This is a genomic window from Lacinutrix salivirga (assembly GCF_053604675.1).
Genome location: NZ_JBSHNP010000035.1, coordinates 1 through 50,342, shown reverse-complemented (window position 1 = coordinate 50,342; position 50,342 = coordinate 1). Strand labels below are relative to the sequence as shown.

The 50,342-nt window shown below is 31.5% G+C and carries 45 protein-coding genes; 19 read left to right on the top strand and 26 right to left on the bottom strand.

Translation table 11 applies throughout. The features are described 5' to 3' along the window. Both ACVC5O_RS00775 and ACVC5O_RS00770 read right to left on the bottom strand, forming a co-directional pair. Nucleotides 1–2,208 (bottom strand): hypothetical protein (locus ACVC5O_RS00775; protein ID WP_452219551.1); only part of this gene is annotated, 2,208 nt, incomplete at its 3' end. Nucleotides 2,209–2,220: 12 nt separating this feature from the next. After that, nucleotides 2,221–2,787 carry a hypothetical protein gene (locus ACVC5O_RS00770; RefSeq protein WP_452219550.1) on the bottom strand — a complete coding sequence of 189 codons (567 nt, stop codon included), beginning with the start codon at nt 2,785–2,787 and terminating at the stop codon, nt 2,221–2,223. Between the two features lie 171 nt (nt 2,788–2,958). Between ACVC5O_RS00770 and ACVC5O_RS00765 the strand changes: the two genes are divergently transcribed. Both ACVC5O_RS00765 and ACVC5O_RS00760 read left to right on the top strand, forming a co-directional pair. Continuing rightward, on the top strand, nt 2,959–3,936 hold the full coding sequence (locus tag ACVC5O_RS00765; RefSeq protein ID WP_452219549.1) for an NlpC/P60 family protein: 978 nt from the start codon (nt 2,959–2,961) through the stop codon (nt 3,934–3,936). 139 nt (nt 3,937–4,075) lie between these two features. Beyond that, a complete protein-coding gene (locus ACVC5O_RS00760; protein ID WP_452219548.1) occupies nt 4,076–4,495 on the top strand; it encodes a CBS domain-containing protein in 420 nt (139 codons plus the stop codon). 52 nt (nt 4,496–4,547) lie between these two features. Here the strand turns inward: ACVC5O_RS00760 and rpe are convergent, their stop codons facing one another. The 7 genes from rpe to ACVC5O_RS00725 all read right to left on the bottom strand — a co-directional run bounded on the left by rpe (nt 4,548) and on the right by ACVC5O_RS00725 (nt 10,793). After that, nucleotides 4,548–5,210, bottom strand: coding sequence for a ribulose-phosphate 3-epimerase (gene rpe / locus ACVC5O_RS00755; protein ID WP_452219547.1), 663 nt, complete (start codon nt 5,208–5,210; stop codon nt 4,548–4,550). Nucleotides 5,211–5,392: 182 nt separating this feature from the next. Beyond that, complete coding sequence (locus tag ACVC5O_RS00750; RefSeq protein WP_452219546.1) at nt 5,393–6,256, bottom strand: sigma-70 family RNA polymerase sigma factor; 864 nt, start codon at nt 6,254–6,256, stop codon at nt 5,393–5,395. A gap of 92 nt (nt 6,257–6,348) precedes the next feature. After that, on the bottom strand, nt 6,349–7,557 hold the full coding sequence (locus ACVC5O_RS00745) for a hypothetical protein (protein ID WP_452219545.1): 1,209 nt from the start codon (nt 7,555–7,557) through the stop codon (nt 6,349–6,351). Further along, nucleotides 7,547–8,104: an RNA polymerase sigma factor gene (locus tag ACVC5O_RS00740; RefSeq protein ID WP_452219544.1), complete on the bottom strand. Its 558-nt coding sequence runs from the start codon at nt 8,102–8,104 to the stop codon at nt 7,547–7,549. Before ACVC5O_RS00740 ends, ACVC5O_RS00745 begins: the two co-directional genes overlap by 11 nt. A gap of 27 nt (nt 8,105–8,131) precedes the next feature. Continuing rightward, nucleotides 8,132–9,190: a hypothetical protein gene (locus ACVC5O_RS00735; protein WP_452219543.1), complete on the bottom strand. Its 1,059-nt coding sequence runs from the start codon at nt 9,188–9,190 to the stop codon at nt 8,132–8,134. Nucleotides 9,191–9,353: 163 nt separating this feature from the next. Next, a complete protein-coding gene (locus ACVC5O_RS00730) occupies nt 9,354–9,728 on the bottom strand; it encodes a hypothetical protein (RefSeq protein WP_452219542.1) in 375 nt (124 codons plus the stop codon). 96 nt (nt 9,729–9,824) lie between these two features. Continuing rightward, entirely contained in the window at nt 9,825–10,793 is a 969-nt protein-coding gene (locus ACVC5O_RS00725; RefSeq protein ID WP_452219541.1) for a hypothetical protein, read from the bottom strand. Between the two features lie 117 nt (nt 10,794–10,910). Between ACVC5O_RS00725 and ACVC5O_RS00720 the strand changes: the two genes are divergently transcribed. Further along, nucleotides 10,911–11,573, top strand: coding sequence for a hypothetical protein (locus tag ACVC5O_RS00720; RefSeq protein WP_452219540.1), 663 nt, complete (start codon nt 10,911–10,913; stop codon nt 11,571–11,573). A 61-nt stretch (nt 11,574–11,634) separates the two neighbouring features. Here the strand turns inward: ACVC5O_RS00720 and ACVC5O_RS00715 are convergent, their stop codons facing one another. The 3 genes from ACVC5O_RS00715 to rpsO all read right to left on the bottom strand — a co-directional run bounded on the left by ACVC5O_RS00715 (nt 11,635) and on the right by rpsO (nt 16,238). Next, on the bottom strand, nt 11,635–13,329 hold the full coding sequence (locus ACVC5O_RS00715) for a BspA family leucine-rich repeat surface protein (RefSeq protein WP_452219539.1): 1,695 nt from the start codon (nt 13,327–13,329) through the stop codon (nt 11,635–11,637). A gap of 101 nt (nt 13,330–13,430) precedes the next feature. After that, nucleotides 13,431–15,686, bottom strand: coding sequence for a polyribonucleotide nucleotidyltransferase (locus ACVC5O_RS00710; RefSeq protein WP_452219538.1), 2,256 nt, complete (start codon nt 15,684–15,686; stop codon nt 13,431–13,433). Nucleotides 15,687–15,968: 282 nt separating this feature from the next. Continuing rightward, nucleotides 15,969–16,238, bottom strand: a complete 270-nt coding sequence (gene rpsO, locus ACVC5O_RS00705; protein ID WP_452219537.1) for a 30S ribosomal protein S15 — start codon at nt 16,236–16,238, stop codon at nt 15,969–15,971. A gap of 281 nt (nt 16,239–16,519) precedes the next feature. Here rpsO and def point away from each other — a divergent pair, with 281 nt between their 5' ends. Beyond that, nucleotides 16,520–17,041, top strand: a complete 522-nt coding sequence (def, locus tag ACVC5O_RS00700) for a peptide deformylase (protein ID WP_452219536.1) — start codon at nt 16,520–16,522, stop codon at nt 17,039–17,041. 79 nt (nt 17,042–17,120) lie between these two features. Here the strand turns inward: def and accD are convergent, their stop codons facing one another. The 3 genes from accD to tamL form a co-directional block, all read right to left on the bottom strand. Next, entirely contained in the window at nt 17,121–17,978 is an 858-nt protein-coding gene (accD, locus tag ACVC5O_RS00695; protein ID WP_452219535.1) for an acetyl-CoA carboxylase, carboxyltransferase subunit beta, read from the bottom strand. A gap of 308 nt (nt 17,979–18,286) precedes the next feature. Beyond that, entirely contained in the window at nt 18,287–19,354 is a 1,068-nt protein-coding gene (gene fbaA / locus ACVC5O_RS00690) for a class II fructose-bisphosphate aldolase (protein WP_452219534.1), read from the bottom strand. Nucleotides 19,355–19,467: 113 nt separating this feature from the next. Next, nucleotides 19,468–22,005: a translocation and assembly module lipoprotein TamL gene (gene tamL / locus ACVC5O_RS00685; RefSeq protein WP_452219533.1), complete on the bottom strand. Its 2,538-nt coding sequence runs from the start codon at nt 22,003–22,005 to the stop codon at nt 19,468–19,470. Nucleotides 22,006–22,075: 70 nt separating this feature from the next. Here tamL and ACVC5O_RS00680 point away from each other — a divergent pair, with 70 nt between their 5' ends. Next, entirely contained in the window at nt 22,076–22,798 is a 723-nt protein-coding gene (locus tag ACVC5O_RS00680; RefSeq protein ID WP_452219532.1) for a TrmH family RNA methyltransferase, read from the top strand. Here ACVC5O_RS00680 and porT read toward each other — a convergent pair whose 3' ends face one another. Continuing rightward, the gene (gene porT, locus ACVC5O_RS00675) at nt 22,799–23,512 is read right to left on the bottom strand and encodes a type IX secretion/gliding motility protein PorT/SprT (protein ID WP_452219531.1); all 714 of its coding nucleotides are present in this window, start codon (nt 23,510–23,512) and stop codon (nt 22,799–22,801) included. Nucleotides 23,513–23,535: 23 nt separating this feature from the next. Next, nucleotides 23,536–24,261 carry a bifunctional demethylmenaquinone methyltransferase/2-methoxy-6-polyprenyl-1,4-benzoquinol methylase UbiE gene (gene ubiE / locus ACVC5O_RS00670; RefSeq protein ID WP_452219530.1) on the bottom strand — a complete coding sequence of 242 codons (726 nt, stop codon included), beginning with the start codon at nt 24,259–24,261 and terminating at the stop codon, nt 23,536–23,538. Between the two features lie 115 nt (nt 24,262–24,376). On the opposite strand from ubiE, the gene trkA reads away from it, so the two are divergent. The 5 genes from trkA to ACVC5O_RS00645 all read left to right on the top strand — a co-directional run bounded on the left by trkA (nt 24,377) and on the right by ACVC5O_RS00645 (nt 28,498). Then, on the top strand, nt 24,377–25,726 hold the full coding sequence (gene trkA / locus ACVC5O_RS00665) for a Trk system potassium transporter TrkA (RefSeq protein WP_452219529.1): 1,350 nt from the start codon (nt 24,377–24,379) through the stop codon (nt 25,724–25,726). Between the two features lie 9 nt (nt 25,727–25,735). Beyond that, nucleotides 25,736–27,229 (top strand): TrkH family potassium uptake protein, encoded by a 1,494-nt coding sequence (locus ACVC5O_RS00660; RefSeq protein ID WP_452219528.1) that lies wholly within the window; start codon nt 25,736–25,738, stop codon nt 27,227–27,229. Nucleotides 27,230–27,484: 255 nt separating this feature from the next. Then, a complete protein-coding gene (locus ACVC5O_RS00655) occupies nt 27,485–27,739 on the top strand; it encodes a hypothetical protein (protein ID WP_452219527.1) in 255 nt (84 codons plus the stop codon). Between the two features lie 239 nt (nt 27,740–27,978). Continuing rightward, nucleotides 27,979–28,233 (top strand): hypothetical protein, encoded by a 255-nt coding sequence (locus ACVC5O_RS00650; RefSeq protein ID WP_452219526.1) that lies wholly within the window; start codon nt 27,979–27,981, stop codon nt 28,231–28,233. Nucleotides 28,234–28,243: 10 nt separating this feature from the next. After that, nucleotides 28,244–28,498, top strand: a complete 255-nt coding sequence (locus tag ACVC5O_RS00645) for a hypothetical protein (protein WP_452219525.1) — start codon at nt 28,244–28,246, stop codon at nt 28,496–28,498. 192 nt (nt 28,499–28,690) lie between these two features. On the opposite strand, the gene ACVC5O_RS00640 is transcribed toward ACVC5O_RS00645, so the two are convergent. After that, complete coding sequence (locus ACVC5O_RS00640; protein WP_452219524.1) at nt 28,691–29,875, bottom strand: pyridoxal phosphate-dependent aminotransferase; 1,185 nt, start codon at nt 29,873–29,875, stop codon at nt 28,691–28,693. 33 nt (nt 29,876–29,908) lie between these two features. Then, nucleotides 29,909–31,003: a fatty acid desaturase family protein gene (locus ACVC5O_RS00635; protein WP_452219523.1), complete on the bottom strand. Its 1,095-nt coding sequence runs from the start codon at nt 31,001–31,003 to the stop codon at nt 29,909–29,911. A 128-nt stretch (nt 31,004–31,131) separates the two neighbouring features. Here ACVC5O_RS00635 and rsmG point away from each other — a divergent pair, with 128 nt between their 5' ends. After that, nucleotides 31,132–31,761: a 16S rRNA (guanine(527)-N(7))-methyltransferase RsmG gene (gene rsmG, locus ACVC5O_RS00630; protein WP_452219522.1), complete on the top strand. Its 630-nt coding sequence runs from the start codon at nt 31,132–31,134 to the stop codon at nt 31,759–31,761. Between the two features lie 149 nt (nt 31,762–31,910). Here the strand turns inward: rsmG and rodA are convergent, their stop codons facing one another. From rodA to ACVC5O_RS00595, 7 genes are all read right to left on the bottom strand, one after another. Further along, nucleotides 31,911–33,191, bottom strand: coding sequence for a rod shape-determining protein RodA (gene rodA / locus ACVC5O_RS00625; protein WP_452219521.1), 1,281 nt, complete (start codon nt 33,189–33,191; stop codon nt 31,911–31,913). A gap of 2 nt (nt 33,192–33,193) precedes the next feature. Next, entirely contained in the window at nt 33,194–35,137 is a 1,944-nt protein-coding gene (gene mrdA, locus ACVC5O_RS00620; RefSeq protein ID WP_452219520.1) for a penicillin-binding protein 2, read from the bottom strand. After that, nucleotides 35,138–35,641 carry a rod shape-determining protein MreD gene (gene mreD, locus ACVC5O_RS00615; RefSeq protein WP_452219519.1) on the bottom strand — a complete coding sequence of 168 codons (504 nt, stop codon included), beginning with the start codon at nt 35,639–35,641 and terminating at the stop codon, nt 35,138–35,140. It lies immediately after the preceding gene. Then, on the bottom strand, nt 35,634–36,455 hold the full coding sequence (mreC, locus tag ACVC5O_RS00610) for a rod shape-determining protein MreC (protein ID WP_452219518.1): 822 nt from the start codon (nt 36,453–36,455) through the stop codon (nt 35,634–35,636). The genes mreD and mreC overlap by 8 nt, the downstream gene beginning before the upstream one ends. Nucleotides 36,456–36,476: 21 nt before the next feature. Continuing rightward, entirely contained in the window at nt 36,477–37,505 is a 1,029-nt protein-coding gene (locus tag ACVC5O_RS00605; RefSeq protein WP_452219517.1) for a rod shape-determining protein, read from the bottom strand. Nucleotides 37,506–37,833: 328 nt separating this feature from the next. Next, nucleotides 37,834–39,366, bottom strand: a complete 1,533-nt coding sequence (purH, locus tag ACVC5O_RS00600; RefSeq protein ID WP_452219516.1) for a bifunctional phosphoribosylaminoimidazolecarboxamide formyltransferase/IMP cyclohydrolase — start codon at nt 39,364–39,366, stop codon at nt 37,834–37,836. Between the two features lie 100 nt (nt 39,367–39,466). Next, nucleotides 39,467–39,922 carry a GAF domain-containing protein gene (locus ACVC5O_RS00595; RefSeq protein WP_452219515.1) on the bottom strand — a complete coding sequence of 152 codons (456 nt, stop codon included), beginning with the start codon at nt 39,920–39,922 and terminating at the stop codon, nt 39,467–39,469. Nucleotides 39,923–40,009: 87 nt separating this feature from the next. Here ACVC5O_RS00595 and xrtF point away from each other — a divergent pair, with 87 nt between their 5' ends. From xrtF to ACVC5O_RS00555, 8 genes are all read left to right on the top strand, one after another. Next, complete coding sequence (xrtF, locus tag ACVC5O_RS00590; RefSeq protein ID WP_452219514.1) at nt 40,010–40,561, top strand: exosortase family protein XrtF; 552 nt, start codon at nt 40,010–40,012, stop codon at nt 40,559–40,561. Continuing rightward, nucleotides 40,554–40,982 (top strand): exosortase F system-associated membrane protein, encoded by a 429-nt coding sequence (locus tag ACVC5O_RS00585; protein WP_452219513.1) that lies wholly within the window; start codon nt 40,554–40,556, stop codon nt 40,980–40,982. The genes xrtF and ACVC5O_RS00585 overlap by 8 nt, the downstream gene beginning before the upstream one ends. A 51-nt stretch (nt 40,983–41,033) precedes the next feature. After that, entirely contained in the window at nt 41,034–41,447 is a 414-nt protein-coding gene (locus tag ACVC5O_RS00580) for an HYC_CC_PP family protein (protein ID WP_452219512.1), read from the top strand. A 69-nt stretch (nt 41,448–41,516) separates the two neighbouring features. After that, complete coding sequence (locus tag ACVC5O_RS00575; protein WP_452219511.1) at nt 41,517–42,242, top strand: heavy-metal-associated domain-containing protein; 726 nt, start codon at nt 41,517–41,519, stop codon at nt 42,240–42,242. A 1-nt stretch (nt 42,243) separates the two neighbouring features. Then, nucleotides 42,244–44,484 carry a TonB-dependent receptor gene (locus ACVC5O_RS00570; RefSeq protein WP_452219510.1) on the top strand — a complete coding sequence of 747 codons (2,241 nt, stop codon included), beginning with the start codon at nt 42,244–42,246 and terminating at the stop codon, nt 44,482–44,484. 19 nt (nt 44,485–44,503) lie between these two features. Next, complete coding sequence (locus tag ACVC5O_RS00565; protein ID WP_452219509.1) at nt 44,504–44,857, top strand: heavy-metal-associated domain-containing protein; 354 nt, start codon at nt 44,504–44,506, stop codon at nt 44,855–44,857. A 293-nt stretch (nt 44,858–45,150) separates the two neighbouring features. Beyond that, nucleotides 45,151–49,125 (top strand): LamG-like jellyroll fold domain-containing protein, encoded by a 3,975-nt coding sequence (locus ACVC5O_RS00560; protein WP_452219508.1) that lies wholly within the window; start codon nt 45,151–45,153, stop codon nt 49,123–49,125. A 223-nt stretch (nt 49,126–49,348) separates the two neighbouring features. Next, nucleotides 49,349–50,161 carry a T9SS type A sorting domain-containing protein gene (locus ACVC5O_RS00555; protein WP_452219507.1) on the top strand — a complete coding sequence of 271 codons (813 nt, stop codon included), beginning with the start codon at nt 49,349–49,351 and terminating at the stop codon, nt 50,159–50,161. Nucleotides 50,162–50,342 lie beyond the last annotated feature (181 nt).

Here is a 50,342-nt window from a genome sequence, read left to right as displayed (position 1 = left end):
TTCATTAAGTAAAACAGGAGTGGTAGTTGTATCTAGCAAACTGCCATTGTAATAGTTATTACCAGGAGAAAGCGAAGGAAGTGTAAAACTTGCACATTCTATTTGATTAGGAAGCGAATCGACTTCTGGTGCACTTAAAATTAAGGTAACAGCACTAACATCTTGTATTATTAAACTACAATTATCTTCAGAAACACTAGATAGCATTATTGTTGTGTTTTCTGTAATGCCTGATAATGTAACTTCTGCTGTGCCATTAGAGCTTATAATTGCTGTGCCTGGTAGTGTAGTAAATAAATTTGAAATTAAATAGCTTACTTCACTATTTGCATCTCCATTTATTATAAATACAGCGTCTCCACCAGAACAGACCGATGTGTTAGAAGTAACTGTTGGAAGATTAGGTAATGCATTTACTGTTATATTAATAGCTATAATGTTTGAATTACAATCTCCAGTTGTAGCGCTTGCATAAATTGTAGTTGTTCCAATAGTTAAATTATTAGAGTCTATAGTTAAAACCGCTAATCCAGGCTGGGTATCATAAATTAATTGTCCGTAAGTTATAGGAATTGTCGCAGCTGCATCAGAAAAAAAACCGTAACTAGCTGTGTTTGTTGTTGATGCCTCAATATTTATAATTTCCCCTTGGCAGACTTCTGTAAATGTTGGTGTAACGTTAAAATTCTCTACCGCTTCTCCAATAGTAAAATTAAATGTTTGTGATGTAGCGTTGCCACAGTCATTAAATGCGCCAACTCTTATTGTATAAACTATAGATGGCGACAAAACGGAACTATTTAAATCAAATGTAGCCTGTGCTGTACCGTCATTGTTGTTAATTATAACAGGAGTAAAACTAATATTATTATTACCTTGTAATAATTGAAAATTAAAATCTGTAGCATTATCACTACTTACATTTACAATTAATTCATCTTCACAAATAGTATTGCTTCCTGAATAATTTAAAGATATAGGACCAGGTTCTTCGCTTATAGTAAATGATAATGGATAAACATCAGACAAACAGTTATTAAGATCATGCCCTAACTGTATATAAATAGTGTTTGCTCCTGTATTTAGCGTGGTTATATTAACGTTAGAAGAGTATCCTAAAAATTCTGTTAAAGCCGCATCTGCATAAGAATATATAATGTTATAATGTTCTCCATCAATATCAATAGGCATATAATTATCTGTTGTAGGATCTGTATCTATACAAACTGGAGAACTTAATGGAGAAATGGAATTTATAGTAGGTTTTTCTATAATTGTAAAACTAGTTGTATAAACATTAGAAATACAAGTTCCATTTGTAGGAACAATCTCTAAAGTATGATTTCCAGGAGCTAAAGTTGATGAAGTAGTATAAACATTACTATTGCTAGGTCCAGGTGATGCACCATCGATAAAATACTGGTAGCCAGTTGCATTAATGGCATTAACAGTATATGTTAGGGTTTCTCCAAAACAAACTGATGTAACACTAGGTTCTATAACCGATATTATTTCTGGATTAAAATTATGATTGTTAATAATATTAGTAGTTATTTCAGACTCAGATGTACAAAAGTAACTACCTGAAACACCAACTACATCCCCATTTTGTAAATTATTAAACTGAAACGTATTAATTGTTGTGGTACTAACAGGAGTGGTAAAGTCGTTTTTATACCAATAATATGTGACGTAGTTTAAACCTGAAGGCGCGTTAGCTGCAAATGTTAAATCACTATCAGAACAGAATGAGCTAATAACTGGAGAAATAAGAGTTGGAGCAGGAGTTTGCAAGGTTCGAAAATTAGATTCTATAAAAACATTATTATTATCATTATTACAAAGTACAAGTTCAGGAAAATTAGCACATTCGTAATAAACACTAATATTAGCTCTTATTTTAAATACACCATTTGCAGGTACACTATCACACGTAAGTGTTATTTGACCATTTCCATCGAGAGGTGTAGGGCCACTAACAACAAAACCATTTTGATCTATTACTGAGTATCCAAATAAATTATAACCGTATGCAGCAGTCCCACAACTGTTATCTGGATTGCAATAAATTTGTAATGAATCATAATCAATATTGGGTGTAGGTGTAAAAGCGACACCATATTCTATAGTATTTGGAATAATAATAGAATTTTGAGCATATATAGTAAAGCCAAACAATAATAAAATTATAATTGTAAAATGTTTCATAAAAATAATGTTCTATAAAAAGTAATATCTAAGACCTAAGCCTATATCATACCTTTTGTTTCCTATAGTTACTGTATCTTGTCCAAACCCATACCATTGTCTTGCATAAGCTGCGATTTTTAAGGTTTCTATTAAGGAGGATTCTAAATATATACCACCTGTAATATAGCTAAGTTTGGGATAAGGATCTGCAAGTATAACCTGTGATGAATTATTAACAAACTCTGTCATGCCACCAATACTAACAGATACATTAAATCCATACAATACAGAAGAAGTTAAACGTCGCTCGTTTATACTCCAAACCATTAAATTAATCTCGCCTCCTACTTCCAGAATATTCTCAGAGTAATTTCTTAACTCAAATTTTCGTTTTCCTACTATAGCATTAAACGATAACCCATCTAAAAAATGAAATCCTAAAAAAGCATTGTAACCAAAACTATTTTCGCCAATATTATAATAAGCACCTGCTACTTTAGCTCCTTGAGATCGATATGAGTATTGAAAAAAATCATTATTTTGTCCAATTGCTTTAAAACTAGTAATAAGAATGACTACGAGTATTATTTTTCTCATTTAAGGAGTTTAGTTTTCTTACATTTAAAAGAATTAAAGATAGATACTATACACGTATATAATAAAAATAAAACGTTTAAAAGCATTAAAATTCGTTATCTAAATTAAACTTGTGTTAACCAATATTTTAATTGTTTATTTTTTTTATTTTTAGCGCAATCAATCCTAATTATGAAAAAAAATATATATATAGTAATAATTGTTTTTTTTAGCTTCTTTGTTGGCTTTTCACAAAGTAGTGACTTTAAAAGTTTTGTATTAGATAAACAAAATTCAAAACCTATTTCAGAAGCAATTATAGAGGTTAAAGACTTAGGTATTAATGTAGAGTCTGATTTAAAGGGACAGTTTACTATTAAAACTGATACAACCTCAGGTCTTTTTGTTGGTTTGGTTTCGCATAAAAATTACATAACCAAAGGGTTTTTAATTGAATTTATAGAAGGCAAGCCCATTAAAGTAGAAAACATTAAACTAGAACTCACTTATAAAGAAGGTTTTAAGAGAAAAAGACGAAACCAAAAAAGAGATATTCAATTAGCTAAATTAAGGAAGAAAAAACTTAAAGAACTTAGGAGGAAAGAAAAGAAACTTAGTAAAGAAAGAAAAGAGTTATTAGAACAAGAAATTTATGCAGAATTGGATATTGAAAAAACAAAGCCAACCTTGCAAAACAACTCATCTAATGAGATTAATAATCAATCTACTCTCTTTAGTGATTTACAATATAAATATGCCAAGCTATTTAATGTTAGTGTAGAAAATTTGACAAATGTAGAGTTGTACTCTTATATCGACCAATGGTATAACGAAACTTTTGAAGATGATAGCGATGGACTGTTGTTTTTAGAAGGATTGTATATTAATGGATATGAGCTTTCTATTGAAACCTCAATAATGGATTTATATAATTCGGAGTTAACAAACAAATTTACTAGTAAAGCCTATTTAAGAGAAGGTGATTTGTTGTTTTTTAAAGAAAAAAACGGATCAGATTCTCAAATCACACAAGTTGGTGTGTATTTGCATAACAATAAATTTGTTTATAAATCAAACCAATCAACTCAAAAAATTAAAATTGGTGATTTAACAGATGATTACTGGTTAACCAATTTTGTGTCTGCTGGTAGAAGAATATTTAACAAATAATTTAATTGTTTCCCCTAAATTTATTCTAAATCTGATTGGGACTTCAATTAGATAATATTTTTTTTTATAACTGACTTTTATCATATTATTAGAAGTGTTTTTAGTCTAACTTTAATAGTGAATTTAAAACCCTATTAAGATGAAAAAAAGAGCACCAGTTTCTGAAATAATGACAAAAAACGTCATAGCATTAAACAAAACCGATGAATTAGATCGTGCGGAAGAGTTGTTTAAACTCCATAAGATAAGACATATTCCAGTTGTGAGTGGAGAAGTTATAATTGGAATGTTAAGCTATACAGATTTGTTAAGAATTAGCTTTGCAGATGCCGTAGATGAAGATGCAAAAAATGTGGAAACAATGGTCTATAATATGTTTACTATAGAGCAGGTAATGGCAAAAAATTTAGTTACTGTTTCTAGTGATACAACTATTAAAGAAGTGGCAGAAATATTAGCTACAAAAGAGTTTCATGCATTGCCAGTTTTAGAGAATAATACTTTAGTAGGTATTGTTACTACAACAGACTTAATTAATTATTTACTTCAACAATTTTAAAACTACTGTTTTAATAAAATTAATTAGGCTTCAAATAATTTGAAGCCTAATGTTATGAATTTGCTAATTGTTTTAAGCGTTTAATCGTTTCTGTTTGATTATTACTCTTAAACACATGACTTCCTGCAACAAAAACATCTGCGCCAGCTTCTACTAACTTTTTAATGTTTTTATCTGTAACACCTCCATCAATTTCTATTTTAGTGTCTAAACCTTGCTCAGTAATCATTTTGCGCAATTTACGAATACGTTGGTAAGTTACTTCTTCAAATTTTTGGCCTCCAAAACCAGGATTAATAGACATTAATAAAACCATATAACACTCTGGTAAAATATCTTCTAAAACAGATACAGGAGTAGTAATGTTTAGTACTATGCCAGCTTTACAGCCAGCATCTTTTATTTGTCTTAACGTTCTGTGTAAATGTACAGTCGATTCATGATGCACAGTAATAATATCTGCACCAACCTTTGCGAATTCTTCTATGTAGCGTTCTGGTTTCTCAATCATTAAATGCACATCTAGCGGCTTTGTAGCGTGTTTTTTAATAGCTGCAATTACAGGCATTCCATACGATATGTTTGGTACAAAGTGACCATCCATCACGTCTATATGAAACCAATCGGCATCACTATTATTAACCATTTCTGTGTCACGTTGTAAGTTGCCAAAATCGGCAGCAAGCATGGAAGGTGCAATTAATTTTGAAGCCATTGTAGAGTAGTTTGTGTTGTTTGCACAAATATAGAAAAGTCTTTTTTAAGTCTCTTCCCTTTAAGAAGAGATTTAGAGTTGGGATTATAAAATGAGTGAACCCGAAGTAATCAGCTTCGGGTTCTTTCATCAATCAAAAAACGAACAGTTATGAATAACTGTTTGTTACTGTAACTTAGGTATTAGCCTAAGTATGTTTTTAATATTTTACTACGCGATGTGTGTTTTAATCTACGAATTGCTTTTTCTTTAATTTGTCTTACACGCTCACGTGTTAAATCAAACGTTTCGCCAATTTCTTCTAAAGTCATTGGATGCTCACTTGCTAAACCAAAATAAAGTCTAATAACATCTGCTTCACGAGGTGTTAATGTCTCTAAAGCACGTTCAATCTCAGTACGTAAAGATTCGTGTAAAAGCTCACGATCAGGATTTGGTGACTCTCCAGAGTTTAAAACATCGTAAAGGTTAGAATCTTCACCTTGTATTAATGGTGCATCCATACTAACGTGACGACCAGAATTTTTTAAAGATTCCTTCACATCGTTAATTGTCATATCCAATTCCTTTGCAATTTCTTCAGGACTTGGTGGTCGCTCATGCGCTTGCTCTAAAAAAGCAAACGTTTTGTTTATTTTATTAATAGAACCAATCTTGTTTAGAGGTAAACGTACAATACGAGATTGCTCTGCTAATGCTTGTAAAATAGATTGTCTAATCCACCAAACAGCATAGGAGATAAATTTAAAACCACGCGTTTCGTCAAAACGTTGCGCAGCTTTAATTAAACCTAAATTACCTTCATTAATTAAATCTGGTAAGGTTAATCCTTGATTTTGATATTGCTTTGCTACAGAAACTACAAAACGTAAGTTTGCTTTTGTTAACTTCTCTAAAGCCAATTGGTCACCAGCCTTAATACGTTGTGCTAACTCTACTTCTTCGTCAGCTGTAATAAGGTCAACTTTACCAATTTCTTGGAGGTATTTATCTAAGGAAGCGGTTTCTCTGTTAGTAACCTGCTTCGTAATTTTAAGTTGTCTCATCTAATAAATAAGTGATTTTATTGTATTGAATAAATTGCTATCACTTGTTATACGTTTAAAAACTATTTTTTGTTACAAAAAATATGTTTTTTTTAAAAAGAATATTGAATTCCTGTTAAAACAGAAACATTAAACGCTCCATTATTAGAGGGTTTTTTAAACGTGTTTAGATGCAGTTTAAAGGTTGGTTCTACATTAATACTAAATCTTTTTGTGATTGATTTTTCGAAATTAAACCCAGCGTTTAATGAGATGTTTGTGGTAGAAAAGGGTTGGTCGTATGTTGTTATTGGCACGTTGTTAGAATACGTTTCATCTTTTTCCAACAGTAAATAGCTTAATCCAAATACAACAGAGGTATCTATATAATTATCATACAATCTGTATTTTATTTCTAATGGAATTTCGGTATATTTAATAACTTTATTTATGGTAGTACTTTCTTGTTTTTCTGTGAACTCAAAAACTACAGGTTTAGCACCAAGTCTAATTGATAAATCTTCGTTTGCTTTATAAGTTAGGTAAACACCATAATTAAAAGTGGTATTCTTTTTTCTGGCAGTATTATAGCTTCCATAATAATCTGCAGATACAAAAGGCATTACTTGCCATTTGCTTTTAGATTGTTGTTTTTTAGTTTCTTTTTCTTGTGTTTTTTCGTCTTGATTTAATACAATGTTTTTATGTGTTACAACTGTATCATTTTCCACTTTTAATTCTTCAGTAATTTGAGTTTTAGAGTTGATTAATGAATTTGATTTATTTGTTTTCTCTAATTGAACATTATTATTTAATGTATTAGAGCTATTAACGTTCTCAGAAGCTACAATTGTATTTGGCTTATTGTTTATAGAAGCGTTTTTACTGTTTTTTGAAACACTATTAAATAAAAAATTATTTCGTTTTATAGAATTTGAAGTAGTGTTTTTATTACTATTTGTGTGCGTTATTTTTTTAGTCGAAACTGATGTATTAATAATAGTATTATTAAGCTGAGTGTTATGATTAGAGATCTTAGACTTTGCTTTGTTTTCAAGTTTTTGATCAACAATTATATTTTGGGAGGGTTGTTTTTTAATATTATTTTTAATTGAAGAATTTGTATTAAAGATTAAAAATAAAATTAATAGTAATGCAACAGCAATACTTCCGTATTTAAACCAAAAAGGGATAATGTAATCGTCTTTTTCTTCTTTTTTTAATTCAAGCTCAATGTTTTCCCATACGTTTTCGCTAGGAGTTTCATTTAATTGAGAGAGACTGTTTTTTATGGCTTTACCTATATCTTTTTTAGTATCCATTTTGGTTATTTTTTTTTGTTTCAGAGAAATTGATTTGCTCAATTTTATCTTTTAATATAGTTTTTGCTCTGTGTAAATTAGATTTAGAGGTGCCTTCGCTAATACTAAGTAATGATGCAATTTCTTTATGTGTATAATTATCTAATTCGTAGAGGTTAAAAACCATTCTATATCTACTTGGTAAATTTTGCACTAAGTTTAAAATGGTGTGTAATGGTAGATTAATTGGCGAAGTTTCAATAGTTTGGTCTTTTAATATAGCATCGTTAATTACAATATTTATATAGCTTTCTTTTTTGTATTTGTCAATAGCTTTATTAATGGTAATGCGTTTTAGCCAACCCTCAAAAGAGCCTTTGCCATTATACCTTTTTATGTTTTTAAATACTTCTATAAAAGTATCCTGGAGATTGTCTTCTGCTTCCTCTTTATTTTTACAATATTTAAGGCACAGGCAGAACAACGCGTCTTTGTAAGTCTCGTATAATTCTTTTTGTGCCTTAATATTTTTCTTTTTACAGGCCTTAATTAACTGGTCTAATTTCAAAAAAAAGGGTTTTAATTTACTGTAATATTAGCAATTAACTATTGTAATTGTGAGTTGTATTATAAAAAACGAATTGTCTTCGGTATTAGTAATTCTTACATATAGATATTGAACATTTGGTGTACTATTAACATAAGGTTGGTCTTGAGGTATTTCGTTTAATTGCGTATTAGCGTCTTCATAGGTTTCAAAATAACCAATGGTAAATGTTTCTTCTTCATCAATTCTAAGAATATTTTTAATACAATATGTGTAATCTTCTGTTGTTATTTCTGCATAACCAGGAACGGATTCCATTTCGCAAGCCTCAAAATCAAAAGTACTACAAAGCGCATAATCGGTGTCGCAATATTGGTGTAAAACCATTGTTTTGTCTCCATTAGTAAGTTTAATAGAACTTCCGTTAAGATATTGGACTTTCCAATCAAAATTCATGTCTGTGCCAACTTCGCTTTGGGTGTTTAAACTAATATTTATATGTAATTCTCCTTCAATAAATAACGCGTTCCAAGAACCAAAATAAACACTATTATCAAATATTAATGATGTTGCTCCATCTGCTTCATTAAATACAGCTCCTAAATATGTGTTGTCTGTATTGTGAATATAGCCTACTTTCCAAACACAATTTCTTATTAATTGCTCGCAGTCATAAATTTCTTCCTCTTCTTCTAACTCTTCAATACAATTATCTATTACATCTTTTAATTCTTCATTTGTATTAATAGTAAATACAGAGCCATCATTTAAAGTAGTAGCTATTGGATAGCTTATACTTATAGAGTAATTAGGGTCTAGACTTCCTAAAAAGTCACTAAATTCTTGGTCTGTAGTTATTTGTTGCGAATTTAATAATTGTACATCTTCGTTAAATACGTAAAGAGCCACTGGATACAAGAACTCTATACACGTTAATTCGTTTTCAGTATTTTCAATATCTGCCACTCTATCTAATAGATTGTATAATTCTGAATCGACTTCGATTATATCCTCAGCATTAATAGTTGAGCCTACAGGCTCATCTTGGCAACTATGTACTGTTGTTATTAAAATAAAAATTGATAAAATTTTAAGTATAGATTTCATGATTTTTGTTTTTAGTATTTACCTATAGTCTGTAAACTTTAAAAAGGTTGCGTCTAATACCTAAAAGTTTTTCGAATTTTACTTGGTATAACCAATTAGAAATATTGTATAAAAAAAGCTTAACATCTCTGTTAAGCTTTTATATCTGTAATAGTATATGGATCTAAATTTTAATTAATTTTTTATCAAATAGGTTAATATCTTCTAACATGTCGTTAGTAAATTTAAAGTGTCCTCTTGTTGTAATTAATCTAAATTTATGAGATTTTAATGCGCTTAGCGTATTTAAAAACAACCACTTAGATTTTAATAATTTAGTTTTTTCGCTTTTTAAACTAATATCAAAATAGTGTTTTCGTCCTTCTTTAGTAGCAACAATGTCTGGTGTAATAGAAATGTCACTTCCTTTTTTTGTGTACGATTTTGGAGTTTCGTAGCCTTCTGTATCGGCTTTTATATTCTCAAAACCTCGAAGTTCTAAATAGTTAACTGAATCCTTTAAAATGTCCTTGTGTTTTTCTTTATCTGCTTTAATCATACTATAAAATATAAGAAAATAGAGCACATATGCAAGTTTTTGAGCATGTATTTATGTTTAAGTATGGCTTTAACGTCTTGGCTTTTATTAAATAATTTACTCAAAATCCAATATATGTTTTGCTTTAATTAAACTTTGTAAGGCATCAATTTTAGCGTTAATTTTATTAAAAAAACTGTTGCGTTCCTTTTCGCCAGTAGTATTTAATAATTTTGAATTTTGTAATTGTTTGTTTAAAAATACTTTGGCTTCTTTGCAAGTATAATTGTCGCTAGTTTTATAATACGACAATAACGTAAATGGCACATATAACATTTGAGTATTGGTAGTGCTTACTAAAACATTGTTGTTCATTAAATGCAATTCATTGTAATACAGTTTAAAGGATGTTGGATTAGCAACCAATTTATCTAAAATACGTTGCATTAAATCTTTTAATAAATCGCATAATTCTAAAGCAATTTTAGTACTAACTTGTCCTGCAAGATGGTAAAAATGAATTTGTTTTAACGTACTATTTACAGAGGTAATGTCCCAAATTTCTGAAGTCGTTAAATCATTATACAAACTTCCTAGCTTTTTACCAGCTTCTATTAATGAGGAGTGTACTGCAAAACTATTAAAGCTTTGAGTGGCTAATTTTGGATTTAGTAATTTGAGCCATACGTAGTATTTAAACTGGCTTAAAGTATCTCCATTAAGATTATAAAACAAGGGAATGTCTTTGGCCGAATATAAAATGGAACTCCCTTTTTGTTTTAATAAAGGAAGAAGTGAATTGTAAGAATCCTCAAAATAACGTTTTAATTCTGCTTCATTTTCAATATGTTTAGTTTTTTCAATGGTAATAAACTCATTAGAGGTAGTTTCAAATAGCCTGTCTAAGGATAAGTTATAGTATTTGGCTAAGGTTACACTTTCGTCTAAAGAAAATTTACTCTTTAAACTTACGCGTCTATGTGCTGCATCATAACTTATATCTAAAGCAGTTGCAACTGCTTCTATTGTAGAGGTGTTTTCTGGTAATTCTTTTTTTAAATGAATAAGAAATTCGGATTGAAACATCTTCAATATTACTTATAATTTGTGATAATCACAAAAATTAGTTTCGGTATTCGTGATTTATTCTATTTAAAATGCGTTTATAGCAATAATTTTGAATTAAATTTAAAACATAAACTTATGAAAAATTTAATTTTAGGATTCATTTTAATTTTTACTTTACAATGTGTTACTGCACAAAAAAATAGTTTAGAAGTTCAAAATAGTAGCGAATATTATACAGCGTATAATGAGTATTTTAAGACAGTAACCTTTAAGCTAGGCGGAGGAGTATTATTACCACAAGGCGTTTTAAAAAATTATTTTGGTGTATCTCCATTAATAGAGCTTAGTGTGGATTTCCCTGTAACCGAAACAAAATCGTTAGAATTAGCCTTGCAATTTGTAATACCAAATCAGCAAGACACTTTTAATTATGTGAGAAGTACAGATACTATTAATGCTAAAGCTTCTTTTTTGTTTAATCCAATGCTGAGGTTTAAAAAGAATTTAAGTGCTTCTAAGGCGACGCAATTACATATTGGATTAGGATTAGGAGCATCTGTAATTAAAACAGACGCTAGAAATCCTTTTTATACAGGAAGCGATTCCGACGATGAAAAGTATGAGGTAATTACAGCCTTTTTAGTGGCTCCAACATTAGATTATGTAAAAACGTTTAATAATAACGAACAGCTTACTTTTAGCTTAGGCTTTCATTATTCTCCTTATAAAATAGAAGGTGCTCTTCAGGAAAATATAGGTTCTATTAGTTTAACACCAAGAATTATGTATAGTTTCTAATTTAAAAATCCATCAAAATTTTGATGGACTTTTAGTGGGTTTATATTTCAATTCTAAAAAATTAATTAATTATAATTTTCTTTTGCGTATCGTCAATTTTTATAAAATAAACACCAGTTTGTAAAGCGCTAATGTCAATCTTTTTTAAGCTTGTATTTATATCTGTTTTAATAGATAAAACTTTCTGTCCATTCATATTATAAATAATAAATGAGTGTGATGGACTGTTTTTTATAAATATAAAGTCTGTTGAAGGATTAGGAAAAACTTCAACAACGTTTGTTTGAAAATCATCAACAGATAAATCACTACAATCTAAATCATTGTCTGTAATTGTCCAACCAAAAGTGTTAATTATATTATTTCTCGCAGTTTCACCATTGCAATAGTTGCTATTTCCTCCATGAAAATTCAAGTTATTTTGTAAAGTTAAAGTAGTCCACCCGTTTAATAAGTTATCATAATTTTCTGTAGAAAGTGTCGCGCCATTAAACATGTTGCTTAAATTAAATACAATTGAAACATCCCAGTTTCCAATAGGCTGATTAAATGCAGATGCATTTTGAAACATCCCTTGGAGTTGTTGTACATTACTTACGTCCCAATTCTCTACGTTTTGGTTGAAACTTTGAGTGTTTTTAAACATATATGACATATTTGTTACGCTACTCACATCCCAATCTCCAATGGGTTGATTAAAACTTATAGCACCATTGAACATTCCCTGCATTTTAATGGCCATACTTACATCCCAATTCTCAAGTGGTTGATTGAAAGAGGTCGCATTATCAAACATCCAATTAAAGTGCGTAACATTACTCACATCCCAATTAGTTAATGGCTGATTAAAATTTTGCGCTCCATCAAACATAGAGAGCATAGATGTCACATTACTTACATCCCAATTGTCAATAGGTTGATTAAAAGAAACCGCATATTCAAACATAGACCTCATGTGTATAACATTACTTACATCCCAATTCCCAATAGGTTGGTTGAAATCTACGGCACCTTGAAACATATAATACATAAGAGTTACTTGGCTTACATCCCAACCTCCTATTGGTTGGTTAAAGTTTTGAGCACCATGAAACATTTCGACCATATTAGTTACATTACCTACATTCCAATTACCAATAGGTTGATTAAAATCAATACACCATAAAAACATCTTGCTCATATTGGTTACGTTGCTCACATTCCAATTGTCAATAGGTTGATTAAATAAGCTAAAAGTTGGAAAATCTCCACTAAACAAACCACTCATATTTGTTACATTACTTACATCCCAATTATTTATTGTTTGATTAAAAGTAATAGCGCCTTTAAACATATTAGCCATATTTGTAACATTAGATAAGTCAGGTGCATCTGTGCTATTTACTGTTAAATTATTACAACCATAAAAAGCATTTTCCATTGAAGTCCAAGCTATATCTCCCCATTTTTTAATAGATTTTATTTTTAATTTATCTCCTGAATTATTAAAATAAATACGAGGAAATTCTCCACGGATAGCAACAGTATATAGGCCTGGAGTTGGATAGTTGTAATTGGCATTTCCAGTAACTCCAATAGTGTCAAAAACACCATCGTTATTCCAGTCTATGTCATAATTATATCCTGTGCCATAAGTTGGAATAGTAATACTCTCATTAGCTTGTGTGGTCTCCCATGTGGTTATAAAATAGTTTTGGGCAAAGCAGCTTTTTATGCCTAGTAAAAAAGTAATAAGTAGAATTGATTTTGTATTCATAATAGTATAGATTGGGATCTAATAGAATTGCAATTTAAGAATTATATAATAAAAAAGCCCAACATCTCTGTTGGGCTCTTAATTATAAAACGTTAAGAAAATTAATCTTCTTTTTTGTCTTCTCTTGGTTTTCTATCGTCACGTCTGTTATCACGACCTCTATTGTCACGAGAACCTCTGTTATCACGTCCACCAGAACGCTTGTCGTCTCTTGGTGGTCTTGCTACATAACCTTCTGGCTTTGGTAACAATGCTTTACGAGATACTTTCTCTTTTCGTGTTCTAGAGTCTATACCAAAGTACTTTACATCAAAAACGTCTCCCATGTTTACCACATCGCTTACATTTTCTGTACGTTCCCAAGCAAGTTCAGAGACGTGTAATAATACTTCGTTTCCTGGAGCATCCATATACTCAACAACAGCACCAAAATCTAACATTTTGATTACTTTTACTTCGTAAACACTACCAACTTCAGGCTTAAATAAAATAGCATCAATTTTTGCTAATACAGCATCAATACCTTTTTTACCAACACCTAAAATTTCAACAATACCTTCTTCTGTTACAGGATCTTCGTTTATAACAATAGTAGTATCTGTTTCTTTTTGCATTTCCTGAATGACTTTTCCTCCAGGTCCTATTAATGCTCCAATAAATTCATTAGGTACACGTCTTGTTACCATTGTTGGTGCATGTTCTTTAACTTCTGCATTAGGTTTAGCAATAGTATCTGTAAGTTTTTCTAAAATATGTAAACGTCCATCACGTGCTTGTTTTAGTGCATTTACTAATATTTCATACGAAAGTCCTTTTACTTTAATATCCATTTGGCAAGCTGTAATACCATCTGCAGTTCCAGTTACTTTAAAGTCCATATCACCAAGGTGATCTTCATCTCCTAAAATATCAGATAATACAGCGTATTTTCCAGAGTCAGCATCAGAAATTAATCCCATTGCAATTCCAGAAACTGGCTTTGTTAATTGTACACCAGCATCCATAAGTGCCATTGTGCCAGCACAAACTGTTGCCATAGAAGACGAACCGTTAGATTCTAAAATTTCTGAAACCACACGAACTGTATATGGACTTTCATCAGGTACCATGCCTTTTAAAGCACGTTGTGCTAAATTACCATGTCCTATTTCACGTCTTGATGTACCACGTATTGGTCTTGCTTCTCCTGTAGAAAAAGGAGGAAAGTTGTAGTGTAAATAAAAACGCTCTTCACCTTCAAAAGAAGGCATATCTAATTGGTTTGCATCTCTAGATGTACCTAGAGTTACAGTAGCTAGTGCTTGTGTTTCTCCACGTGTAAATACTGCAGAACCATGTGTTGATGGTAAGTAATCTACTTCACACCAAATTGGTCTAATTTCATCTGTTTTACGACCATCTAAACGTAAACTTTCGTTTAATGTTAAATCACGTATTGCAGCTTTTTCTGCTTTGTAATAATATTTTGAAACTAAATCTCCATAATCTTCTAATTCTTCTTCAGAAAAAGTAGCTGTGATTTCTTCTTTAACTTCTTGAAAAGCAGCGCTTCTTTCATGTTTTGATGATCCAGCTTTTGCAATTGCATACACTTTATCATAAGCCATATCATGAATTTTTTTGGCTAAATCTTCATCTTCTCTTTCTGGTTCATATTCACGAACGTCTTTTTTACCAAAAGCTTCAGCTAAACGTACTTGAGCAGCACATTGTACTTTAATTGCTTCATGAGCAAACTTAATAGCCTCTGCCATTTCTTCTTCAGAAATCTCATCCATTTCACCTTCTACCATCATTACAGAGTCTGCAGAAGCACCAATCATCATATCTAAATCAGATTCTGCTAATTGAGCACGAGTAGGATTGATAATGAATTCACCATTTACTCGACCAACTCTTGCTTCAGATATTGGACATTCAAAAGGAAAATCTGATAATTGTATTGCTGCAGAAGCTGCTAATCCAGCCATTGCGTCTGGCATAACATCATCATCATGAGACATTAACTGAATCATAACTTGTGTTTCACTATGATAATCTTTTGGGAATAATGGACGTAAAACTCTGTCCACTAAACGCATTGTTAAAACTTCACCATCACTTGGTCTTGCTTCTCTTTTAAAGAAACCTCCTGGATATCTACCAGCTGCTGCAAATTTCTCACGATAATCTACAGTTAATGGTAAAAAGTCAACAGGACTTTGTTTGTAATTGGAAACTACTGTACATAATAACATACATTTTCCTGATTGCACAACTACGCTACCATGCGCTTGTTTTGCTAGTTTTCCGGTTTCGATAGAAATTTCTCTACCATCACCAAGGTCTATAACCTCTTTAAATACTTTTGGAATCATAAATAAGTTTTAATACTAATTAAACATTGGTAGTTGTGTTGTGTAGTTGTTGTGTGCCAATGAAAAACTATTTATCCTGAAATTATTTTCAGAATTTGCTTAATCAATTTGTTGGCATTACGCTTCTAAACTTTTTGGTTTAGATTTAGCTATCTTTATTTTAAAGAGATAACCAAACTTTAACTGTGTTTAATACAGCTTTGTTACTTTGTTCGTAATACCTGTAACATTAATATTCTATATCAAAAAACCACGCTGTTAGGCGTGGTCTATATATAAAGATTATTTTCTTAATCCTAATTCTTTTACTATAGCACGATATCTTAAAATATCTTTTTTAGTTAAGTAATCTAGTAATGCTCTACGCTTACCAACTAATTTTACTAAAGAACGCTCTGTATTATAATCTTTACGATTATTTTTTAAGTGCTCTGTTAAGTGGTTAATTCTCTCAGTAAATAATGCAATTTGTCCTTCTGCAGAACCTGTGTCTTTTGCATTTTTACCATGCTTTTTAAAGAGTTTCTCTTTGTTTTCTTTTGTTAAATACATTCTAATATTATTGTAAATGATTGTTATGTAAACGAAAGCTTGTCTTTCGAGGCGCAAATATAGTGTTTTTTATTAAAAGCAAGTCTGTTTTTTTAGTAAATTTAGAAGCGTTTCTTATGTTGTTTTTTTTGATAACTTATTAATTATTATGTTTTTATATGAAAGCTAACCTCCTTAAATCTTGTTTTACTGTTATTGTGCTAGTGTTTTTTAGCTCTAGTTGTGCAAGCAGCAAAACTAAAAGTTCTAAAAATTTTACGAAAGCACAATTAGCTTTAATTATGTCTGCTAAGGCTGAGTATCCAATGCGAGTGTTTAAAATTACTAATAAAAAAGACTCCATTTTATTAAGGACCAAAAGCACTTATGTAAAGCCAGATACTACAGATGTGGTTTTAAACACATTTGTTAACAGACTTTATGCTACTGTAAGAGACAGCATGTCTTTAGGTGTTGGTATAGCTGCTCCACAAGTAGGTATTTTAAAAAATATTATTTGGGTACAACGTTTTGATAAAGACGAGTTTCCTTTTGAAGTGTATTTAAACCCAAAAATTGTTTTTTATTCTGAAGAAAAACAGACGCGTAAAGAAGGTTGTTTATCGATACCAGATAGAAGTGATGTTTTAAAATGTCGCTCAAAATCAATTGAAATTGAATACGATAAACTGAATGGTAAACATATAAAAGAAACAATCACAGATTTTACAGCAGTGATATTTCAGCATGAAATAGACCATTTAAATGGCATTTTATATTTAGATCATTTAGAAAAAGAAATAAGTGATGCTCAAAGAGAATAATTAAAGTTTTAAAATACTCAAATAAAAAAACCTCACTAGTATGCACTAATGAGGTTTTTGTTTTATAAAATGTTGTTAATTACTCTCTAATTGGCTGATTTGTAATCAAATCGATATATTGATTGACTTTGTCTTTTAAAAATTTACGGTGTGTAATAAAGTCTAAAAAACCATGCTCCAATAAAAACTCGGAGGTTTGAAATCCTTCTGGTAATTCTTGTCCTGTTGTATCTTTTACTACTCTAGGTCCTGCAAAACCTATTAGTGCTCCAGGCTCACTAATATTAATGTCTCCTAACATTGCAAAAGAGGCTGTTGTACCTCCTGTTGTTGGATCTGTACTTAAAGAAATATATGGAATTCCAGCATCTGCTAATTGTGCTAATCTTACAGAGGTTTTTGCCAATTGCATTAAAGATAATGCTGCTTCCATCATACGCGCTCCTCCAGATTTTGAGATAATCATAAAAGGGATTTTGTGTTTTAAAGCATGTGCTGCTCCACGTGCTATTTTTTCTCCTACAACACTTCCCATGGAGCCACCAATAAAACTAAAATCCATACAACACACCACTAAATCTTTACCTTTAGATTTACCTACTGCTGTACGTACTGCATCTTTAAGGTTTGTTTTTTCTTGTGCTGCTTTTAAACGGTCTGGATATTTTTTAGTGTCCTCAAATTTAAGTGGATCTTTTGAGGTTAAATTGGCATCTAATTCTTTGTATTTGTTGTCGTCAAATAAAATTTGAAAATACTCGTTACTTCCAATTCTTACGTGGTAGCCATCTTCTGGACTTACAAAAAAGTTTTTTTCGAGTTCCTTTGTATCTACTATTTTTCCTGTTGGAGATTTATACCACAACCCTTTTGGTGTGTCTTTTTTCTCGTCTGTGGAGGTATGTATTCCTTTATCTTTTCTTTTAAACCAAGCCATAAGTCGATTTACTATTTATATTTTAGAGGTGTTCTAAAAATCTGTTTAGTTAGTTTTGTTTTACTTTTTTATAAGCATACAAAATTACTCATTTTATTAATACTACTCAAAATTTGTTTTAGCTATCTGCTTTATTATTGTTTTTAAATAAAAAAAATTCCGTTTTAGAACTGTGTAAATGCAGCTAAAACGGAAGTTTTGTTTTATAAAATAGCCTTGGCTTGCGTTAAGGATCGAATGGCCTGTATGAGCTCCTCGCAGAGAGCGAGTAATGAGAGCCTGACCCTTTGGGTAACGCCAAAATTATTTTATAGTGTATTTATGTTATTTAAATCTTCGAATGCTTTTTTAAGTCGCTCTACAAATGCAGTTTCGCCTTTACGTAACCAAACACGTGGATCGTAATGTTTTTTGTTTGGTGATTCTGGTCCATCTGGACTACCAATTTGTGCTTGTAAATAGTCTGTTTTCTCAGCCATGTAATCTCTAACTCCTGTCATAAATGCGTATTGCATGTCTGTGTCGATATTCATTTTTATAACACCATAGCCTATGGCTTCGCGAATTTCCTCGACTGTAGAGCCTGATCCTCCATGAAAGACAAAATCGATATGGTTGTGTGGTAGATCATGTTTTTTAGATAAAAACTCTTGAGAATTTTTAAGAATTTTTGGTGTTAATTTAACGTTTCCAGGTTTGTAAACACCATGTACGTTACCAAATGCTGCTGCGATTGTAAATTGGTCGCTAACTTTTATTAACTCTTCGTAAGCATAAGCCACTTCTTCTGGTTGCGTGTAGAGTTTAGACTCATCTACATCGCTATTATCTACACCATCTTCTTCGCCTCCTGTGATGCCTAACTCAATCTCTAAAGTCATTCCCATTTTGCTCATTTTGGCTAAATAGTTTTTACAGATTTCGATGTTTTCTTCTAGAGGTTCTTCACTTAAATCAATCATGTGCGAGCTGTAAAGAGATTTGCCAGTTTCGGCAAAATGTTTTTCACTAGCATCTAATAAACCATCAATCCAAGGTAATAGTTTTTTTGCGCAATGGTCTGTATGTAAAATTACAGGAACACCATAAGCTTCTGCCATTAAATGTACATGTTTTGCGCCTGCAATGCTACCTGCAATAGCTGCTCTTTGATCTTCGTTACTTAACCCTTTTCCTGCGTTAAATTGTGCGCCTCCATTAGAGAATTGTATAATTACAGGAGCATTTAAAGCTGCTGCTGTTTCTAAAACGGCATTAATGGTGTTAGATCCAATTACGTTTACAGCTGGTAAAGCAAACCCTTTATCTTTAGCTAATTTAAAAATTTCTTGTACTTCTTTTCCGGTTGCAACTCCTGGTTTTATAGTGTGAGCCATTTTGTTTTTTTTAGTTGAATTGTTATCGTTTCAAAAGTAATGAAAATTGCACTATTTTATAAATAATAATTGATAAAACCACGCAATCGTTTTAGCTAATCGATTGATTTTTATTAGAAAGGATAATTAATTCCTACGTTATAGACTGCTTTATTAAAGTTGTAATCTTTAAACCATCGGTTTCCAAGGTTGTATGCAGGATCGTAGGTTTTAAAACCAATATCAAATCGAAACACGAAAAAGCTAAAATCGTAACGTATGCCAAAGCCAGAACCTACAGCAATGTCTTGTAGAGATTTTAAGCCTGTAAAGTTTGCGCCTTCAATTTCGGTGTCGTCTAGTGCATTCCAAATATTTCCTGCATCGACAAAAATAGCTCCATGAACATCGCCAAAAAGGTTAAACCGTTGTTCTACGCCAAAGGCTAATTTTAAATTAGCTTCGTTAAATTCATTATTATTTTTAGAGCTTCCTGGTCCAAGATTGTATGCAGACCAAGCACGATTGTCGTTAGCTCCACCAGCAAAAAAACTTTTTGCGAAAGGAATGTTTGTAGAGTTTCCATAAGGTATTGCAATCCCAAAATAGGAGCGAAATGCTAGCACGTTTTTTCTGCCAAAATCCCAATGTTTAATATAATCGATTTCTGGTTTTATGTATTGAGAAAAGGCAACGTCTAATATTTCGTAACGATCGCTATTATTTTTGTCCACACCAAACAGTTTAGACGCTAAGGATAATACATTTCCTGCAGATTCTAAACGCAATCTTAAAATCGAAAAGTCCTCGTCGAATAAGGTTTCTCTTCCATCTTTAACAAAGTTAAAATTGGTGGAGAATATTAGGTTATCTTCAGTTAATCGTTGTCGTCTTTGTTCAATATTAATAACATCTACTAAGTCGGCATTGGTTAAACTTACTGCAGTTGGAGTTATTGTGGCATCTGCAATAAAAGCATTTGTACCATCAGGAAACGTTAAGTTTCCATTATCATTAAAATAATTTGGGTTTACGTTATAGGATTGTGCTATAGAATTTAAAAGATTGTAGGAGGTTTGGTAAACACCAAAATAATTACCTGTGTTTAAGTTTTTTACATATTGAACATTAAATACATCTAGTCTATTAGATACTTTTTTACTAGGTCTCCATTGGTAATTAAACACGCCTTGAAATGTTTGCTTGTCTAATCCTATATTAGTTTGACTAGTAGCAGCAATACTTATTCGTGTACTTGGTAGCATGTATTTAGGGATAATCTTATCGGTTTTAAAAGGTGAAAAAAGTCTAGGAATAGTTAATTTTAAATCTACACCAATCTCATTAATATCAAAAAACTGATCGCGCTCATTTGCAGCATCTTTGGAAGCTCCAATAGATCCAATACCTGAAAGCTGAAGCGTTTCTGCACCTCTAAAAATATTACGTATTTTTAAACTTGGATTAAAAGCCAAACCAATAGTTTGGATGTTGCTTTGCGAGACTTCGGCATCAAAACCTAAAGCGAACTTTTTTAAAGGTGTTAAAAAAATATTTGCTGTAAGTGTGGTGTCTGCATTTTCAATGTATTCTATATTAGGATATTTAAAGGTTTTTAATTCGCTTAAGTGCCTGTAAGATCTTGCTCTGTCGATGTCTCTAAATACTTCATTTTTTGTGATAAAAACAGCGTCTGTTAACGCTCTTGGTCTGTAACGCATTTTATCTACACTATATAAATTATAATCTCTATATTTTAAGGAGTCTGTTATCGTTTTATTCCTGTTATTGTAAGAGCCATCAGTAAAAATATTTACTTCCTTTATTTTATATTGTTTAAAAGGGACTTTAATAATAGAATCGTTAGAGGTAATTGCTCTATTTTTTATTTGTATTTCGACATCAACTTTTTGGTTATTGTTAATGGTATCCATTTCAAAATAAACATATTCTTTATTAAAATGGTACATGCCAGAGTTTCTTAAAACGTCGGTAATTCTGTCCTGTTCATTCACAAAATTTTCGGTTTTGTATTGCGTATTGCTTTTAATTAGAGACTTCTGCTTAATTTTTTGTTTGTAAATGGTGTCTATTGTTGGTGTAGCAATTTTAGTAGTAATAGTATCTACTTTAAAAGGGGTTCCTGTATTTACTGTGTAGCTAACTTTTGCTCTTTTATCTTCTAACTTTGTGGTTTTTGAAGACGCTTCAACATTAAACCAACCATTATTCCAATAGTAAGATTTTAATCGTTTTACAGATTTTTTTGTTAAAGTATCGCTTAAAATTGTTGGCGCTTCACCAGTTTTTTTTAACCAATTATTAAAGCCTATAGCAGATTGTTTTAGTTTATTTACTTGTTTTTTTGAGAGTGATTTTGTTAAGCGTTCGCGTCTGTTTCCTTTATTTAACCAAGCTTCGAAAATAGAGTCTCTGTTTGGTCTTGCTAGATTATAAATATGTAAACGCAAAGGAACTGTGAGTAGTTTTCTGTTTGGTTTTTGGTAAATAAGATTGTTAATCGTTTCGCTATTATTTTTGGTTTCATTTACAATAATAGTATTATCAACAAGTAAGTGCTCATTTTCAGATACTCGTTTAACTGTATTACAGGACGAAAAACACCCAATAATTACAATAATTAATACTATTTTTACCAACAGTTGTTTCAAACAGATGTGTTAAATTGATTATAGACTACGATGCATTATTCTCAATGACGACCAAAAATACACTAATAAAATGTTATCAAAAAGTCAAATAAAACTAATAACGAGTTTAAAGCAAAAAAAATACCGACAAGCACACCAATTTTTTGTTGCTGAAGGCGTTAAAACTATTAATGAGCTTTTAGAGTCTTCATTTAAACTACAGTTTTTGTTTACTACGAAGTCTTTCAATAACAATGCCATTGAAGAAAATATAATTACCGAAAACGAATTAAAAAAAATAAGTTTTTTAAAAACGCCAAATCAGGCACTTGCAGTATTTAAAATGCCTGAAGAAAAACCAATAGATTCTAAAGGCTTAATTGTTGCTTTAGACAATGTTAGAGATCCAGGGAATTTAGGCACTATAATACGTCTTTGCGATTGGTTTGGAATTAAAGACTTAGTATGTAATTTAGAAACTGTAGATTGTTATAATCCAAAAGTAATACAAGCGACAATGGGTTCTATAAAGCGCGTTAATGTAAGTTATGTAAATCTTGAAACATTTTTAACTAGCTATAAGTACAATGTTTTTGGTGCTTTTATGGAAGGTGAAACTGTGTACAAAACAAACTTACCAAAAGAAGGAATTTTAGTAATGGGAAATGAAGCAAAGGGTGTGTCTCAATCTATTGAAGCCTTAGTGACTAAAAAAATTAGTATTCCAAGATTTGGAGAACTTCAAGCTACCGAAAGTTTAAATGTAGCTACTGCAACTGCTATTTTGTTGAGTGAGTTTAAAAGAAACTTGTAATTACTGAAACGTAAAGTTTATAAAAATGCCTCTAGTTTTCATGCTTGTTAAGTTTCCTGTCCATGGACTATTTGGATCCACATCTGGTACAAGCTCGTCGTTAATTGCAAATATCCCTCTAATAGAAGGTGTAAATTTAAACCAGTACAAATAGAAATCTATACCTACGCCTAGCTCGTAAAAGGTATTGTTTTTGGTCATTCTAAATTGATTATTGCTATTATCGTCTGGATTATCCTCGTTACTAGACAGGTTTAAAGCAGTAGAAATACCACCAACAATAAACGGTTTTATATTATTTACACGTTTAGTAGATAATTTAACTAATAACGGAATATGTATGTACGTAGATTTTACCTCTCGCAGTAAATCTTGGTCATTAAATTCTAGTCCTGAAAAATAACTCTCGTCGTACATTAAATTTCTAGCCGAAATTACTAAACCAGGTTCTAAACGTAAATCTACATAGTCGTTAATACGTAAGTTTCCTATTAAACCAACATTAAAACCTATTGTTTTTTCAACTTGTATATCCTTTCGGTTTTCGTTATAATCAATATTAAAATCGTAGCTATTAAATCCTAAATAATAACCCCAACTTAATCTGGCTTTATCTAAGGTTTGATTATTCTGCACACGTTCTTTACTAAATAATTGTGCAGAACACGTTTGGGAAATCACTAAAAAGGTTAATAGAAATAAGGCGTTTTTCATATTCGGTTTAATAATACTATACTCTATTTTGATGCTTTATAAATTGTTGCCACACCAAAAGTTTGAGGTAGATCTTCAACATTAATAAACCCAATATTACGCAAAATATTGTTTAACTCTTCACCATAAGGAAAAACAGAGGCAGAATCACTTAAATATTTATAAGCACTTTTGTCTTTAGAAAAGGCTTTCCCAATAAGTGGTAAAATGTTTTTTGTGTAAAATTTATAGCCACTTTTATAAAGTGGTTGTGTTGGCACAGACGTTTCTAAAATTACAAACGTACCATTTGGTTTTAGTACACGATATATTTCGGCTAAACCAGTATCTAAGGTTTCAAAATTGCGAATTCCAAAAGCAACTGTTATGGCATCGAAAGCATTATCCTCAAAAGGAAGATTTTCAGAATCACCAATAACCATTTCAATCTTATTGCTTAAGTTTTTTCTAGAAATTTTTTCTTTTCCAATCTCTAGCATGCCACTACTAATATCTAAACCTACAATTTTTTCTGCATTAGTTTCGGCAAGATTTATAGCTAAATCTCCAGTCCCTGTGGCAATATCTAAAATTGTGTTTGGTTGAGCAGCTTTAATAATATTTACTACTTTTTTTCGCCATTTAATATCAATTCCGAAGGAAATCACACGATTTAAACCATCGTAATCTCCAGAAATAGTATCAAACATTTTAGTGACCTGCTCTTTTTTACCAAGCGTACTGTCTTTGTATGGTTTTACTTTTGTCAATGTTCTTTTTTTTGCAAAGATAAGGATTACGTAGTATTAAGAAACTCGAATGCTAAATATTTGTAATCATTTAAATAACAGTTATCTTTGTGCTTCTTAATATTTAATACACACAATGAAAATAATTATTGCTGGAGCTGGTGAAGTAGGATTTCATTTAGCAAAATTATTGTCGTACGAATCACAAGAAATTACTTTAATAGATACAGATAAGGAAAGTCTAGCGTATGCAGATAATCACTTGGATATTAAAGTTATACGTGGAGATGCGACAAGTATTGCTATGTTAAAAGAGGCTAAAATAGATAGTAGTGATTTGGTAATTGCTGTAACGGCTTCCGAAACTACAAATATTACAGTGTGTGTGCTTGCCAAACAATTAGGCACTAAACGAACCATTGCAAGGATTTCTAATACTGAATTTATTACACATAAAGACGAAGTAGGTTTTACTAGGTTTGGTATAGATGAATTGATTTCGCCAGAAGCATTAGCTGCTTCGGAAATTTCGTTACTACTTAATCAATCTGCTTTTAACGATAGTTATGAGTTTGATGAAGGTGCTTTAACAATGGTAGGCTTAAGTTTGTCTAGAACAGCATCGTTTGTCGGCAAAACAGTTAAAGAAGCAGCACAATTATTTTCCGAAATACATTTTGTGCCAATCGCCATTCAGCGTTTTGGAACACAATATACCATTATACCAAGAGGAGATACACAATTTAAAGAAGGTGATAATGTTGTGTTTATTACTAGCGAAGGTGGAGGAGATGAGTTGTGTAAAATGACTGGTAAAAGCAATACAGATTTAAAAAATGTAATGCTACTTGGAGGGAGTAAAATTGGTTATAAAACCGCTAGAGAATTATCTAAAACAGGCTTTAATATTAAGTTAATTGAAAAAGATAAAGAACGCGCTTTTGATATTGCAGATGAGCTTGAAAAAGTACTAGTAATAAATGGAGATGGTAGAAATGTAGATCTTTTAGACGAAGAAAACATAAGCGATATGGATGCTTTTATTGCAGTTACAGGAAACTCCGAAACCAATATAATGTCTTGTTTAGTTGCCAAATCTAAAGGCGTTAAAAAAACCATTGCATTAGTGGAAAACATGGATTACCATGAATTGTCACATTCCATAGGTATTGATACTTTAATTAATAAAAAGCTTCTGGCAGCAAATAATATATTTAGATATATACGTAAAGGAGAAGTAATAGCCATGACAAAACTTAACAATATGAATGCCGAATTGTTAGAGTTTAACGTAAAGTCAACCTCATTAATCTGTAATAAATATATAAAGGATTTAGATTTTCCGCGTTCTGCAATTATTGGAGGTATTGTTAGAGATGGAAAAGGATTAATTGCCTTAGGCGATTTTAGAGTGCAAGAAAACGATAAAGTGGTTGTATGTTGCTTACCACGTTCTATCAAACGCGTAGAAAAAGTGTTTTTATAATTTATTTAAATGAAACTTAACTATAAAATTATATTTCACTTTTTAGGATTGCTCCTAATTTTTAATGGAGGTTTTATGCTCCTGTCTGCATTAATAAGTTTAATTTATAAAGATGGTGTAACTATACAAATAGCATTAGCAGGCTTAGCTACTATTTTTGCAGGAGCAGTTGCGATGTTAAACACGCGTAATCACAAAAAAGAAATGAATAAACGCGAAGGTTACATTGTAGTGACCTTTGGATGGATAGTTATGGCATTATCTGGCGCTTTGCCTTATGTTTTTACTAATGCGATTCCTAATTTTACCGAAGCTTTTTTCGAAACCATGTCTGGTTACACCACCACAGGAGCTTCTATTTTAAACGATATAGAAATTGTGCCAAAAGGCGTTTTGTTTTGGCGTAGTACAACACATTGGATTGGTGGCATGGGAATTATTGTACTCGCAGTTGCTATTTTACCTTTATTAGGTATTGGTGGTATGCAGTTGTTTGCTGCAGAAGCTCCAGGCCCAAGTGCAGATAAATTACATCCTCGTATTACAGACACAGCCAAACGTTTATGGCTTATTTATTTTGGCTATACTGCTGCCGAAACTATTTTGCTTAAAGTCGCAGGAATGTCTTTTTTCGATGCTATAAATCATGCGATGAGTACCTTATCCACAGGAGGATTCTCCACTAAAAATGCAAGTGTTGCACATTGGAACGATAAGCCAATAATACAATACATTATAATTGTATTTATGTTTTTAGCAGGTACAAACTTCGTACTAAGTTATTACGCGTTTAAAGGAAAAGTACAGAAAATTTTTAGAGACGAAGAGTTTAAACTCTACTTTAAATTTATAGCCTTTTTTACAATTGTAGCAGCTATTATTATTTATTACAGAGCAGATTTAGGATTGTCTAGCATAGAGCATCCAATGGTGTTTGGTAAAGCCGAAAGTGCTTTTAGGCATGCCTTGTTTCAAGTAATAGCGATAATAACAACTACTGGATTTGTAAGTGCAGATTATACGTTGTGGACTCCTTTTTTAGTGGTGTTCTTTTTTGGAATTATGTTTTTAGGTGGTTCTGCTGGTAGTACCTCTGGTGGTGTAAAAGTAGTACGCCATTTAGTATTAATTAAAAATGGCTTTTTAGAATTTAAACGCACACTACATCCTAATGCGATCTTGCCAGTACGCTACAATAAAAGAGCAGTGCCAAGAGAGATTGTATTTAATATTCTTGGGTTTTTTATATTGTATATGATTGCTTTTATTGTTGGCGCTTTAGGATTTTCTATGATGCAAATAGATTTTCAATCTGCGATAGGTTTAGCAGCTTCTAGTTTAGGTAATGTTGGACCAGCTTTAGGCGATTTTGGACCAGTAAATAATTACGACGCGTTGCCACCAATAGGCAAATGGTGGTCTTCTTTTTTAATGCTAATAGGTCGATTAGAGTTATTTACTGTATTAATATTATTAACGCCTTTTTTCTGGAGGAATAGGTAATTTATTTTTATGATTATAATTAATAAAATTGCATTTTTAGTATTGTTTCTTTCTCTTTCTTTAGGACTCATTGTAGTATTATTTGAAAATAATTTTCAACTTAAAAGTTTTAGTTTTTTAATACTTTTTGCAATAGTTATAAGTGTTTTGATTTTTATTAAAGAATTGAGAAAACCCAACACTAAAAAGTAACACCACTGTAACAATTTAATATCTGGTTCGTCTTTATTATACAAACCAATTAAATTTTATATCATGGAATTAGTAATTACACCACAAGATTTAGAGCCACTTCCCATACAGGAAATCGACACAGTAACACAACCTTTAGGATTTTTAACTTCGCAATATAAAGAAGAAGTTAAACACAACTTTTTTAATGCAAAGAAGACCTCTCTTTTTGGTATTAAGCAACGCATAAAAAGCAAAAGCTACGCAACTTGTTGTAGTATGAGTACACTTTTAAAAGTGACTTTATTTGTTATTCTTACTTTAATAGCGTTGTATTAAATTTACTTTCTTTCTATAATTTTTTTAGAATAATTTGTAACAATTTAAACGTATTGGCTACTTATACTATAAAGCAGCTTTTATTGGATTGTTAACTGATACTCTTTGAGCTAACCTCAAAATTCATCTTTTATATGTTACGCAGAAAGCGAGAATTCACAAATTCTTGTCACAGCTTTCTACTGTCTAAACTTAACAAATTAACTCCGAATGTGCTTTGGAAAAAATACCTAGAAACTATGGGAGTAGAAGGAGCGATGATGCAAGCGAACCAATCGAATAAGTATAACAAAAGCTTAATTGAAAGGCGAAAAAAAGACAAAGACTTAACAAGAATCTATGCTCATATAAAAGTTGAGTTTCCAGAGTCTAAACCAGAAGAAGTGATTCGTATTCGCAAAAAAATGCAAGTAGAAAACAAAAACAGACTACTAAAACGTGTGTTGTTATTTGTTGTTTTATGTACTGTTTTGCTTCTATTATTAACGCTTTAAAACTAAAACTATGCCTTTAGGAGAATCCATGCTACTAACGCTTAAAAACAATAAAGATTTAATACGACTTAAAAAGAAGCTATTAAACCCTTTTATTGGAAAACGAAGCGTTAAAGACGTGTCACTTTTTAATTTCCCAAAAGCAACACCAGAGTTGTTAGAAAAAATTAGATTACAAAAACAAATAGACCAAAAAGAGGAAACCATACAATCGCTAATTAGCGTTATTGTAGTTCTAATACTTATAATTATATTATTATTTTAATAGAAATTAAATGTAATTTATTAGTATGTGTCTGGTCGAGCGCAGTCGAGACCTCTTTAAATGTAGATAATTAGTAATTTCTCGACTGCGCTCGAGGAGACGTTTTAAAATTTATTTTAGTATGGATTTAAAACAAAAAGACCTTCAGTTTAAAACTAAAGGTCTTTTGTATATATAATAAAACTATTGTTTTTAACTTACAACGTCTTTAATACGTTGTATCGCTTCTTTTAATTGTTCTTGACTTGTTGCATAACTAATACGAATACAATTAGGATTTCCAAACGCTTCACCAGTTACAGTCGCTACAAGTGCTTCTTCTAATAAATACAAAGAAAACTCTGTAGCGTTGTTTATCGTTTTTCCACGTAATGTCTTCCCGAAGAAATAAGACACATCCGGAAATACATAAAAAGCACCTTCTGGGATATTGTTATTAAAGCCTTTAATGTCGTTAAGTAAATCTAATACTAAATCTCTACGTACTTTAAACTCATCGATCATAAATTGCACTCGCGAAGGCGACTCATTCAAAGCAGTAATTACAGCGCGTTGAGCAATACAATTTGCACCACTTGTTACTTGACCTTGCATTTTATTGCAAGCACGAGCAATAGCATCTGGAGCACCAAGATATCCAATACGCCAACCAGTCATTGCAAAAGCTTTAGACACACCATTAATAGTAATCGTTCTATCGAACATTCCATCAATTTCTGCCATACTTACGTGTCCACCAACAAAGTTTATGTGTTCGTAAATTTCATCAGAAACGACATAAATATTTGGATGTTTTTTTAAGACTTCAGCTAAAGCTTCTAATTCTTCTCTGCTATATACAGATCCACTTGGATTGCAAGGTGAAGAAAACCAAAGCATTTTTGTTTTTGGTGTAATGGCTGCTTCTAATTGTGAAGCTGTCATTTTAAAATCGGTATCTATAGAGGTTTGCACTTCTACAGGAATACCTTCAGCAACTTTTACAATATCAGAATAACTTACCCAATATGGACAAGGTAAAATCACTTCGTCACCTGTATTTAAAAGTACTTGCGCAACATTATATAAACATTGCTTGGCTCCTGTGGAAACCACTATTTGCGGTAAGGTATAGTTTAAGTTATTATCTCTTTTAAATTTAGTAATAATAGCCTGTTTAAGTTCTACATAACCATCTACAGGTGTGTAACTGTTATAATTATCGTTTATAGCTTGTATTGCAGCTTCTTTAATATAATCTGGTGTATTAAAATCAGGTTCTCCCAAACTTAAACCAATAATATCTTTTCCTTCTGCTCTTAATTCTCTGGTTTTAGCAGCCATTGCTAAAGTTGCAGACGTTGACATGTTTATTATTCTGTCTGAAAGTAAACTCATCGTAAATTGTTATTTAGAAATGTAAAAAGGTAATTACGCCATACTAGGTTTTGTACCTAATACTTTTAATTGTTGGTAATGCTCTGCGATTGCTTTCCAGATAGTGTTGTATTCGTTATAAGGTAGGCTGTATTCTTGTGCAGTTTCTTTAACAATTTTAGCTATATTTTTATAGTGTATATGGCTAATATGAGCAAATAGGTGGTGTTCTACTTGCCTGTTTAATCCTCCAGTATAAAACTCTACTAACCAGCTTTTTGGCGAGAAGTTAGATGTTGTATATAATTGGTGAATAGCCCAAGTATTTTTCATATTGCCATTTTCGTCTGGTAAAGGCATTTCTGTATTTGGCATAACGTGTGCTAATTGAAACACTACACTTAAAATAATTCCTGCTGTATAATGCATAATTAAAAAGCCTATTAAAACCTGCCACCAAGCATAACCTAAAGATAAAGGTAAAACCACCCAAATAGAATAATACACTATTTTACCAATAATTAATTTAGTCCATTGTGTTGCTGGTTTTGGAAAATCACCATAAGATAATTTTCTTTTTAAATACACGTATGTTTGCTTAAAATCTGTAGTAATTGCCCAGTTTACTGTTAGTAATCCATATAATAAAAAAGCATAATACTTTTGGTATTGATGAATTTTTAACCACTTAGAGTGCTTAGAAAAACGAATAATTCTACCTGCATCAATATCTTCATCATGACCTTCAATATTAGTATATGTATGGTGTAAAACATTATGTTGTACTTTCCAATTATAATCGTTACCAGCTAATATGTGTATGCTGCTTCCCATTAATTTGTTTACCCATTTTTTGCTAGAAAAAGATCCATGATTAGCGTCGTGCATCACATTCATGCCAACACCAGCCATCCCAACACCAATAACCATCATTGATATAATTTGTAGCCAAGTTGGTAACTCAACAGTTAGTAATAATATTAAAGGGCCAAGTAATAATGTAAACATTATTATAGCTTTAATGTACAACTTCCAATTACCTGTTTTTTTTATATTATTTTCTTTAAAATAAGAGTTTACTCGTTTGTTTAATGTGCGGAAAAACTTAGCAGAATCCGTTCTTGAGAATGATAAGGTTTGCTTTGTCATAAATTTAATTTTATATAATAACGTATAAATTTAACGAATCATATTTTTTACAAATATAATTAATAAACAGTCCAAAAGAGTAAAAATATAGTGTTAAAAAAGCATATTTTTGCACAAATTGTAAACAGATGGAGCTTATACTAAAGTACTTTCCTAATCTTACAGAAGACCAAAAGCTTAAGTTTGAGCAGTTGGAAGCTCTGTATAAAGATTGGAATCTAAAGATAAATGTGGTATCTCGCAAAGATATTGACGAGTTGTATTTACGCCACGTTTTACACTCTTTGGCAATTGCAAAAGTGATTGAGTTTAAGCCAGGAAGTAAAATTATGGATGTTGGCACAGGAGGTGGATTTCCTGGTATTCCATTGGCTATTTTGTTTCCGGAATGCTCAATTCATTTAGTAGATAGTATTGCTAAAAAACTAAAAGTGGTAGATGAAGTGGTTGAAGGTTTAGCGCTTACCAATGTAAAAACAACACATACTAGAGTTGAAGAGATTAAAGATACTTACGATTTTATAGTAAGTAGAGCAGTAGCAGCCATGCCCACTTTTGTGCATTGGATTAAAGGTAAAGTTGCTAAAAAACAAAACCACGAGCTTAAAAATGGGATTATATATTTAAAAGGTGGTGATTTAACTGAAGAGCTTCAGGATTATAAAAGCGCAACCGTTTATGCGATTTCAGATTTTTATACTGAAGCATTTTTCGAAACTAAAAAAATAGTGCATTTGCCAATTAAATTTAAGGGCTAGTTTGTTGTTATAACAGAAGAATAGTAATGATTCTCAAATGAAAATTCCAAAATAACTTCAGGTTAAACCCTTAGAATTTTTCAACTGAAAAATCTAATTATTAGTATTAGTTTATTTCTAGTATTTATTAATTAAAAGCACTCCAGATTTTACCACTCGTTAATTCGGTTAGAGTCTAATTTTATAAAAATAAACAGTAAAATAGTAAAACCCCAAAGTCCTGAGCCACCATAACTAAAAAAGGGTAGAGGTATGCCAATTGTTGGGATGAGTCCCATAACCATTCCTATATTTATTAAAAAATGAAAGAATAAAATGGAAGCTACCGAATAGCCATAAACACGACTGAACTGGGATTTTTGCAATTCGGCCAAATGAAGAATTCTAAGCATTAAAAATACAAAAGCAATAACCGTTAAGGAAGTGCCAATAAAACCCCATTCTTCGCCAACAGTGCTAAATATATAATCTGTGTGTTGTTCTGGTACAAATTTACCAGTAGTTCGAGTACCTTCCATAAACCCTCTTCCTTTAAAACCACCAGAGCTAATTGCTTTTTCAGATTCGTTAAGGTTATAGGCAATGGTCTTTTTCATTTTCTCCAGTTTTACTGGGTCTTTTTCTAGACTTAGCCAAATGGTAATTCTGTCTTTTTGATGAAAAGGTAAAATATTATTATAAAAAAACGTTACGCCAAAAGATATGGCTAAAGCCATAATAGTTAAAAAAACAGATTTTAGTAAAGGTGGTTTTTTCTTTCGTGTAAAATGGTAAGTAAAAATAATTACAGCACTTATAATTACAGTAATTAGTACTCCAAATTTTAGTGCAGAAAGCGATAAAAACACAATAAATGCAATCACAAAAAGATATAGTTTTGGTAATCCTTCTCTATATAAAACAAAGAAAAAAGCACCATAAGCTAACGCGCTTCCAGCATCTGGTTGTAATAAAATTAAAAATGCTGGTATTAGTATTATCGCAAAGGTTTTAAGCTGGTCTTTAAAAATATTAATGTCTGTATTTAAATCACTAACATATTTTGCGACGGCTAAGGCTGTTGCTGCTTTAGCAAATTCTCCAGGCTGTAAGGTCATGCTGCCAATGCCATACCAAGAGGTTGCTCCATTAACATTTTTGCCTAAACCAATTAGAAGTCCAACCAAAGAAAGCATAGAGAGTATATAAATAATGCTCGAAAACCGCTCGTAAAATTTAGCGTCAATGGCTAGTATAAGTACAATTAAACCTATAGTAAATATAATATATAATAGTTGCTTACCATAAGGTTGAGACAAATCTAAATAACTAGTGATGTCTCCTGTATGCGAAGCAGATATTATGTTTATCCACCCAAAAGCAACTAATAAGAAAAACAAAATAATGCTTATCCAATCAAATTTAAAGTAACGATCTGTTTGTCTATACATTTTTAAAGCGGAATAGTATTTTGGGAGTTATTAGTTGGTATTGACTCTTCTGCTTCTTCTTCTAGAGGAATAACCTGTAATTGTGTTTCTCTATTAATTTTAAATGGTTCGCCAGAATGTGGTTTTTTGTATTCGTTTTCTAAACTGTGTGTTAGAATCCAACGTTCTAAATCTGTCCTAGAGATTTCTCCTTTAATATATTTTTCAATCATTAAACTGGCAATTCTCCCTGCAAAACGACTTCCCCAATATCCATTTTCTACAAACACTGCAATAGCAATTTTTGGGTTATTTCTTGGTGCAAAAGCCACAAAAATAGAGTGGTCTGTTAATTGGGTTTTTACACCATCTATTATAACAAAGTTTTCTGCAGTTCCTGTTTTGCCGCATATTTCAATATCTTTTACTTGCAAAGATTTTGCGGTTCCTTTATTATACACATCAAACAGCCCTTCTATTACAGGGTCAAAATGTGCTTTATCTATAGTTGTATATTTTGGTGTTGTGTAATTAGGATCTATAGTTTCGCCTTCTATAGATTTTATAATGTGTGGTGTATAAAAATAGCCTCTGTTAGCAATAGCTGCAATCATATTAGCTAATTGGATTGGAGTGGCTTCGACTTCACCTTGACCAATAGCATTAGAGATGTTGTAAGTAGAAGCCCAACGGTTTTTACCATACCATTTATCGTAAAAATCTCCATCAGGAATTCTGCCAGGTCGTCCTACTTTTAAATCGTAACCTAAAAAATTACCTAATCCAAAACTTTTTGCATGATCGCTCCAAACATTAAGTCCTTGAGAAGGCTTATCGTATTTTTCCACAATACGTCTGTAAACATTTGCAAAATAAGCATTACAAGATTCGTAAATTCCTAAATTCATGTTTACAGGGTTTCTGTGACTATGGCAACCAGTTAGTTTTTTACTACCATAATAATAGCCTAATTTGCAACTAAATTGATCTTGAGTAGTCACAACATCTTCTTGTAAACCAATTAATGCGTTAATAACTTTAAATGGTGAGCCTGGAGGATATTGCGCAAGCAAACCTCTGTTAAATAAAGGTTTAGCAATGGAGTCGTAATGCAATTTGCTGTAATTTTTAGATCGATTTCTACCTACAAGTAAATTAGGGTCGTAATTAGGTGCAGAAACCATAGCGAGTATTTCGCCAGAGCTAGGTTCTATAGCAATTATGCCACCTCTTTTGTGTTTCATTAATTGCTCGCCATATTCTTGTAAAGTAGCATCAATAGTAATGGTAATATCTTTTCCAGGCTGTGGTAGCGTATCGTAAACACCTCCTTTATAAGGACCAATGTTTCGGTTAAATCTATCTTTTTGTATAAATTTAATGCCTTTTACGCCTCGTAAAATCTCTTCGTAAGAAGCTTCAACGCCTTCTTTGCCTATTAAATCTCCCATTCTGTAATAGGGATTTTTTTTAATTAAAGCCTGATTGACTTCTCCAATATCGCCAAGTACGTTGGCTCCCATTTTAGTTTCGTATTGTCTAAGCGATCGTTTTTGAATGTAAAAACCATCGAATTTTCGCATTTTTTCTTGTAAAACAGCATAGTCTTCTTTAGATAAATGCGAAACAAAAACCGAAGGTAAACGTGGAGAATACGTATAGGCTTTATTGTATTTTTTTAAAAATTGTGGCTTGTCTATTTTTAGGAGGTTACAAAACTCTAAAGTGTCTAGAGGCTCTACTTCGCGTGGAATTATCATGACATCGTAAGAGGGTTGGTTGCTTACTAAAAGCTTTCCGTTTCGGTCGTAAACATAACCTCTTTTTGGGTAATCAAAAACTTTTCTAATCGCATTATCTTCATACAAATTGTTTGATGTTGCAGTATATACTTGTAAATAGAAAAGTCTTCCAATAAAAAGAATACCAACAAATAGGATTGAAAAGAAAAGTAGAAATTGTCTCATTTATTTTTTTCTGCTGAAAATTATTGTAAATAGCAAACACAATAAAATAGTAAAAATACTAGAGAATAACGTTTTTTGTAAGACCAAAAGTATTTTAGAAAAGTTAAAAATTTCTAAGAGAAACAATATTAAATGATGAATAACCACTAAAATTGAAATGTAGGTTGCACGAGTGCCAAAATCGATGTTGCCAAATTTTATAGTTTGGTGTTCGTACAATGCTCCAAAAGAGAATTTTAAAACCGCAGGTCTAATAAATGCGATTGTTACAGAAGCTGCAGCATGCATACCTCCAGAATCCGAGAATATATCTATAATTAAGCCTATAAGAAATCCTAAAAAGATAATAAGCATTCTATTATTTTTTACAGGAAAAAGTATAATAAATAAGATGTAGATGTATGGATTTACAAAACCCAAAAAATTAATATGATTAAATATTAAAACCTGCGCTAAAGCAAGAATAAAAAAGCGCGCTATGTTGGCAGATACAATGCTATTCATTCTTTTGGTTTAAAAGTGATTCAATAGCTTTTTTATCTGTGTTTTGTATGATATAAACATGTTCTATATTGGTCATATCATTAAATAGCTTAACATCTATTTGGTAAAAATTTTTGGCTTGGTCTAAGTTAAAACTACCAATTGTACCAATAGGAATCCCTTTTGGGAAAATAGCAGAGCGACCTGAGGTTATTATGGTGTCGCCTATTTTTACTGGTGCTTTTTGAGGGATTTCTGTTAGTTGTACAAATTCTGGAGAGTTACTATTCCAAATTAATGAACCAAAATGGTTTGTGTGTTTTAATTGCGCACTAATTCTACTTGTGGTATTTAAAATAGAAATAACAGTTGTAAATTTAGAGTTGCTATTATCTGTAATACCAATGAGTCCTTTAGAGCTTATAACCCCAAAATCTTCGGTTATACTATCTCTTTTTCCTCTGTTAAGTAATAACACATTGTCTGGCAAAGCATAGCTGTTTTTAATAACTCTAGCAGGTGTAAATTTATAGGGTTTATTAAAAGACGTGCTGTCTAAATAGGTTTTGGAGTTGTTAAAATTGGTATTGTATAGAAGCGATTTTAGCTCGTTATTTTCTTGTTGTAAGAGTTGGTTTTGTTCTTTTAAACCAAAATAACTACTTACGGAGTTTGAGGTGTTATAAATACCACCAGTTAAAAAATTGGCCGAATTTATAAATCTACTTTTATGGTAGCTATGCGATTGGATAGTAAATAATAAAGAAATAGAAAACAGCAACAGAAATAACAAAAAGGTTTTGTTACGAATAATAAAGTTTACTATTTGTTGCATGAGTTAATTGATTTCTGCTATTTACTTAATCAATATGCTTTTGTATTTAGTAAGGTTTTTTAGCGTAATTCCTGTACCACGAACTACAGCACGTAAAGGATCTTCTGCAATATAAACAGGTAAATCTGTTTTTTGAGATAAACGCTTATCTAAACCTCTAAGCATAGAACCTCCACCTGCTAAATAAATACCAGTATTATAAATATCTGCAGCTAATTCTGGTGGTGTTTGCGATAAGGTTTCCATTACAGCATCTTCAATACGTAAAATAGATTTATCTAATGCTTTTGCAATTTCTCTATAGGAAATTTGCACTTGTTTAGGTTTACCTGTAAGTAAGTCACGACCTTGAACACTCATATCTTCTGGTGGTAAATCTAAATCTTCAGTAGCAGCACCAATCTGGATTTTAATTTTTTCAGCAGTACGTTCACCAACATATAAATTATGTTGTGTTCGCATATAATATACAATATCATTTGTAAACACATCACCTGCAATTTTAACAGATTTGTCACAAACAATACCACCTAGAGCAATCACAGCAATTTCTGTTGTACCACCTCCAATATCTACAATCATGTTTCCTTTTGGTTGCATAATATCTACACCAATACCAATAGCAGCAGCCATTGGCTCGTGTATTAAATAGACCTCTTTGGCATTTACACGCTCTGCACTTTCTTTAACAGCACGCATTTCTACTTCGGTAATTCCCGAAGGAATACAAATTACCATTCGTAAAGCAGGCGTAAATAATTTCTTTTTAAGTGCAGGAATATTTTTAATAAACAAACTAATCATTTGCTCCGAAGCATCAAAATCTGCAATTACACCATCTTTAAGTGGTCTAATAGTTTTAATATTTTCGTGTGTTTTACCTTGCATCATATTGGCTTCTTGACCAACTGCAATGATTTTTCCTGTAATTCTGTCTCTAGCAACTATAGATGGAGCATCGACAACAACTTTGTCGTTATGAATAATTAATGTGTTGGCAGTCCCTAAATCTATTGCGATTTCTTCTGTCAGGAAATCAAAAAATCCCATGCGTTATTGTGAAATTATGTGTGTTAAAAAAATAATCTTGTAAAGGTAATAAAACTACAGAAAAAAAGTAATGTTAACGACTAATGTTATCATAATTTTTTAAAACTGAATAGTATAGGATTGAGAACTTAAATTTTACAGTTTTATTTTAAATTGAAAAACAAAAAGCTAAAAAAAGCTTCAGTAATTAAACTGAAGCTTTTTAGAATTGATTTATAATCTTCGATACTAATTCTTTTTGAAAGGAAAATTCTTCACAATGTCATTAAGAGCGTAGCGAAAAATCTATTTTAAAATTTTTAAAATATGATTCCCAATTTCTTAGGATTTAATGCTTAAAATGACGAGTGCCAGTAAACACCATTGCCATATTGTTAGCATTACAATAATCAATGCTTAGTTGGTCTTTAATTGAGCCTCCTGGTTGGATTACTGCAGTAATTCCTGCTTTGTCTGCAATTTCCACACAGTCCGGAAATGGGAAAAAGGCATCACTAGCCATAACGCTTCCTTTTAAATCAAATTTAAACGATTGTGCTTTATGTATGGCTTGGTTTAAAGCATCTACACGGCTTGTTTGTCCTGTTCCACTAGCACAAAGTTGCTTGTTTTTTACTAAAACGATAGTATTAGATTTGGTGTGTTTGCAAATTTTGGATGCAAAAATTAAATCATCTAATTCCTCGTTTGTAGCTGCTTTGGTTGTTGCTGTTTTAAGATCTTCTTTTTGGTCCGTTTTATTATTTCTATCTTGAACTAACACACCATTTAAGCATGTTCTTACTGAAGATTGAGCAAGTTCTGCATCTTTAAGCACTAATAAAATTCGATTCTTTTTTCCTTTTAAAACTGCTTCAGCTTCAGTTGTAAACGAAGGTGCAATTACAACCTCACAAAATAGTTTGTGAATCTCTTCGGCTGTAGCCAAATCAATTTCAGAATTAGCAATTAAAACGCCTCCAAAAGCAGAAACTGGATCACCAGCTAAAGCATCTGTATAGGCTTGGTGTACTGTGTTTCGCTGTGCAAAACCACAAGCGTTATTGTGTTTTAAAATGGCAAAAGTTGGTGCTTCGCCTTTAAATTCGTGCATTAAATTTACTGCTGCATCAACATCTAAAAGGTTGTTGTAACTTAATTCTTTGCCGTGTAATTGCGTAAATATAGCATCAAAATCACCAAAGAAAAAGCCTTTTTGATGAGGGTTTTCGCCATAGCGTAATACTTTACCATTAGTTTCAGAAACTTTCAATGCAGCAATATCATGATTGGTATTAAAATAATTAAATATAGCCGAATCGTAATGAGAAGAGACATTAAAGGCTTTGGCAGCAAAATGTTTTCTGTCGTTTTCAGATAAATTTCCTTTTTTGTCTGTAATTAACTCTAAAAACTCAGAGTAATCATCGACAGACGATACGCAAATAACATCGGCATAATTTTTTGCTGCTGCACGTATAAGTGAAATACCACCAATATCTATTTTCTCAATAATATCTTGGTTGCTGGCTCCAGAGGCTACGGTTTTTTCAAAAGGGTATAAATCTACAATAACAACATCTATTTGCGGTATGTTATATTCTGCAAGTTCTGCAACGTCACCTTCGTTATTTTGTCGGTTTAAAATACCTCCAAACACTTTTGGATGTAATGTTTTTACGCGTCCACCTAAAATAGAAGGATAAGAAGTTATGTCTTCAACAGGAACGACATTTATGCCTAAATCAGTTATAAATTTTTCGGTGCCACCAGTAGAATAAATAGTAACGCCTTGTTTATCTAGTTCTTTAACAATTGGTTCTAAACCCTCTTTGCTAAATACCGAAATTAATGCAGATTTAATTGTTTTGTTATTGCTCATTAGTAGTTGTGTTAATAAGCATACAAATGTAGCAAATTGACATTTTTTAGAGACTAAAAAAAAGTGCTACTTTTTAACTAAAAGCGCTAGTTATTAACAACTAAAGTATTTTGGACACTTGACTGCAAACAAACTCTAAAAAGCGCTCATCTTTTTCTGTAAATGGATCTGGAGTATTAGAGTCTATATCTATTTGTCCAATATTTTCTCCATTTACAAAAATCGGGATTACAATTTCTGCCTTTACAGTTATACTGCAAGCAATGTAATTGTCTTGTGCTGTTACGTCTGGAACCACAAAATTTTTATTACTCACAGCAACTTGTCCGCAAATACCTTTACCAAAAGGGATTATTGTGTGGTCTGTTGGTTCACCAACGTAAGGTCCAAGTTTTAATTCGTTTTTATTGCCATTTTTAAAATAGAAACCAACCCAATTGTAATGTGTTATGTTTTTTTCTAACACGTCGCATATTTTTAGTAAACGGTCGTTAATAGCTGTATCAGCCTGGCTAATAATAGTTTCTATTTGAGGTTTGAGGCTTTCAAAAATCATGAGCTAAAAATTTTTCGTAAATGTATTTAAAAAGCTGTAATTTCAGCCTTTAGTTTTTATTATTTTTAACTAAAATAAACCATTTAATTGAAAGAATTAATTTTAAAATATAAATCTGTAATTCGTTTTATCATCACATTTTTGATGGTGTATGGCGTGTTAATTTTTTCGTATAAGTTATATTTAGATTATAGTGATGGCTCTAAGTATTATCCAGACTATTTTACAAATCTTGTCGCGCAACAAAGTCAAAATTTGCTCGAAACCATTGGTTACAATACAGCTGTAATGCCTCATCCTGATGAGCCATCGATGAAATTGGTGGTAAGAGGAAAATACATAGCAAGAGTGATTGAGGGTTGTAATGCAATTAGTATCATTATTTTGTTTTTGTCTTTTATCATTGCATTTAGAGGCAAATTAAAAACAACTATTTTTTATATTTTATCTGGTAGCGTGTTAATTTATATAGTAAATTTATTTAGGATTGTAATACTTTCTGTTGGTTTATACCATTATCCTTGGAGGCGCGAGTTTTTGCATACTGTTGTTTTTCCAGCAATTATTTATGGTATGGTGTTTTTGCTTTGGATGTTTTGGGTAAATAGATTCTCTAAATTAAATAAAAAGAATGACTAAATATTTAAAATATTTATGGATTTTTTTACTGTTTTTAGCACTTGTAGCAATTCGGTTTTTTGAGAACGAATTGTTTTACGATCCTTACCTTTTATTTTTTAAAAACGATTATTTATATATAGATTCTCCAAGACGCGAAGTTTTAAAATTGGTTAGCTACACGTCTTTAAGATATGTATTAAATTCTTTACTTTCTATAGCAATACTTTATGCCTTTTTTAAAGATAAAAGTATTGTAAAGTTTTCGGCTTTAGTTTACGTGTTAGCTTTTGTAATACTTATAGCGTTGTATTTATACTTTGTTTTAAATCCTCAACAAGAACATTATTATATCTTTTTTAATATTAGACGCTTTTTAATTCAGCCTTTACTTTTAATCCTTTTATTGCCAGCATTTTATTATCAGAGGTTAAAAAGTTAATAATTTTTTAAAATGAGCTTAGAGTGAGTATAATTATTTACTTTTGTAATTGTGATAAAAATTATATTACATAAAGGTATTTCTTCACTCATGGCTTTAATAGTCTTGTTTTCTACAATTTCTATAACTGTAGAAAAGCATTTTTGTGGAGATACTTTAGTAGATGTTGCTTACTTTACTACTGTTGAAGGCTGCGAAGAGGAGGTTGTGTCTAAGGACTCTAAAACCAAGATTCTTAAATCATGTTGTAAAGAAGAGATTGAAGTCTTAAAAGAACAAAGCAAACTAGAAACTCTTGTTTTTAACGACTTAGATACAGAACAGCAACTGTTTATCACCAGTTTTGCGTATTCCTATATTAATCTTTTTGAAGGCTTATCAGAACAGATTATACCTCATAAAAATTATTCACCACCCAATTTAGTTGAAGATATACAGCTTTTAGACGCTGTTTTTATTATTTGATAATTATTTTTTTAAACACACCCTTCGCTTAAGCGAAATTTTTTTAAAATAGTTATTAAATAATATATTATGTTACACACTTATACAGTTACAGGCATGACCTGTAATAATTGTAAAGCTTCCGTAGAAAAACATTTAAAAGCTTTACCAAACATTACTAACGCAACAGTAAATCTTGATGCTTCTGAAGTTACTTTAGAAATGTCTCAACATGTTAAAACTAAAGCCTTACAAGAGGCATTACCAGAAAAATATACGCTTTCTGAAAAGGAAGAAAAAAACGTTTTTTCATCTGTTGAGCCAGAGGAAGAAAAAACGGTAATGCAACAATTATTCCCACTCTTTCTTATCTTGTTTTTTATAACAGGAGCTTCAGTATTGTTAAACTATAAACCATGGGATTTTAATGGATTTATGTTTGATTATATGGGACTATTTTATGTGGTTTTTAGCTTTTTTAAGTTTTTAGATTTAAAGGGTTTTCCAGAGTCCTTTAAAATGTACGATCCTTTAGCCAAAGCAATTCCAGCCTATGGATTTGTCTATCCTTTTATAGAATTAGCACTTGGACTATTGTTTTTAATGCGTATTCAAATTCCTTTAGCATTAATTGTCACTCTAATAATTTTAGGAATTACCACTTATGGTGTTACCAAAACACTATTAGACAAAAAAGCTATACAGTGTGCCTGTTTAGGTACAGCCTTAAAATTGCCAATGACTAAAGCAACCTTTATTGAAAACAGTATAATGATTGTTATGGCTGTTATAATGTTAATTAATACCTACAATTAATATGAAATCAGCACTATATATCCTATTATTAATACCTTTTTTAATGTTTTCTCAAGAAGAGATTAAAGGTCAGATATTAGAAGAAACTACTGATAACGATACAGTAGAATTAGCAGGAGCTAACGTATATTGGTTAAATACAACTATAGGAACTGTAACCGATTTTGATGGTAAGTTTGCTTTACCCTATAAAGAAGATTATAAAAAGCTTGTGATTAGTTATGTAGGTTTTAAATCAGATACTTTAAATATTAGTAGTAACAAAGCCATTACTCACACTCTAAAACCTACAAGTAGCTTAGATGAAGTGACTGTGGTGTCTCGTAAAAAAGCAACCACAAAATCCTATCTAAATGCCGAAAACACGCTCTTTGTGAGTAGCGAAGAATTACTTAAAGCAGCCTGTTGTAATCTCTCAGAAAGTTTTGAAACTAATCCATCCATCGATGTGAACTTTGCAGATGCTGTTACTGGTACACGCCAAATAAAAATGTTAGGATTAACAAGTCCATACATATTAATCGCTATGGAAAACATTCCAACTGTAAGAGGTGCAGCACAAGCTTATGGCTTAAGCTTTACACCAGGAACTTGGGTAGAAAGCATACAAATTACAAAAGGTGCAGGAAGCGTAGTAAATGGTTACGAAAGTATTGCAGGACAAATAAATGCAGAACTTCAAAAACCAACTACAGACGATAAGTTATTCGTTAACTTTTATGCAGGAAGCAATGAACGATTAGAGTTAAATACGCATATAAATACAAAAGTGTCTGATAAATGGAGTACAGGTTTGTATCTACACGGAAATACGCATAATAAAGAGCACGATGTAAACAACGATGGATTTTTAGACATGCCCAAATACAACCAAATAAATGTTATGAATCGTTGGCAATATACCAATCCAGAAAAAGGCTTTGTAAGCTTTTTTAATGTTAGATATTTAAATGATGAAAAACAAACTGGCGAATTAGACTTTGATCCTAAAACAGATAAGCTAACAACTAATAATTGGGGAAGCGAAATCAATACCAAGCGTTTTGATATTTCTGGAAAATTAGGTTACGTTAATCCAGAAATTCCATGGCAAAGTGTTGGATTTCAGTTTGCTTATAGTAACCACCAACAAGACTCATATTTTGGCTTAAATACATACGATATAGACCACAATAGTATCTATTCTAATGTAATATACAACTCCATAATAAGTGACTCTAGACATAAAATAAAAACAGGATTAAGCTTTACTTACGATAGGTATGATGAAGCCGTGATTTTAAACAATTATAAACGTACAGATAATTCTGTAGGTGCTTTTTTTGAATATGCCTTTGATAATTTAGATAACCTAAATGTTACAGCTGGTTTGCGTGTAGATAATCATAATAGATTAGGGACCTTTGTAACACCAAGATTGCATGCAAGATATACGCCTTGGGAAAAATCGGCATTGCGATTTTCGTTTGGAAGAGGAAAAAGAACAGCCAATATTTTTGCAGAAAATCAAAACATTTTTGCAACATCTAGAACAATAAATATTTTAAATACTAATGGAGATATTTACGGTTTAGATCCAGAAATAGCCTGGAACTATGGTGTCTCTTTTTTACAAGGCTTTAATCTTTTTGGAAGACGAGGAGATGTCGCTGTAGATTTTTACAGAACAGACTTTAAAAACGAAATAGTTGTAGATTGGGAAAACCCTCAGGAATTAAATTTTTATAATTTAGAAGGTGATAGTTTTGCTAATAGTTTTCAAACAGAAATTAATTACGAACCCTTTAATCATTTCGATATTCGTATGGCATATAAGCTTTATGATGTTAAAACAGATTATGTATCTGGTAAGCTCGAAAAACCATTAACACCAAAACATCGTATATTTGCAAATGCTTCTTTTGAAACTCATAAGCCTGAAGGAGAAGCTAAACAATGGAAGTTTGATGTTACCTATAATTGGTTAAGCGCTCAACGTTATGCTTCAACACAAAGCAATTCAATACAGTATCAATTACCAGAGAAAACACCAACATTAGGCACCTTTAATGCACAAATTACTAAAGTGTTTTCAGATAAATTTGAAATATATGTAGGAGGAGAAAATATAACTAACGTGAGACAGGATAACCCAATTTTAGGAGCAGATAATCCTTTTGGCTCAAATTTTGATACTACGTTTGTATATGGACCAATATTTGGTAGTATGTACTATACAGGATTACGATATAAAATTAATTAAAAATTTAAAATTAAAACTCATGAAAAATGTATTATTTGTATTAGTTCTATTATTTACTTCATTAACATTTGCTCAAAATAAAAATGCAAGAGCATCTTTAGAAGTAGATGGTGTGTGCTTAATGTGTAAAGATCGAATTGAGAAAGCTTCAATTAAAACTAAAGGAGTTAAAAGCGCCATTTGGAATGTAAAGACTCACGAATTAAAATTAATTTACGACGAACGTAAAACAAATTTAGAGGCTATTAGTAAAAGTATTGCTTCGGTAGGACATGATACCAAAGAAATTAAAGCAACAGATGAAGCTTATAATAGTATTCATGCCTGCTGTAAATATAGAAATGACGAAGTGATTGAAGATCATAAAAATTAGTGTTGATATAGTCGAATAACACTAGTTTACTAATAGATTCGAATTATAACACCAAATAAATTAATTTTTTTGATAGAATTTTCTAATAATTATTTCTAACAAATTCAAAATCATCTAATTAATTTATTTGGTTAATTAAAAAATAAGAGTATATTTGTTCACTTAATCGATAAAAATGACGTTTAGTCTATTTTTTAGATTGAGATAAGGGAATAAAATATAAATTTCAACAATGTTATTTTACTTTGTTCCCAGACAGGTAAATGCTATTGCCCAAATTAAAACCTTAACCTATGAAAACCTCAAATGTATTTTGTGCTGCACTTTTGTGTACACTCTTATTTGTAATTCCAATTCAAACTTTCTCTCAAACAGTAGATTCGGATAACGATACTGTTAAAGATTTTTTTGATGTAGATGATGATAATGATGGCCTTCTGGATACCACAGAATGTCCTGTCATTGCAGGCGCTGCATCTCCACAAAGTGATAATATTATTTGGACTAAAAATGGATATCATGTTTATACCATTGCTTCTAATACTAATGGATTAGGATACCAAGAGTCCGGATTTCAACAAAAAGTATTAAGTAAAGGTCAGCCATTAACTGTTTTAAATGGTTTAACAGACTTCTCCTTTCCTGCGAGTTCATCAATTCCAGGTAGTGCAACTAGTAGTGTTGGTACTTTTGCAAACGGTACGTTAACTTACGAGCACAATTATTCCTATAGATCCTATGAGATTCATCAATTTAGAGTAACAACTGCAGGAGGCTTTACTTCTGGTTCTGGACCATCTAGTGGTGTTTATATATATCCAGAAGTTGGAAATCGAACAGGAGACTACTACACAGCAACTATTAATTTTACTGAGCCTGTGGCTTCTTTTAGTTTTGACTTTGTAGATATTTTTGATACCAATAATGATGGTGCAACAATGAATTACGAAGTCTATGCAGATGGAAATCTTATAGCCTATTTTAGTGATAATTATATTGGAGATGATGCCGTTGGTAATATCGATTTATTTGATGCTGATGGTGTATTTAAAGGTTCTGTGCAAGCTGGTCAAAATAGAGAAAACACAATTGGCTTTGTTACAGACGATGTGGTAAGTCAGGTTATGATTAGGCATATAGCTGTTGCAGGGAATTTAGCATCCTCAACTCACGATCCTCATGGAATAGACTCTTTTGCCTACAGTTTTAGATGTACGCCACAAATTGATATTGATGTGGATAATGACGGAATACCAGATAATATTGAAGGGCAACCAACAACAACTTATGCAGCACCAAGTGGATCTGTGCATACTACTGGAGCCTTAAGAGGATTATATACAAATTATGGAACCGGAATTATTCCTGAAGATACAGATGGAGATTCAACACCAGATTACTTAGATACAGATTCAGACGCAGACGGAATTCCTGATATTAGAGAAAACGGAATGGCAAACACTGCCTCTGCTACAGATACAGATAACGATGGTTTATCTAATACGTTTGAAGGGTCAAATAATAACGATCCTTACGATTCAAACGATGAGATTAACGATCCAAATGATTTGTCTATTTTACCAGATACAGATGGCGATTTAACATTAGGTGGTGATTTGGATTATAGAGATGGATTAGATGTGTTTATACCCAACGCAACTTTAGATTTTGATGGAGTAGATGATGTTGTAAGATCTGGTGATATAATGGATTTTAGAAACGAGAGTTTTACCATGTCTGCTTGGGTGAAAATGGATGTTACTACAGGAGATCGTGCTATAATGGGAAGAGCTTTTGGAGGAGGAGGTAATGCAGCAAGACGTGGCGTTGCTGTAGAAGCAAGAGGAGGTAATGCTACTCATGCTAAACTATGTTTAGTAATTTATAGAGGTAATGCTCTAAGGTTAGTAGCAACCTCAGACCGATTACTACCTCGTAACGAATGGGCTCATGTAACCGCAACCTACAATGGTTCTACAGTTAATTTATATGTAAATGGTAAGCTTGAAAAAACACAAAATGTACCAAATTCTGAATTTAGAAGTGTTTCAGGTATAGACTTTACAATTGGTGCAATTTTTAACAGAGATGGAACAGCAATGAATAATCATTTTGATGGAGCAATAGACGAAGTTAGAGTGTTTAGAAAAGCTTTAACTAGCGAGCAAATTCAACAAATGGTGTATCAAGAAATTGAGCAAAACGGAGCAGATGTAAAAGGTGTTGTTTTACCAAAAGATATTAAAGATAATGCTTCTGGAACAAAAGTAGCTTGGTCAGATTTAAGAGCCTATTATCCTATGACTAATATAGTGACTTCGCAAACCGAAGATCATTCTGGTAATGGCAATGTTGCAAAATTATTTAACATTACTACCTTACAAGAGCAGACAGCTCCAATGCCTTACGAAACTTCAAATAATGGTGCATGGACAAACCAAAACACATGGTTACATGGTAATGTTTGGGATATTGAGGATGTTGCTAATAATAAAGATTGGGCTATTGTTAAAATTAACGATAATATTACTACTAATGCTAGTCACACACATTTAGGATTAATTGTAGAGCCTAATAAAAGACTTAGGGTTAATGGAAATAATGAGATTGGCAATACTTGGTATCTAGAACTTAATGGTACTCTAGATTTGCAAAATGATTCTCAATTAGTGCAAAACGAAACAAGTGATTTAGTCACTTCTTCAACAGGAAAAATATTAAGAAGACAAGAAGGATTAAGTAATGTTTTTAGGTATAACTATTGGAGTTCTCCAATTGGTACAACAGCTGCAAGTAGTTTAAGTGATAACAATTCAGCATTTAATAATACCAATAATACTAGTTATAGATTAAATATGTTAAAGGAAGCTTCAGGAAATATACAGTTTACAAGTAGCTTTAGTCCTCCTGCAACAACACCAGCAACATTAAGTACTCGTTGGTTATATATTTATCAAAGTGGAGTAAGCTATTACCATTGGGATCAAATTACACCTAGTACATCTATTCCTGTGGGAGTTGGTTATTCTCAAAAAGGAACAGGCCTTGGAGGAGGAGACTTCCAATATGTATTTGAAGGAAAACCTAATAACGGAACAATACTAATAGATGCTACAGACACTGGAGGACCAGGATCTGTTGGAGGTTCTACTAAAACCGAATATTTAGTAGGAAACCCTTATCCTTCTGCAATAGATGCACATACGTTTATAGACGATAACGCATCAGTTAGTGGAGGAGCAATTTACCTGTGGGAGCAATGGGCTGGAGAGAGCCACTATTTGGATGAGTATGAAGGTGGTTATGCAACACTAAATAAATTAGGAAAAGTAAGAGCTTATCAATTTGTAGGCTTGGATGGAGCAAACAATGGGTCGCAAGATGGTACTAAAACACCAACACGTTTTATACCTGTTGGACAAGGATTTATGACCGAAATTGTTGCCAATGGAGACATTGAGTTTAATAATGGGCAACGTGTATTTAAACGAGAAGATTTAGGTGAATCTGTGTTTTTTAGAACTACTAATCAAAATACAGAAGCTTCTGTAAATACTAATGAAGCAAACAGCACTATTGAATTCCAAAAAATAAAACTACAGTTTATTACGTCTAGTAATTTAAACAGAGAATTAATTTTAGGATTTAGCGATCAAACTACAGAAGGTTTTGATTATGGTTACGATGCAAGAATGGACGTATTTAATCCAAATGATTTAGCCTTAGCTTTAGAAGACGATAAAATGATTATTCAAGCGTATTCTCAAATAGAAGAAGATAAAGTTATAGATTTAGTGTTTAATGCCGATGGCAATTTAGATTATTCCATTCGTTTACTAGAAACTGAAAATATAGATAGTTCTCAAAACATTTATTTGTTAGACACGCAAGAGTCTATATACCATGATTTGATAGCAGTAGATAAATATAACTTTACATCTGAAGCTACTGACGACTCTTCGAGATTTAAATTAGTATTCACTAACGCGAATTTACTTTCTGTTAACGAATTTGAAAACGAAATAAATAGCACATTAATCTATGCCAATAATCAAGAGCATAGCTTATATATTAAAGGCTTAACAACTCATATAAATGATTTAAAAATTGTAAATATGTTAGGTCAAACTGTACAGCAATTTGGCGCTATGGATAGTCATGCTTTTGAAAACGGACAACCATTAAAAGCACTTAGTTCTGGACTATATATTGTAGAGTTGAATTTAGATAATGGAACAACTATTAGTAAAAAGATAACTTTAAAGTAAATCATTAAAAAAAAATATCTAAAAAAACCTCAGTAATTTACTGAGGTTTTTTTTTCGCTAAATTTTATTTCTGTAAGAAAAATTACTTTTTAAATGCGTTTCGTCGAAAAAATACGCTTTTAAAAGGTGTTTGTCAATTTTGTTTTTATCTTCATACTCCCAAACAAGAATAGTAACCATCCCTCATATTTAATGTATCCCTAAATTATTAAAATTTATTAATATGAAAATCTTAACCTACCTACAAAGCCTAATTTTAATTGCACTATTAGTAAATAGTACTACTATTAATGCACAAACAAAACAAAACAACCTATTACAGCAACTTAACAACAACGATTCTGAAAGGCAATCAATCGATTTTCAAATCATTAAATTAGAGTTTTCTGCTTCAGATAATTTGAGTAGAGAGTTAGTATTAGGATTCAGCGACCAAACTACAGACGGTTACGATTATGGTTACGATGCACAAATGAGTAACTTTTTCTCTAATGACTTAGCTTCTCTTTTACAAAACGATAAAATGGTTATTCAGGCTTTCGCCGAAATACAAACAGATAAACAAGTAGGATTAGTGTTAAATAGCGATGCTAATTACACCTACACTATAAGTATTAAAGAATTAGATAATATTGGAGATTCTCAGGAAATTTATCTTTACGATGCCTTGGAAAATGTAAATCATAATTTAAGAGATAGCGATTATGTTTTTACTGCAGAAGCTGGTGAAGATGCCACACGATTTAAATTAAATTTTAATAGTCAAACCTCACTTTCTGTTATAGATAATGATTTAAAAGAAACTGTTATTCGAGTGGACTCTAACAATATGTTATATATTGAAGGCCTAACTGAAACTGTAAAACACCTAAAAATATACAACATACTTGGAAAAATAGTAGAAGCGAAAACAACTATTAAAGCAGAAGTTTTAAAACAAGGTGTTTCACTTCAAAACTCTAATAAAGGAATTTATATCCTTCAACTTCAATTAGCAAACGGAAAAACTTTAGCAAAAAAAATACTGCTTAACTAAAAGAATGGATAAGCATAAAAAAAGCCTTAATGAATTTCATTAAGGCTTTTTTTATGGCTTTGTCACGTCCTGAAATAAGTTGACACAAAATCGACTTATTATGAAAAACAAAGAAACCAAAAGAGTAAAACGTACCCAACGCGATTATAATTTAGGCTTTAAATTAGCCCTTGTATCAGAG

Coding starts and splice junctions, on each gene's coding strand:
- ACVC5O_RS00570 (WP_452219510.1), top strand. CDS start 42,244: ATGAAATCAGCACTATATATCCTATTATTAATACCTTTTTTAATGTTT.
- ACVC5O_RS00645 (WP_452219525.1), top strand. CDS start 28,244: ATGCCTTTAGGAGAATCCATGCTACTAACGCTTAAAAACAATAAAGAT.
- def (WP_452219536.1), top strand. CDS start 16,520: ATGTCTGCTAAGGCTGAGTATCCAATGCGAGTGTTTAAAATTACTAAT.
- ACVC5O_RS00720 (WP_452219540.1), top strand. CDS start 10,911: ATGAAAAATTTAATTTTAGGATTCATTTTAATTTTTACTTTACAATGT.
- trkA (WP_452219529.1), top strand. CDS start 24,377: ATGAAAATAATTATTGCTGGAGCTGGTGAAGTAGGATTTCATTTAGCA.
- ACVC5O_RS00750 (WP_452219546.1), bottom strand. CDS start 6,256: ATGAGACAACTTAAAATTACGAAGCAGGTTACTAACAGAGAAACCGCT.
- ACVC5O_RS00680 (WP_452219532.1), top strand. CDS start 22,076: ATGTTATCAAAAAGTCAAATAAAACTAATAACGAGTTTAAAGCAAAAA.
- rpe (WP_452219547.1), bottom strand. CDS start 5,210: ATGGCTTCAAAATTAATTGCACCTTCCATGCTTGCTGCCGATTTTGGC.
- ACVC5O_RS00760 (WP_452219548.1), top strand. CDS start 4,076: ATGAAAAAAAGAGCACCAGTTTCTGAAATAATGACAAAAAACGTCATA.
- ACVC5O_RS00765 (WP_452219549.1), top strand. CDS start 2,959: ATGAAAAAAAATATATATATAGTAATAATTGTTTTTTTTAGCTTCTTT.
- porT (WP_452219531.1), bottom strand. CDS start 23,512: ATGAAAAACGCCTTATTTCTATTAACCTTTTTAGTGATTTCCCAAACG.
- mreD (WP_452219519.1), bottom strand. CDS start 35,641: ATGAATAGCATTGTATCTGCCAACATAGCGCGCTTTTTTATTCTTGCT.
- mreC (WP_452219518.1), bottom strand. CDS start 36,455: ATGCAACAAATAGTAAACTTTATTATTCGTAACAAAACCTTTTTGTTA.
- ACVC5O_RS00735 (WP_452219543.1), bottom strand. CDS start 9,190: ATGAAATCTATACTTAAAATTTTATCAATTTTTATTTTAATAACAACA.
- purH (WP_452219516.1), bottom strand. CDS start 39,366: ATGAGCAATAACAAAACAATTAAATCTGCATTAATTTCGGTATTTAGC.
- ACVC5O_RS00770 (WP_452219550.1), bottom strand. CDS start 2,787: ATGAGAAAAATAATACTCGTAGTCATTCTTATTACTAGTTTTAAAGCA.
- ACVC5O_RS00560 (WP_452219508.1), top strand. CDS start 45,151: ATGAAAACCTCAAATGTATTTTGTGCTGCACTTTTGTGTACACTCTTA.
- ACVC5O_RS00565 (WP_452219509.1), top strand. CDS start 44,504: ATGAAAAATGTATTATTTGTATTAGTTCTATTATTTACTTCATTAACA.
- ACVC5O_RS00575 (WP_452219511.1), top strand. CDS start 41,517: ATGTTACACACTTATACAGTTACAGGCATGACCTGTAATAATTGTAAA.
- ACVC5O_RS00635 (WP_452219523.1), bottom strand. CDS start 31,003: ATGACAAAGCAAACCTTATCATTCTCAAGAACGGATTCTGCTAAGTTT.
- ACVC5O_RS00710 (WP_452219538.1), bottom strand. CDS start 15,686: ATGATTCCAAAAGTATTTAAAGAGGTTATAGACCTTGGTGATGGTAGA.
- ACVC5O_RS00655 (WP_452219527.1), top strand. CDS start 27,485: ATGGAATTAGTAATTACACCACAAGATTTAGAGCCACTTCCCATACAG.
- ACVC5O_RS00650 (WP_452219526.1), top strand. CDS start 27,979: ATGGGAGTAGAAGGAGCGATGATGCAAGCGAACCAATCGAATAAGTAT.
- ACVC5O_RS00660 (WP_452219528.1), top strand. CDS start 25,736: ATGAAACTTAACTATAAAATTATATTTCACTTTTTAGGATTGCTCCTA.
- ACVC5O_RS00640 (WP_452219524.1), bottom strand. CDS start 29,875: ATGAGTTTACTTTCAGACAGAATAATAAACATGTCAACGTCTGCAACT.
- mrdA (WP_452219520.1), bottom strand. CDS start 35,137: ATGAGACAATTTCTACTTTTCTTTTCAATCCTATTTGTTGGTATTCTT.
- ACVC5O_RS00730 (WP_452219542.1), bottom strand. CDS start 9,728: ATGATTAAAGCAGATAAAGAAAAACACAAGGACATTTTAAAGGATTCA.
- ACVC5O_RS00715 (WP_452219539.1), bottom strand. CDS start 13,329: ATGAATACAAAATCAATTCTACTTATTACTTTTTTACTAGGCATAAAA.
- rodA (WP_452219521.1), bottom strand. CDS start 33,191: ATGTATAGACAAACAGATCGTTACTTTAAATTTGATTGGATAAGCATT.
- fbaA (WP_452219534.1), bottom strand. CDS start 19,354: ATGGCTCACACTATAAAACCAGGAGTTGCAACCGGAAAAGAAGTACAA.
- ACVC5O_RS00605 (WP_452219517.1), bottom strand. CDS start 37,505: ATGGGATTTTTTGATTTCCTGACAGAAGAAATCGCAATAGATTTAGGG.
- ACVC5O_RS00725 (WP_452219541.1), bottom strand. CDS start 10,793: ATGTTTCAATCCGAATTTCTTATTCATTTAAAAAAAGAATTACCAGAA.
- ACVC5O_RS00745 (WP_452219545.1), bottom strand. CDS start 7,557: ATGGATACTAAAAAAGATATAGGTAAAGCCATAAAAAACAGTCTCTCT.
- accD (WP_452219535.1), bottom strand. CDS start 17,978: ATGGCTTGGTTTAAAAGAAAAGATAAAGGAATACATACCTCCACAGAC.
- ACVC5O_RS00595 (WP_452219515.1), bottom strand. CDS start 39,922: ATGATTTTTGAAAGCCTCAAACCTCAAATAGAAACTATTATTAGCCAG.
- ACVC5O_RS00555 (WP_452219507.1), top strand. CDS start 49,349: ATGAAAATCTTAACCTACCTACAAAGCCTAATTTTAATTGCACTATTA.
- rsmG (WP_452219522.1), top strand. CDS start 31,132: ATGGAGCTTATACTAAAGTACTTTCCTAATCTTACAGAAGACCAAAAG.
- ACVC5O_RS00585 (WP_452219513.1), top strand. CDS start 40,554: ATGACTAAATATTTAAAATATTTATGGATTTTTTTACTGTTTTTAGCA.
- rpsO (WP_452219537.1), bottom strand. CDS start 16,238: ATGTATTTAACAAAAGAAAACAAAGAGAAACTCTTTAAAAAGCATGGT.